This is a genomic window from Psychrobacter sp. CX16 (assembly GCF_057396245.1).
On the sequence record NZ_JBXYJF010000016.1, the window covers coordinates 1 to 57,671 of the forward strand.

Here is a 57,671-nt window from a genome sequence, read left to right on the forward strand (position 1 = left end):
TTTTTTCATCAGCCAGTTGTCGCTCAAGTCTTTTTATGATTTGGGCTGGGGTTTCTTTGTGTGGCATTCTTAGGCTCTTTGGCGGTGTATTCCAGTCTAATGTACCATGTTTCCTAAGCCAAGTTAGGACGGTACTACGTCCTTGTATGCCATAGTGCTTTTGGGCTTGTTTGTAGGTCATGTCGCCTTTTTCTACTTGCCCTACCACAGCTAATTTAAAGCCGAGTGTGTAATCTTTCTGTGTTCGTTTAATCCTTGATCTTTCTGCTTTGTCCATTTATAAGCTTCCTTTTCGTAAACTTATTTTAGGACGGGACAAACTGACATAAAAAAGCCTCACATAACGATGAGGCTTTTCTCTTACCTTAACTCTTTTTAAATCGATTGGCATACGACCTATTCCTCGTTTATGGATTCGATTAAAGCCTATTATTTAACTGAAAAGTGCTTTTCATTAATGCGGTCGTAAACACCATTGGCTTTAATCGTCTCTAGCGCAGTATTAAACTGCTCTTTAATCGGGTCATTCTTACGCACAGCAATAGCAAAGTGATCACCGATATCAATGTCGCTGCCTTTGATTTCAAACTCAGCGCTCTTTTTACCTAACCAATCAATAGCTGGCAATTTATCAGAAACCATAGCGTCAACACGTTTGGCTTCTAAATCCAAAAAGGCATTATTAAGCGTGTCATAAAAATGCTCATTGGCATCAGGATAATGCTCATCTAGCCACTGTGCTGAAATGGTAGAGCGCTGTGCGGCAATATCTTTGCCATTGATAGCAGTCTCAATACTTGGGTCAAAGTTGCTGTCTTTTGGCGCGACAAATACAAGCGTATTGGCAAAATACGGCTCAGTAAAATCAACCTGTTGTTGACGATCTGGGGTAATTGACATGGCCGCGACAATCGCATCATATTTTTTGGCTTTTAAGCCTGGGATAATACCGTCCCAATCTTGAGTGACGATTTCACACTGCGCTTTCATCTCTTCACACAGCGCATTGGCAATTTCAACATCAAAGCCCGCTAAGTTGCCAGCAGAATCGGTATAGTTAAAAGGCGCATATGCTCCTTCTGTGGCAATACGGATGACTTGCTCTGAGGTTTGCGTTGCTGATGTTTCATTGCCCTCTGTGCTAGCTGCTTCAGTCTGACTCTCTGATCCTGAACAACCAACCATCACCGCTGATAATGACAGTGCTGCTGCCACAGTGGTGATGCTTTTTTTAATACCGTCTGAGAAGATACCGCGTTGTGTCGTTGTTATTTGGTGCATGTGATTTTATATCCCTATATGACCAAGCATTTGATATAACCCTTTATTAGATAGCGCTATTATGACTCAATCAAATGCTTATCCTTTATCCTTATGAGCAATCTCTACGACTTACTGAGCAGCGGCTTGTGCTGCTGCCGTATTAATCGTACCAAAGTAGGTATCAGAGATTTCATCATATTTACCATTTTCTTTTAATGCTGCTAGTGCCGCATTAAATTTACCTGCTAGTGCATCGCCTTTACGTACAGCGATACCCATGGCGTCATTACCGGTGTCAATCTCTTGACCTTTACTTTCGAAGTTATCGCCGCCTTCAGAGTTTAACCAGTTAACCGCAATCACTTTATCTGATAACACCGCACGAGTACGACCTGATGTTAAATCTAGGTACGCATTCTCTTGCGTATCATACATTTTGATATTGGCTTCAGGGTAGTTGTCTTCTAGATACTGAGAAGATACCGTTGAACGCTGTGCGCCAACAGACACGCCGCTTAAGTCGCTGTCTAGGCTAATATCATCACCTTTTTTAGCGATGAAGATAACACCGCTATTAAAGTACGGATCAGTGAAATCAACCACTTCTTGGCGCTCTGGCGTGATAGACATACCAGCGATAACCGCATCAAACTTCTTAGCTTGTAGACCTGGAATCAGACCATCCCACTCTTGTGAAGAGATATCACATTTGGCTTTCATCTCCTCACATAACGCATTCATTAGGTCAATCTCAAAACCCATTAAATTACCACTGGCATCGGTATAGCTTAATGGCTTGTAGGTTGACTCGGTTGCAATTTTCAGCGTTTCTGTCGGTGCAGCGCTGTCTTCGGTCGCTGCCGCTTCTGGCGCAGTCTCTGCCGTTTCATTATTGCTGCTACATGCTGCTAGCATTAAGCCTGATAAAGCGATTGGAAGTAACGCCCACTTGCTTTTTATTTTAAATGTATTTGTCATCATGATCTCTCAACTTATTAATAAAAATACGGATTACTATTGACCGAAGTTCGCTTTCTCAAGCTCTTCAAGCTTGCCATTATCACGTAGAGCAGCGATGGCTTGGTTAATCTTCTCTTTTAGAGGATCGTTTTTGCGCAGCGCCACACCAATGTGGTCATCATTATCAATCTCTTCACCGATAATTGCATAATCTGGGTTTTCAGGTAGCCAGTCTGCAGCTGATACTTTCTCAGCCAATACCGCATCGACACGGCCAGATTTCAAATCAAGGTACGCATTTTCATAAGTGTCATACAAGTTAACAGTGTTGCCATTTTGGCCATCATAGTTGTCTTGTAAATAAGCACCTAGCGTGGTTGAGCGCTGACCGCCCAAGTCTTTATTGCTAATATCAGCTGGATCAAAACTGCCATCATCTTTTGCTAGCCACACCATTGTGTTCACAAAATATGGCTGACTAAAATCAACTTTTGCAGAACGTTCAGGAGTAATAGACATACCGGCGAAAATAGCGTCATATTTATTAGCTAATAGACCAGGGATAATACCGTCCCAGTCTTGAGCAACGATTTCACATTTGGCCTGCATTTGATCACAAATTGCATTAGCAACGTCAACATCGAAGCCGCCTAAGCTGCCATCATTATTGGTATAGTTAAATGGAGGATAAGCGCCCTCAGTGGCGATACGAATGGTGTCACCGCTTGCAGCCTGTGCCGCACCGTCAGCCGCTGTATCATCAGACTTTGTACAGCCCATAAGACCCACTACACTCGCTAAAACCAGTGACGGTAATGCTTTGCGTGAGATATCTGTAGTAAAAAATGTCATAACTTTTTCTCCAAAGCCAATAATTGGCTTGTATTAAAGAATATTCCGTACTCAATCCATCAACTTATAGACCTTGACCGCTCCCGTCACCTACAAAAATAAAGAATGAGACTGAGGGGCATTAAATGGGCTGTAGGCATTTGACTGTCTTATATAGACAATTAAACTCAATGTAATGGGCGAAATAGGGAATAATATTTGTGTAAAACTTTATAAACAAAAATAATACATGAGGGTATGACTAAAAACAAATGTTTTCGTCGGACTCGTCATCTAGCTGTCATCGTAATTTGTTAAAGCCGATTGCAGGATTTAAATAATATTAGCAATATTGGCTGTATGCTAGCCGATAAAAAAAGAGTAAGTATCTTCCAGATACTTACTCTTTTTGCTCAACGAAAGCTCCTAATCACACCGTCTATTTTAGTTAACACACTAATAACGGTTATAAATTAAAGATTAGCATTCAACTCTGCCGCTGCATTTTGCTCTTTAGCCGCGAGCGCAGCTGCTTGAGCTTTTGGCGTATTGGCATCAGCACGATGCGACGCCATAAACTCACGTACCCGTGGTGAAGTTGGATTATCAAAAACTTGCTCTGGCGTACCAGATTCTTCAATACGCCCCTGATGTAAAAATACCACTTGCGTAGATACATCACGCGCAAAGCGCATCTCATGGGTCACGATTAACATAGTGCGACCTTCTGCTGCTAAATCGCGCATAACTGCCAACACTTCGTTAACCAGTTCGGGGTCTAGTGCTGATGTTGGCTCATCAAACAATAATACCTGTGGTTTCATTGCTAACGCACGGGCAATGGCGACACGCTGGCGCTGACCACCAGATAAATTGGCAGGATAAGCTTCTTTCTTATCAAGTAGACCCACTTTTTTAAGCAGCTGCTCTGCCTCAACAATGGCCGCTTCTTTTTTCATCTTCAGCACTTGCGTTGGGCCTTCGATGATATTTTCTAAAATAGTCTTATGCGGCCATAAGTTGAAGTTCTGGAATACAAATCCCACACGTGCACGCAGACTCTCTAACTGTGTTCGGCTAGAGGCTTGCAACTCACCTGACTTACTAGGCACAAGCTTTAAGGACTCATCACCTAGAGTGATGGTGCCTTGATTGGGCTTCTCGAGTAAGTTGATACAGCGCAGTAAGGTAGATTTACCCGACCCTGATGAACCTAAAATAGAAATAACATCGCCATCATAAGCGGTTAGTGACACCCCTTTTAATACCTCAAGCGAGCCGTAGCTTTTATGAATATTTTGCAAATCAAGGGCAATAGGTCGATCTGACATGGTGTATGACATAAGAGTGGGCACGTTTCCAATAAGTGAAAATGAATCTAAATTAGCCAACCCTAATAAGCGAAGAGACGGCCATTATTATTGCCGCTTCGCTTTGGCTAAAAGATTAATGGCTAACCTTCTAGCCAAAGGTGATGTAAGGCTATTGATATAAAGGCTATATTGTCGCTTAAAACGCTGCCTATAAGCAAATATTTAGTGTCTTTGTATTAGTGACTTGATATTAATACGTTGAAACATGCTCTTCTTGCTCCGTACCATCGATAACATTATCGTTAGGCCTATCTAGCTGATGCTCATTCACATCGATATCGCCTGCTTCATCTGATTCTACAGTATCAGTACCATCTGCGTCAGGAAGGGATAAATCAGCATCTTCATTCTCTAAATCATTATTAGGCATACTATCGACATCATCAGCCTCGCCTTCGACCGCATCTACTTGAGCGCTATCTTGTGCAGTCGTTGTTGATTCTTCAACATTGGCAGATGCTGCAGGCTCTTCTTGAACTTCTGCATCTTGCTGTTCAGGACTATTACAAGCAGTTAAGCCCAAGCCTAATACGGCGGCCATTAAAACTTGACTCAATACTGATGCGTTACGTTTAAGCATAATCAAACCTCTTAGTTATTAGTTAAGTGGTAAATAAATTTAATTAAACATCTAATAAATAAATCAGGAAGCAACATGTTGACTTCTGACTTTTTCTTAGTCATCACTTTAATGGCCTGATATGATATTAAATAGCTAACTTTGGTAGCAGTTTGTGAGCAACTGTGAGTTTCATAATATCCTTGTAGCTAATGTATACCGTTTATTATGGCGTGCCAGAGGTCTATTTTGTTAGTAAAACATGTATTCGACTTTACTATTGACAGCATCTGCTTTATGTTAATGACAAAATAAATTTGAACTTTTTAATGAACCGCTGTGATATTTAGCAACTCATTTAGAACAATTTACGCTTTAATATAAATACATTAAAACAATTAGGAGATAACAAATGACTCAGGGTATAACAGATGTTAAAGAATATATGCAACAAGTGGGCAGTCAAGCGCGTGCGGCATCAAGAGCACTCGCTGCTGCTAATACCGGTGATAAGAACGACGCCTTATTGACTATATATAGTAAGTTAAGAGAGGCCAAAGCCGATATTTTAGCGGCCAACAAAATTGATATGGATAACGGGCATAAAAACAATTTAGATGCCGCCCTGCTAGACCGTTTAGAATTAACCGATGAGCGTTTTGAGGGTATGTTACAAGGTCTAAAAGATGTGGCTAATTTACCTGACCCAATTGGTGAAGTTACGGACATGACTTTTCGCCCATCTGGTATTCAACTGGGCAAGATGCGTGTGCCATTAGGTGTGGTAGGCATGATTTATGAATCACGTCCTAACGTGACCTTGGAAGCGGCGTCATTGGCCTTAAAATCAGGCAATGCCATTATCTTACGTGGCGGCTCTGAAGCCTTTGAATCAAACCAAGCCATTGCTAAATGCATATTAGAGGGTTTACAAGAAGCCGGCTTGCCTGAGTATGGCGTACAAGTTCTGCAAACCACTGACCGTGCTGCGGTTGGCGAATTAATCACCATGACAGAATATGTCGATGTGATTGTACCTCGCGGCGGTAAGGGTCTGATTGCTCGTATTAGTCAAGATGCGCGTGTACCCGTGATTAAGCATTTAGATGGTAACTGTCATACCTTTATTGATAGCGATGCCGATCCTGAAATTGCGGTTAATGTCAGCGTTAACGCTAAAACTCACCGCTACGGTACCTGTAATACCATGGAAACCTTATTGGTTGATCAATCGGTGGCCAATGAGCTACTTCCTAAGATTGCCGAAGCGATTGTTGAGGCGGATGATGCCATGCAGCTTCGTTTAGACACTGTCGCTAAAGCCATATTACATGACAACGCTGAGCTTGCAGGCCACTTGAGTGATGCCAATGATGAGGACTGGGATACTGAGTATTTGGCACCTATCTTAGCGGTTAAAGTCATTGACGGGCTTGACGAAGCGATTGCTCATATTAATACGCATGGTAGCCATCATACCGATGTGATTATTACCAATAATTATGATAAATCACAGCGTTTTATCCGTGAAGTAGATTCGGCAAGTGTGATGATTAATGCCTCTAGCCGCTTTGCTGATGGTTTTGAATATGGTCTTGGTGCAGAAATTGGTATTTCTACTGATAAAATCCATGCACGCGGACCTGTTGGCCTAAATGGTCTGACCTCACAAAAATGGATTGTGTATGGCCATGGTGAGGTCCGTGGTTAAAGCATTCCTAGATTAACGAGGACACTGTTCAAGTTCTAAAGGTTAATTTGAAACGCTTATTAATCTTCGTTTATAACGTCAGCCGTCGCTGGCGTTTTTTTATGTTCTAAAGGATATTGATTTCATTTTCTCGCCTCTTTATATAACCTAAATTTTTAAATCCCCTTACACAATCTAACTTAAAGTAATTCAGTATAAACAGATAAAATACTCTCTACTGTAGAAAGGATTAAACCTTTACTTTAACCATAAGGACTTACCCACTAATGATGGTTTTCTTAGTAATATTGGTCGTGTCGGGTGCATTAATCGTCGGGGCACTATGGGGTGCTAAAGGAACATTCCCTGATTGGGTTCAAGGTAATCTATTGGCGTTAGCGGGCGGTGCTTTGATGCTATCAGTTGCGTTAGAGATGCTACAGCCTGCCGTTGGAGAGTCAGGACTTTGGCTGGTTGCCGTTTTTACGATGTTTGGGGCTTTAGTGTTTACCAGTGTTGATTACTGGATTGATACCCGATTAAAAGACCAAGGTGGCATGGGATTACTAGCAGCTGTCACCTTGGACGGAGTTCCAGAAAACTTAGCACTTGGGGTGTCTTTAATTTCGGGTAATGTTATGCAAGTTGCAGCGTTAGCAGGTTCTATTTTGCTTTCCAATTTACCAGAGGCAGCTGGCGGCGCTAAACAAATGAAGGACCAAGGCAGTAGTGTTAAAGCTATTATGCTAACTTGGATTGGCGCCGCTGTTTTGTTATCTATAGCCGCCCTAGCAGGTAACTTTCTACTACGCGATGTGCCAAAATCGACATTAAGCTTGATAGACTGTTTTGCTGCAGGTGCCGTGATTGCGTCATTGGCGACAGAGCTATTCCCTGAGGCCTTTAAGAAAAGTAACCACTGGTCAGGTATCAGTGCTGCCATTGGATTAGTTTTAGCGCTTGGATTAAATCAGTTAGCCGGTTAAAAGTATTCAGATATGCTAAGCACCATTCATTTTAAACATACTACCAAATCTAGAAATTAACTTATCAAGGAAAGTGAGTGCAAACGCTACAAATATTAGCTTCAGTGAGCTTGACGAAGATAGGTTGTTTTATAGAAAAAGGTTAACCATGCAACAAGGAGTGTGTCATGTTATACAGTTTTCCAAATACAGCGGACAGTCCTGTCAAATTTCGGGATAAATACGACAACTTTATCGGTAGTGAATGAACGCCCCCTGTTAAGGGTGAATAATTTGATAACCCTAGCCCAATAGATGGCAAGATTATCAGCAAAGTAGCTCGCTCTACGGCAGACAATATTGAACAGGCACTCGAGGCTGCCCATGCTGCCAAAGACGCTTGGGGTAAAACCAGTGTCGCGGAGCGCGCGCTACTTCTCAATAAAATGGCAGACGCTATTTGCAGACTTGCTGGCTGTCCATTTTATATTGGTAAAGCTCAGCATTCTCTCTGGCAACGCACGGATTTAACTATCGATGTGGTTGATGGACGGGGTTCTAGCTTTTCACTTGAGATACCAGAAGGCAAACGCTTTATCGTTCGCTCTGAGCTGTGTCAAATTTAAATAAATGTTATAAACGCCTCCCAAAAGAGCATGTAAACATCAACAAAAACGTCAGCCAATGCTGGCGTTTTTTGTTGCTTGGGTCTTTGATATTAGGGTTTTTATTGCTGAGGTCTTTAAAACTAGGGCCTTTATTAAAGAGGTCTTTGATAACGATCCCTATTTTCTTTGATAGAAGTGACTGTTTTCATGTAAAATAATACCTGTTAAATCATACAGATAACTAAATACTGAAGTACTTCATCACCCTCTATTAAAAACGTGCTATGAAGGTGAATTTTTAAATGTCTTGTTAAAACGCTTTATTAAACGGACAGTTTGGCGCTTTTGTTCAGAATTTTTGGGCAATCCCTTTAACGGGATACCTGAATCAACATCTTACCTAAGATCGAAGTAAACGATAAGAAATAAACGATAAAGTGACGCTTTTAACCTTAATTTGGCAGGAGTTAGCCTCCTGTCAAATTAAGGTTATTTATTGTCTAAAAAGCGTCCGTTGTTATCAATGAGTCTTAATGACGCTTAAAATTAAAGGAGCAACTTATGGAAGTGACTTTAAATGGCTACTACACCTTAATCTTAGCCACCTTAGTGTTACTACTAGGCCGAGTGTTAGTAAAAAGGATTAAGTTCTTAGAAGATTTTAATATCCCAGAACCGGTTGCAGGGGGGTTAGTTGCTGCGATTATCGTTTTTCTTTTAAATATGATTTGGGGCTATAGCTTCAACTTTCAGCAAGAGCTTCAAACTGCTTGTATGCTAATGTTTTTTGCCTCGATTGGATTAAGTGCCGACTTTGGGCGCCTAAAAGCCGGAGGGACGCCGTTACTCATATTTACGGGTGTGGTGTCAGGCTTTATCGTCATTCAAGATATCGTCGGAGTATCTATGGCAAGCTTATTGGGACTTGACCCTTTACTGGGACTGGTCACAGGGTCTATCGCCTTGACGGGCGGTCATGGTACTGCTGGTGCTTGGGGAATAACGTTAGAGAAGCAATATGGAGTAGTTGGCGCCACCACATTAGGTATTGCGGTCGCCACCTATGGTCTTGTTGCAGGCGGGGTGATCGGTGGTCCTGTTGCCCGCCGATTAATCAATCGTCTAGGCGTCAAGCCTACGCCTGTCAATCCCAATCCTAGCGAAACTGAAAAACTGGCCGGAAAGCAATCTCTGTATAGTACTAAACACAGTGAAGAAGAGGCTTATAGAAATAAAGAGATTTTTGAGAAGCCGGACAACATACGCCTCATCACGGCATCCTCTACCATTGAATCATTAGCACTGTTTGCAGGCGCTTTGGCTTTTGCTGAGATTATGACGGCTATCGGGGAAGGAACTTGGTTTGACTTGCCTACCTTTGTTTGGGCACTGGCAGGGGGCGTTATTATCCGTAACGTATTGACCATCGTATTTGATTTTCATATGTTTGATCGTGCCATCGATGTGATTGGTAACGCGTCATTAAGTTTATTTTTAGCCATGGCTTTGTTATCTTTAAAACTATGGCAGTTAACTGATCTTGCTGGCCCCGTATTAATCATCCTACTGGTCCAAACATTAGCGATGATCGCATTTGTGTATTTAATCACCTTTAAAATCATGGGTAAAGACTATGATGCAGCTGTTTTGTCAGCTGGTCATTGCGGCTTTGGTATGGGAGCCACGCCAACAGCGATTGCTAATATGCAAGCTGTCACAGATCGCTATTTAGCGTCTCCAAAAGCGTTCTTAATTGTGCCTATGGTTGGTGCGTTCTTTGTCGATATTGTCAACGCCACCGTACTTCAAATCTTTGTTAATTTGCCGTTTATGTAGATCAGTCTTAGGCCTAGATAAGCATAAAAAGGGGCGGGATTATCTAGATAATCCCGCCCCTTTTTATGGCATTAAATGAATTTGTTATTTTATCTATCTTAGCTGCTCGGTTAACTCAATAGCTTGGTCAATCAGCTCTTCAATAAAGCCAATACTGTCAATTAACGTGGCATTATCTGTGATATCCACCCCTATCATCTGTGCTAGCTCGGCTGGTGTTTTGGTGCCGCCTGCACGCAATACTGCTAACCAGTCCTCGATGACATCTTCACCTTTGCGTAGTTTTTTAAACAGCTGAGTAGCGATACTTAGGCCTGCGCTATAGGTGTAAGAATATAGACCGAAATAATAATGTGGCTGACGCATCCAAGTTAATGCCGCATCCTCATCAATCTCTACCGCATCCCCCCAGAACTGCTGCAATGTTGACTGCATCAACTGATGTAAATCCTCAGTACTCAAGTTCTTACCAGCATCCACCGCACGGTACACTTCACGCTGAAAATGCGCTTCAAGATAATGCGTCACAAAATTATGGTAATAAGTGTTGGACAATAACGATGACACCACATAACGCTGGAATGCTTTGTCGTCAGTATTTTGCTGTAGTAAATGGTGACCTAATAACAGTTCATTACAGGTAGAAGGCGCTTCAATAAAATACAGTGACGGCGAGTAGCTTAGATAGTTTTGATGCTGACCGGCATTATAAAAATGTCCGGCATGGCCTATTTCATGAATCAAGGTAAACACATCGCCTAAGTTTTGTGTCCATGACATCAGTACATACGAGTGCTCGCCATATGGTGAGGCACAAAATCCGCCAGTACTTTTGCCTTTATTCTGCGCAAAGTCGTACCAGCGCTCATCAAACGAACGCTTCACCATATCGGTGTAATCCGTACCTAATAGAGATAACGCACCCAAACAATATTGCTTGGCCTCTTCAATACTGACTTGAGTCACAAAGTTGGCATCTAGTGGTACTTTTAAATCTGCAAAGGTCATTTTGTCGATACCATTGGCTTGTTGCAACAGCTTTGCATAGCGCCGCATCGGCGGTGCCAGATGCTGCATAATGGTATCGATGTGTTCATCATACATGGCGCGCGATACTTTTTGGTCGTGCAGTAGATAGTCAAATACTGAGTCATAGCCGCGCATATCGGCCATGATTTTCTCTTTTTTAACTTGTGCTAAATAGTTACTAGCAATGGTGTGCTGCGACTCACGTAACCGCTTTGAAAACGCCTTAAATGCATTGCGGCGAAATTCGGTATCGACGGCTGTTTCGTACTCGTTTTCAAACGCTGAAAAACTCAATTGATACGTCTGACCATTGGCCTCAAAGTCTGGGAAGCTCATATCGGCCAATTTACACTGCTCATAGTTTTGGTAAGGCAAGTCTAGCACTGGGGATAATGACATCAGCGCGGTTTCTAACTCTAAGCTTAACGTATACGACTTTTGCGCCAACAAATCGGATAAAAATGCACGATACTTATCATTATCGGCCATCGCTTGCTTAATCAGCGCTTCATCGGCTTGCTATAGAGTTTGCTCGACAATCGTGGTTTGGCTATTAAATTTTGCCACTCGTGACTCAAAATCTCGAGCTCTGATTTGTAGCTCGCTGTCACTCATATCCACCGCACTTTGTGCGCCAGCATAGGTGCCAGCTTTAGATAAAATAGTCAAATGAGCTTCATAAGTTTGTAGCAGTCTTATAATGCTTGTGCCATCGGTTAGGTTCAGCATCGACTCTGAGGTCAGCTCATCGGCAAGCTTGCCGGCTTTGTCTAAGTCTGCGTAAAAGTCTTCTGGTTTGGCATACAGCGCTGTCATATCCCAAGTCAAATGTACAGGTACGTCTTTGCGATGTGGAAGGGCTTGTGTGGTCATTCGGATGTCCTTTAACTTTTAATGTTAATCATCGTTATTGTAATTTTGAGAATTTGGAATCATTAAATCACATAATATGGGTTAAGCCTATTTACACATCTTGCTTAGGGGGTCCATATAACGATATTTCCCATTCTTCAAAGGGTGGTTCAACAACATAATCTGAACAATAAGATTTCAGATAGTCTGTCGCTCTTTTTTGTGCATAAGTAAAATTCAAAATATTCCCATCTTCATCCATCTCTATTACATTAGCAAATATGGCAAAAACCATTTCTATAGCACTAGGCTCATTCCCAAACAAGTCCAGATACTCAATATCTTCAAGCATGTAATGAGTACCACTTGCTATAAAATAGGTAAACGTTCTCAAGGCACCGCTGAAATCATGGCTAACTTTCATTTTACGTCCTTACTGCTTGATTCTAAGTTATCTAATATCGTATCAAAATATGCATTATTATCAGCCGCAAATTGAGCGGTATTTACGAAAATATGAGCTGGAGATTTCACACTTTGCGGATACTGCTTGATGTCCTGCTCAGTGATACCTTTACCTTTTTCAATCATGGTCTGCAAGCTATTTGGCGTCACTTCAAAATGACACTGCCAACCCATCAGCCAATTGCCTAACTGTTTGTGTTTATCCGTTTGGTAAATAAAGCCTTGGTTTGGCCAATGCTCGGAGGTCGCCAACGCTGTAGCACCCTTAGGTATCTCAAAGCCATCACCATGCCAATGAAAAGTAGTAAACTGCTGTGGTACGCCTCGTAGTAGCGGATGATCAGCGCCTTGGTTAGTCAGTGTCAACTGTGTCCAGCCAATTTATTTAATATCAATTTTGCCTACTTTGGCGCCTAAACATTCAGCGAGTAGCTGCGCACCCAAACACATATCTATTACTGTCTTGCCAGCGTTAATTGCCTCAGTGATAAACTGCTTTTCGGTGCTGAGCCAAGCAAATTTATCACTATCATATACTCCCATCGGTCCGCCCATCACAATCAGCCAATCAAAGCTGGCGATTTTTGGCAAGCGATTATCCCCTGTCAACTCTTCTACAAACTGGGTCGTGGTTAATTGATGATTATGATGCTGTATCCAGTGTTCAACAGACGCCAAGATATTAATATAATTGTGTAATAAAGCATGAATACGGAGGGTCATGTATAGTCCTTTATAGCTAATCCTTTAAGATAGATTCTTTAATTATAGTTCCTTTATTTCTGATTGCTTAGCGCTGATCACTGATTAGAATGTTTGCAATAGTCTAAATAGTAGCACACCTTATTTGGTATGTAGCGCTCTCTACTTATCACCTTCTATTAAACGGCACAAAAAAACCGCCTAACAAAAGCTAGGCGGTTTTTTATAATTAGATATACCTTTATTTATCCATTATATTGCTACTGTATCTGCTGTAATCTGTCGAATACTTCCATCGGTTAATGCTTTTGACTGCTCAGGATCATGACCATATATTAAGAATGCACCTTTTTCCTTTAGCTTCTTAAATAGTTTGAAATTGGCTAACATGGCTTCACTATCATCTACTACCATGGCATCAGGTAGAGTCATTTTTTCAAGCGACGCTTTTAAGTAACAAGCGTCAGCTGTAATTAATATCTCTTTACCATCTACTTTAACCTTCAAGGATTGATGTCCTGGTGTATGGCCATAACTTGGAATTAAAACAACTGTCCCATCATCGAATAGGTCGTGCTCACCATCAATCTCTAGTCTCTCATGTCCTAAATCATAGTGACGAGGTACATACACACCTTTCTCTATATTTTCATCTTCTTGTGCAGCTTCCCACTCCCGTTTCTGTATAACTAACTGGGCATTTGGTATAGAAGCATTACCTCCACAATGATCAAAATGTAGATGAGAGTTGATAATATAGTTTATCTTCAAAGGATCAACACCAAATGCTTCTAAACGACTAGCTATATCTTCACCAGGAACAAAATCCACTGTGGTTAAGTCAGCGAACCCGCCTAATGCCTTTTTGACGACATTTTCATCTTCAGACTGAAGCGGTAACTCCAACCCGGTATCAAATAAAACAGTTCCTTTTGGATGCTCAATAAAATAACAAGGAACTGGAATAGCTAACTTTCCAGTTTCGCCTGCCATAAAAAAACCATAAGGCATGGTTATCCAACCACAAGTCATTGCATATAACTTCACTTCTTTCATTTTAAAATCCTTTTTAAAATTTCGTAAGTTTGGTAGCTTCTCCCTTACCTCGATTCTCAATTGATAAGTTTTAAAAATAAAAGTAGAGGAGTATAGGTAGTGTATTAGGTATTAGGTTCAAAGCAATACCCTATAATTAATAGCATAAAAAACACCTTAGATACACTGTTAAAAAAAATTAATGTGTCTTTATTCATAGAAATCTTAAATTCTCTTTTGAAAATCTTAGTCTAATTAAACATGAGCTAATTATCTATTAAAATTAAAACAGTTGTTTTTCTTTAAGACTTGTAATAGATTCATTTATATTAATAGTACAGTGTCATTAATACATAATTCAAGGAACGAGGTCATTTATGGATACTAGCAAAGTACAAGTTTTTAAGACTGCAGGTAGATTATTAACAGGTGAGAATGCAAGCTATCTCTTAGCTGAGCAAATGCATCACTTAAATATTACAAACCCTCTTATAGTCACGGACAAAGGGGTACTAAACGCAGGGATTATTAACCCTGTGATTGAACACCTGAGAAGCAATGGAATTAAGGATATATCTGTCTTTAGCAATATTGCCGCTGAACCAGAAACAAAAACCGTAGTAGAGTGTCGAGCTGTTTTTGAGAAAAACAAATGTGATGGCGTTGTCGCTATTGGCGGTGGTAGTGCAATAGATACAGCGAAGGCCGTTTCTATCTTAAATAATACGTCTAAAAACTCGTCTTCAAACGATAAAAATATGCTTTTAAGTGATTTGTTCGGAGAAGACCTCGTCCCCAAACGAACAACACCATTAATTTGCTTACCGACTACAGCAGGGACAGGATCAGAAGTAACCAATATATCTATATTACTTGATGTTAACGATGAGCTAAAAAAAGGCATCGTTAGTAATGAGTTACTACCTGATGTTGCAATCGTCGCACCTGAGCTAACACTCAGTTGTCCACCATCTGTTACTGCTGCTAGCGGCATTGATGCTTTAGTCCATGCGGTTGAAAGCTATCTGTCGAATTTTGCTTCGGATATCACTAAGCCACTTGCATTGCAAGCAATTAGAATGATTACTAAATCACTTCCTATCGCTTATAAAGAGCCTAATAACATAGTGGCCCGTGAGCAAATGGCTACTGCAAGTCTGATGGCAGGTCTATCATTTGGCAATGCAGGTGTTGGTGCTGTTCATGCACTAGCATACCCGCTAGGTGGGAAATACCACTTATCACATGGAGTTAGTAACGCTGTAATGTTTTCTCATGTTATGAGATGGAATGCCGAGTCATGTCCAGATAAGTTCGTAGATATCGCTATTGCCATGGGCGCTCCAACTAATGGATTTATTAATAGCAATACTGCCAGCATGTTTGTCATCAATAAAATTGAGCAGCTATGTGAACAAGTTGCAATTCCAAAACAATTAAGAGTCTTTGATATCAAACGTGAAGATTTAAAAGCACTTGCTGAATCTGCAATTAAGGTTACTCGACTATTACGTAATAATCCTAGAAAACTTAGCGTTATAGATATTGCGGCTATTTACGAAGAAGCATATTAAATTAATCAATTAAAAACCGCCTAACAAAAGCTAGGCGGTTCTTCAGAAAATAATACAGCTAATGTACTAATCACAAGTCTTATTAAAAGATATAGTAGTACAAGTAGTACCATCTGAATGAAAAGTATTATTCTCTATGCGTGTAGAAGATATTCCGTCTGCATAAAAAGTATTATCTCCAAAACTCGTTGATGAAATGCTTCCCGCATAAACGCTTGTTGATAACAAAGCAAGGGCTACTGGGATTATTCACTTCTCAAACATCTGATATTCCATAGGTGTATTTCCTAGAGCTTAACCATGCCTTCAGGATTGAAGGCACTAAACGCTAGATTATACTACGCTCCACGTGCAAAAGGGGGTTAAAAGCTTAGCTCTTAACCCCCTTACTTACCTTCACGTCCTACTATGAAAACTAATTACTGATTCTTCTCATATACAGGCAGTTTTTTGCAAACTTCTTCTACTTTTGCGCGCGTGTCAGCGATAACTTGCTCATCACCACGGCTGTCTAATACATCACAGATCCAGCCAGCCAATTCACTCGATTGCGCCTCATCAAAGCCGCGAGTAGTAATAGCAGCAGTACCGATACGAATACCAGAGGTGACAAACGGTGATTTAGGATCATTTGGTACCGCATTTTTATTAACTGTGATATAAGCATCGCCTAACCATTTGTCCGCTTCTTTACCCGTCATTTCTTGCTTAACTAGACTGATAAGCATTAGATGGTTCTCTGTATCGCCAGAGATGATGTCATAGCCACGCTCTTGAATAACTTTAGCCATTGCTTTGGCATTTTTAACCACTTGCTGTTGGTAAGTTTTGAAGTCATCTTGCAACGCTTCTTTGAAGCAAACTGCTTTAGCGGCAATGGCGTGCATTAACGGGCCACCTTGGTTGCCTGGGAATACCGCAGAGTTTAGCTTTTTAGCCAGCTTATCATCACGCGACAAAATCAGACCTGAACGTGGGCCACGTAGGGTTTTGTGAGTGGTAGTCGTCACAACATCAGCAAAAGGTACTGGGCTTGGGTAAACGCCTGCCGCAATTAGACCGGCAACGTGCGCCATATCAACGAATAGGTATGCGCCAACGCTGTCAGCGATATCGCGGAAACGCTGCCAATCAACCACTTGTGAATATGCTGAGAAGCCAGCGATGATCATTTTTGGTTTGTGCTCTTTAGCTAATCGTTCAACTTCGTCATAATCGATTAGGCCAGTTTCTTCTACTAAGCCATATTGTACGGCATTGTAATTAATACCAGAGAAGTTCACGTGAGCGCCATGCGTTAAGTGACCACCAGCGTCAAGGCTCATACCTAATACAGTATCGCCTGCTTCTAATAACGCTAAGAATACCGCTGAGTTCGCTTGGCTACCAGCATGAGGCTGTACGTTTGCATATTCAGCACCGAATAGCTCTTTGGCACGATCAATCGCTAATTGCTCAACGATATCAACATATTCACAACCACCGTAGTAGCGTTTGCCAGGATAACCTTCGGCATATTTATTGGTTAAATCAGAACCTTGAGCTTCCATCACCGCTGGTGAGCAGTAGTTTTCTGATGCGATAAGCTCGATGTGGCTTTCTTGACGCTTGGTTTCTGACACCATGGCTTGATATAAGTCTGGGTCATAATCTTTAATGCTAATATTTTTAAACATAGTTTTATCCTACTCACAATTTAGGGTATTAATGAATGAAATAAACAGGCGCTCATTACTGAACTGCTATGACCACTTATATTATAAGAATTACGATAAGAGATAAAATCCATTTTAGTTGAATATACGATTAACCAAAACAAAGCACTCTCACGTAGTTCAGGCTGAGTACCAATGCCGTTACCTAAGCAAGAAGTGTAACATGAAATTTACCCCATTAAAGACAAAAAAACACCATTCGAGATGATGTTTTTTAAAAATTTCTTGGCAGCTTATATTTTGATATTAGGAGAACCTTCAATCAACGTATGTGTATACTTCTAATTACTGCGCTCTAACCAATGGCTTAGCAACCCAGCCTGCACCTTTATCGCTTTGGATTGAGTAGTAACCATTCTTTTCACTGCCCATATAAATCATAATATCACTTGGTCCTTCAGTGAATGCTTTGCTTGAGCTACTATCAGGGCGTGAATATACGTGCGTCTGATTCAGCTTGCCTACCAATACTGAACCCTCTGCAATGGCTGAACCATTGTAGACAACAGTTTCACTATTTGAGCCTTTGAAGCCAACTTCTTCAGTTAAATCGTCTACTTCCTTTTTAGTTAGCTTTAGGTTTCTAGCCGTATCACCAATTGATGAAATGGTATTACTGATGCCAGAGATGTTGTCTAAAAAGCCAGCGTTTGCGCTAAGCGGTGCTATTAATAAAGCGGCCAATATAGAAGAGGTTATTTTGAGCGAGACTTTCTTATTCTTAATAGCCATTTAATTCATTCCAATTGAAGTTACTAGACAATAGACCAGAATACTCTAAGAAACATATGAAAACACAAAACATACAATTAATTTTCTCACATTATCTTAACGCTAACAAGCCTTGTTAAGATAAATTAAAGGAAAATGCTTCCAAGAATGTCTCGCTAATCAGAATCGGCCGCCCATACCAATTATAAACCGTACTCCGGCGCCACCCCTGCTCGGTCAATTCAATCGTTCGCCGGCTGGGTAATGTTTTTTGACGTTTGAATAATACGTAGCCGATTGGGGTGCCTCGCAGATGCTGTAATCGCTTGGCCTCGCCCTTTAAGCTTGGCAAAGGAAAGATACTTTGTGCCGCCACCCAAGGTGCCACTTCATTACCGTATAGCAATACCTCACGTACCCACCCCATCATGGGACGATTAAGCTGCACACCGCAGTAACCCAACTGTCTTTTCTGTTTTATGCTTAAAGGTTGATAACCCTCAAAAGTCCGCTCGACTCGCAGCGGCTGACCAGCCTTTGCTTCAAGCAATGCCGTCAGTGAGCCGTTTGACATCAGCCATTTGAATATATCCTCAGATGCCGACTCTTTAGTTGAAGCTGTCTGATGTGACGCTATTGCCTGTATAAAAGGAGTTTGCATAATAACCGCGCTTATAAATAAAGAGGGCTGTATTTGTTATAGAGCCATTACCAAAACCATAAAATATCTAGAGTGTCATTACCTGTATGCTCTATAAATCGTATTAGCCTTTAAAGTCAGGCATATTATCAATATTAAACGGTAAGGCTTCGTGAGCCTGTTTACGATAATGCTGTATATATTCTCGGTCTTGCTCACAAAATTTGGCAATCGCTGGCTCAAAACGTGCATCATAGATACGGTGCAAAGAGTACGTCTTTTGTGGCACAAACCCTCGAATCAGCTTATGCTCACCTTGGGTGCCGGGGTCAAAGTACGCCAAGCCCTTATCGATAGCAAACTCAATGCCTTGGTAATAACACAGCTCAAAATGCAGGCTATCATAGTTATCTAGTGCACCCCAATAACGCCCATATAAAGTGGCATCCTGTTTGCTCGGGTCATCAAAAAAGAACAAACTACTGGCGACAATCTCCCCTGCCTCATCAAGTGCTTGTGCCAACATTAAATGCTGCGGCATAGTCTTAGCTAACTGAGTAAAGAAGTCAGGCGTAAGATACGGATGGCGTCCACGTATCGCATAAGTCATGGCATAACACTGGTAAAACACCGCCCAATCATCAGCACTGATTTCATCACCAGTTTTTAATCGGCAAGTGAGGTTTTGCTTGGCAATTTTTTTGCGCTCGGCTCGGATATTTTTACGCTTCTTGGCGGTTAAGGTATTTAAGAAATCATCGAAGCAATTAAAGGGATTTGGGTCTCCGGACTCACTTAGTTCAGCCAAGTTTTGATTTTGCCATAAAAACTGATAACCCTGACGCTCAAGTAATTGACGGGTATCCGTATCTGCCGAGCATGCCTTCGCTAGCGCTACCTGCTGCTCATTAATAAACAGACCGTGCCACGTCGATGCGCCTGCTTGCGCTGCTACCTCATCGATTGCAGTCAATGCCGTGTGCCAAATATTCGTATCTAAAGTCACATCTTCTGCTAACCAAAACCGCTCTCCTGTCACCGGCGTATAAGGCACACTGGTCACAAGTCTTGGATAATAGTCTGCACCATAACGTGCATAAGCTTCTGCCCATGCATGGTCAAACACGTATTCGCCTTGATGATGAGCTTTAATAAACAGCGGCATAACCGCAAGCAGGATTGGTGCGCTGCCCTCCTCAGTCTTATAGACAAGGACATATAAAGGCACCCAACCTGAATCCTCACCGATAGCGCCGGTATCATCAAGGGCGTGCCAATATTCAAACGACATAAACGGTGTATCTGGCTGCTGCCACTTTGCCTCGTTTTGCCAGTTAAAATCTTGCGTTAACGCGTAGGAGTAGCTCATAAACAGTATCTATTTTATTGTTGTTATCTGGATGGATGGTCTGCAGACCCTGAGGTTGTTTCTGATTGCCATACCTTAAAGTTTTAGAAACAATCACTTTAAATTCAATCGCACTAGATTAGCAAATTCTCAGGGCGTTGCTGTCACAATTTGCAAAACAGACGTTCAGATTCTTATCGTCTCATTATCTTAGCTAATAAATCTGCTATTCTAAAGACAGTCTAAAACTCAATATGGCTCTCAAATAACTTGACCACAAAAAAGCCATCCATACTTAGTTTAGTATAGACGGCTTTTTCTTACTATTTTATTGCTAAAGAACATCATTTGTTCTGAAAAGATGATATCAAGGCGGATGATTGGTAAAATAAGCCCCGACTCGCTAATTATAATTCTTATACATAGCAAAACACGCTAAAATAGTACACTAGTACACTTAATTGATACGACGACATTGACATCATAGCGAGTGTTCAATCATTAATCTAAATAAAGCACCTCTAGCGTCAGTTTTGCTACTGTGCTTTATTAATTTAGGTTAACAAAATGTCAAATCCCAATGTCAACGTAATCAGACCTTTTTGACTTTGCTAACAAAAATAAGATTAAGCACCGTGCCCAAGTGATTTAACCGATTTGTCAGCTTAATGCCTAAAGCGTTTGATTATAGGTTTAAAATGCTTAAAAAGACTGCATATAGAAGATGGCAAACATTGGTTTTTTATCCAGTCAGATCATCCGTTATCACTTAGTGATGACATTATATTCAAGCCTTATCATTAACGACAGCCTAGAGGAATAAATACTATAATGTCAAAAATTATTTATACAAAAACCGACGAAGCGCCTGCTTTAGCGACCTTATCGTTTCTACCTATTGTTGAGGCGTTTACCAAACCTGCCGGCATTTCTATTGAAACCAGCGACATCTCTGTTGCCGCTCGTGTTTTAGCTGAGTTCCCTGATTATTTGACCGAAGAACAGCGCGTTCCTAACAACTTAGCTGAGCTTGGACGTTTGACGCAAGATCCAGACACCAACATCATCAAACTACCAAACATCAGTGCGTCAGTACAACAGCTAAAAGCAGCCATCAAAGAGCTGCAAAGCAAAGGTTATGCCTTGCCTGATTTCCCAGAAGACCCTCAAACTGAAGAAGAGCATGAGCTTCGTAAGCGCTACGGCAAAGCGCTAGGCAGTGCCGTTAACCCTGTCCTTCGTGAAGGCAACTCAGACCGCCGTGCACCAAAAGCGGTTAAAGCCTACGCTCGCAAACACCCACACTCTATGGGTGAGTGGAAACAGTGGTCAAGCACTCACGTGTCACACATGCACAGCGGCGACTTCTACCACGGCGAGCAGTCTATGACGCTGGACAAAGCGCGTACTGTGCGTATGGAGCTATTGTTAGACAGCGGCAAAACCAAAGTATTAAAGCCGGAACTTGAGCTACAAGATAAAGAAGTTATTGACTTGATGTTCATGAGCAAAAAAGCCTTGCTTGACTTCTATGAAGAACAAATGGAAGACTGCCGTGAAGCAGGTATCTTATTCTCTTTACACGTAAAAGCGACCATGATGAAGGTGTCACACCCTATCGTATTTGGTCACGCGGTCCGTATTTACTACAAAGAGGCGTTTGAAAAGCACGGTGAGCTGTTCGATGAGCTTGGTGTAAACGTCAACAACGGTATGGCTGATTTATACGAAAAAATCAAAACCTTACCTGAATCAACGCGCGATGAGATTGAGCGCGATTTACATGCGTGCCAAGAGCACCGTCCACGCTTAGCGATGGTTGATTCTGCTAAAGGTATTACTAACTTCCATTCGCCAAGTGATGTGATTGTTGACGCGTCCATGCCTGCTATGATTCGTAACGGCGGTAAGATGTGGGGCGCTGACGGCAAACTGTATGATTGTAAAGCCGTGATGCCAGAGTCGACCTTTGCGCGTATTTATCAAGAGATGATCAACTTCTGTAAATGGCATGGTAACTTTGACCCAACCACTATGGGCACCGTGCCAAACGTTGGTTTAATGGCGCAAAAAGCCGAAGAATATGGGTCACACGACAAGACATTTGAGTCAAGCGATGCCGGTATGGCACGTATTGTAGACATCCATACTGGTGAAGTATTGATGGAGCAACGTGTTGAGAAAGGCGATATCTGGCGTATGTGTCAGGTAAAAGATGAGCCTATCCGAGACTGGGTGAAATTAGCGGTTCGCCGTGCTCGTGAATCAGACACCCCTGTTATCTTCTGGTTAGACCCATACCGTCCACACGAAAATGAGCTTATCAAGAAAGTTGAAACTTACTTGAAAGACCATGACACCGAAGGTCTACACATCGAAATTATGTCACAAGTTCGAGCAATGCGTTATACGCTAGAGCGTGTGGCTCGTGGTCTAGATACTATTTCTGCAACCGGTAACATTCTACGTGACTACTTAACTGACTTGTTCCCAATCTTGGAGCTGGGTACCAGTGCGAAGATGCTGTCAGTTGTACCATTAATGAAGGGCGGCGGTTTATTTGAGACTGGCGCCGGCGGTTCTGCACCGAAGCATGTGCAGCAGCTTCTTGAAGAAAACCACTTACGTTGGGACTCTCTAGGTGAGTTCTTAGCATTAACGGTTTCTTTAGAGCACTTAGCGTCTAGCCAAGACAATACTAAAGCCAAAGTATTGGCAGACACACTAGATAAAGCAACTGAAAAACTGTTATTAAACGACAAGTCGCCATCTCGTAAAACCGGTGAGCTTGATAACCGTGGTAGCCACTTCTATCTAGCTATGTACTGGGCAGAAGAGCTTGCTTCGCAAGAGCAAGATGCTGAGCTTAAAGAGAAATTCGCACCAATCGCGAAGCAACTTGCAAGCGAAGAAGAAACCATCGTCAATGAGCTAAACTCAGTTCAAGGTCAGCCTGTTGATATCAAAGGCTACTACTACGCTGATGAAAGCTTAGCGGAGCAAGTAATGCGCCCAAGTAAAACATTTAATAACACCATCGCGTCTATTTAATAGTAGTAACAGTGTTTAGAATGCAAATGGTTTTAAGTGATGACTAATTGCAGCTCACGATTAACTTAGTGAGCTAATTTGAGTCAACCAAACACCTCAAGAGTCTAAGACTCTTGGGGTGTTTTTATTTTTACTACTATTAAAACTCTCTGGCTTAAACAATAAAGTTTCCCAAAATATTAGATACGATTTGTAAACTGACGTTAAGCCTCATAGTTTAGTACCATTACAAAGTTATCAATCAATACTGGTTAAGGGATAAGTGAATATTCAACAAACCAGTTGTGTGTTTGAAGGAAGATTTGCCAATCGCAGCACTTATTTCTCATATAAAAATAAAAAGGATTAAAATAATGTCAAAGATTATATATACAAAAACAGACGAAGCCCCTGCCCTAGCCACTCAGTCATTTTTACCTATTGTCGAAGCTTTTACCCGAACGGCTGATATTGACGTTGAAGTCAGTGATATCTCGCTAGCCGCACGAATTTTAGCGGTTTTTCCCGATTATTTGAAAGAAGAGCAGCGCGTGCCTAATGCTTTAAAAGAGCTTAGTGAACTGGTATTAAAACCTGAAGCAAACATTATTAAGTTGCCAAATATCAGTGCTTCTATTCATCAGTTGAAAGCAGCCATTAAAGAGCTGCAAGACAAAGGGTATGCCGTACCTGATTTTCCAGACAGCCCACAAACTGATGAAGAAAAAGAAGTTCGTTCCCGTTACGACAAAATCAAAGGCAGCGCGGTAAACCCAGTCCTGCGTGAAGGTAACTCTGATCGCCGTGCGCCAAAAGCGGTGAAAGCTTATGCCCGCGCTCATCCACATGCAATGAAGCCTTGGAATCCTGATTCGAAGACACATGTATCGACGATGGCAAATTGCGACTTTGTGGATGATGAGAAATCAGTCACGGTCGAAAAAGAAACCAAATATCGTGTGGTCTATACCGATGAGTCTGGTAAAGAGACTGAGCTTAAATCTCCTGCTCCGCTCTTAAAAGATGAGCTGATGGATACCTCTATTCTGTGCTTTGATGTGCTAAGCAACTTCTTAGAAGAGCAAGTTCAAGATGCTAAGAAAAATGGCCTTTTATTCTCTATTCATTTAAAAGCGACCATGATGAAGGTATCGGACCCTATTATCTTTGGTGAAGCGGTTCGCGTTTATTTCAAAGACTTGTTCGCTAAATACGGCGATACCTTCGATGAAATCGGTGTTGATGTGAATAATGGCTTTGCACAACTGTTATCTAAAATACAAGAGCTTCCAGAAGACAAACGTGCTGAGATTGAAGCGGACATTCAAAAAATCTACGACAAAAACCCGCCACTGGCAATGGTTAATTCCGACAAAGGCATCACCAACCTACATGTGCCAAGTGACGTGATTGTTGATGCGTCTATGCCAGCCATGATCCGTAATGGCGGTCAAATGTGGGGACCTGATGGTGAATTGCATGATGTGAATGCCGTTATCCCTGACAGTAGTTATGCTGCTCTTTATGATGAAACCATACGCTTCTGTAAAGAGCATGGTGCTTTTGATCCAACAACGATGGGTACAGTACCCAACGTTGGGCTCATGGCACAAAAAGCTGAAGAATACGGCTCTCACAACACGACTTTTCAAGCCAAAGGCGCAGGCAAGGTTCAGGTTATTGATGCTAACGGCAATGTACTGACTGAACATGCTGTTAAGAAAAATGATATCTGGCGTATGAACCGTGTGAAAGATGCGCCAGTTAAGGACTGGGTAAAACTGGCGGTAACACGTGCCCGCGCTACTGGTATGCCTGCGGTATTTTGGTTAGATAAAAACCGTGCTCACCACGCGGCTCTTATCAAGAAAGTCGAGCATTACTTAAAAGACCATGATACAGATGGTCTAGATATCCGTATCATGTCTATTCGCGAGGCGACGCGCTTTACCCTAGAGCGTCTGATTCAAGGTAAAGACACTCTTTCTGTAACGGGTAACGTATTGCGTGATTACCTAACTGACTTGTTCCCAATTCTTGAGCTCGGTACCAGTGCTAAGATGCTCTCAATTGTACCGCTGATGAATGGCGGTGGTCTGTTTGAAACCGGTGCTGGTGGCTCTGCACCGAAGCATGTTCAGCAAGTATTGGAAGAAAACCATCTACGTTGGGATTCGCTTGGCGAGTTCTTAGCATTGTCTATGTCGCTTGAGCATGAAGCAGAGCACGGCACAGCGCAGAATCCGAAAGCACAAATCCTAGCCGATACGCTAAGCGATGCTACCGAGAAGCTACTATTAAACAATAAGTCACCATCACGCAAAGTCGGTGAGCTCGATAACCGTGGTAGTCACTTCTACTTAGCCATGTACTGGGCTGAAGAACTTGCTAAGCAAGACAAAGACAAAGCACTACAAGAGCGATTTGCTGCCTTTGCCAAAACGCTTGAAGAGAACGAAGAGAAAATCGTGAACGAGCTCAATGAGGTGCAAGGAAAACCTGTTGATTTAAAAGGTTACTACCTAGCTGATGATGACGTGGTGAAACAGGTTATGCGTCCAAGCAAGACCTTTAACGAGGCGTTAGACTCACTATAAGCTAATTTGGTTTAGGCAAAGAAGTGTAATGCTTTGATGCTCCAACATCTTCGTAATTTAGCTATTTAATTTTATCTTAGAACCTGTATTCATAAGCTACAGTTAGGGTATTTTTAGAATAAAATGAGACAATACGAGGCAAAATTGGGTTGAATAGTCATTCTATTCGAGCCGAATTTTAACAAAGTAGTGGCTTGTTTTAGGCAAAAAGAGCCAATTATAGCTTGTGAATACAGGTTCTTAATACCTCAGTAGTTTAGACTATTGAGGTATTTTATCTTAGGCGCTTATTATGCTAAATCTGAATACAGGTAGACGCACCCTTATTTTGTTCATTATTGTTGCTGGCCTTTGGTATATTCTGGCTCGTTTTCTACCGGATAGTCATTGGCGTGACATGCTAATTATTGGCTTTGGTTTCGTATTTTGTGGTGTGTTTTTATGGTCGCTATGTAGTACGTTAAAACGCATTTATGGCGACAGTGGTCATTTATGGAAAGAGCTTGGTCTCTCTTTATTTAACGTATTTTTATTCTTATTGACCTTATCAAGTATTTATACTCAAATCGGTATTATTGATACCACACGTGATGGCAGTCCTATTACTTATGACTTTTGGCTGTGCTGCTATTATTCGATTATTACCTTTACGTCAACCGGTTATGGGGATTTTCAGCCCCAAGATATAGGGCGTGTGCTAGCAAGCTTACATGCCCTAGTGGGTTATATAGTACTCGGTCTTATGGCGTCAACCAGTCTGTCGGTTATTCAATGGCGAGCTGAGGGTAGCGGTGTTAACCGAGGCATTGAAGAGGCATAAGTTAAACTATTTTCTCTACTTAAGACTTACTATTTATTGATGTATTTGGAACCTCTCGTTTATGGCAACCTCAAGCGTTATCTTATTTAACAAACCCTACGGCGTACAAAGTCAGTTTAGTGACGATGCTAATAATAAATTCGCACCCCTGTCGCAATTTTTTACGGATAAATCGCTGCGTGTTGCCGGACGATTGGACGCCACCAGTGAAGGCTTATTGCTCCTGACATCAGACGGTCAAGTCAATAAAGCCATTACCCATCCGCCCAAAGCGAATCACGGCCGTAAACAAGGTAAGACGTATCTGGTTCAAGTCGAGGGCATACCAACTGAGGAGCAACTCAAGCAGTTACGAGATGGTGTGATTTTAAAAGATGGCAAGACGCTACCTGCTGAAATCAAACACCTAAGCGAAGACGAGTTACCGATGCCATTATGGCAACGTGATCCACCCATACGTGAACGCAAAAGCGTACCCGACTCATGGCTGATGATGACCATTTATGAGGGCAAAAACCGTCAAGTACGCCGCATGACCGCGCATGTCGGTCTACCCTGCTTACGACTTATCCGTTGGTCGGTGGCTGGATTTGAGCTTGGTAATCTAGGCGTTGGCGAGTTTGTGCGGGTGCATTTAAATGACAAACGCTTGAAAGAGTTGGGATTGAGATAACGTTTATTTAGGCGTTTATTTAGGCGTATGTGAATTTTAATTAAAAGCGTTATCAGTCAGACGTTCTTACCGGTTTATTTATACCAAGACACTTATTTTAACAGTCAGTTCATAACTAAGAGGCTTTTTATAGTTGCGTCAAGAGAAATCAGTATATAAAATGTTATGTTATAACATTTTATATACTGGAAAATATTTATGGAAGTACTTGCTGTTAATAGCTCCATAAGTCTATATCACTTATTAATTGACGATATAAAAACGCTAAAACCTATTGCCAAACAAAGCTTAAAACGTTTATACGAGCAGTTCTCGCAAGGGTTATCTCCGATAACACAAGACTATCAACTCTTCATGCAAGATAGCACGCACGCATCATTGTGCATTGACAGTCATGCTGGCAGGATAACGTCCTGTTTCGGATGCCAAAGTTCTCATTATATAGATAATAAAAAACATAACACCACTGAACACGTTATTAAATGGTCATCATCAAATGTTTTCGCTTGGTGTATTTGGGATGCTTTTTTTATTACCAAGCTCGTAGGAAAATCCGCCATCATTCATACCGTCGACCCCATCAACAACACTAAAATTGAGATTGAATTTGATGGCAGAGCATTTAACTGCAACGACTGTTGGTTTAGTTTTCCGCTGGGCGATACCCAAACAATTGAGTCAGTACGGGCTTGCTTTTGCTGCCGAACAAAAGCATTCACCAACCCTCAAAATGCACAAATATATGCCAGCCAATATAACTGTGAAGTCGTCGATATGACTGAAATGTTAGCTCGTACCCAAAAGATAGTGATGGCATTAGCATAGACGTAACATCCTCTCTACAGTCGCTTGAGTACCCTTTAGGCTTAGTATGTCGTCTATGTCAAAGAATAAGATTTATGGAGTTTACTCGTTAGAAGATTACATACCCATACTGGCCGTCTTTATCATGCGTTAAAAATTTTCAGGTACGACGGATAACCTCGCATGTTGGACTACCCTGCTTGCGATTAATCCGCTGGTCGGAAGCTGGGTTTAAATTAGGTAATTTAGGGGTTGGCGAGTTTGTGTGAGTGCATTTAAATGACAAACGCTTGAAAGATTTGAGGTCAAATAGCTTATTTTATTTGTGCAAACCTCATTAAGCGCTCAAGTTTTGCCTATAGTAATGGAGATATCAGCAGCTTATATATAAGTATTACTATATAATAAAATAAGAATACTTCCGAAAGCTATTCACCCTAATACTTTTCATAATAAGTCTATACCATGTCGAGCACAGAAAAACTCCCACCAGCAGCACCCACTGATTTGAAATTTTACTCCCAACGAGCCATCGCTTTGGCCACATTTATCGGTGGACCTCTTGCGGCTGGTTACCTTATCCGCGCCAATTACCTTAAGCTAAATCAGTCCAAAAAAGGACTAAAGGCATTACTCATTAGCATTGCCATCACGATTGTTTTATTCGCTGGCGTATTTATGGTTCCTGAGTCCATCATAGATAAGTTGCCAAGCATGGTTATCCCTGCTGTCTCTACTGTTATTTCCTATTATCTCGTGGACAATACTCAAGGTGATGTCTTATCTAAATACAAGGACCAGAAAGAAGCTTTTTACTCTAATTGGAAAGCGGCAGGAATTGGGCTTTTAGCCGTACTGATTTTAGCCGTTATTACCTTCGGCTCAATACTTCTCCTATCGGATGATGATAGTTTGGCACAGTATCATAGTGACGTTGCTGTATTTTCAGAAAATGAGCAGCAAACGTTAGCAATCTATGACCGCTTGGCGACAGCAGATCATGATGCCTTAGTCACAGAGTTAGATACTGAGGTAATTCCGACGTGGCAAGAGAATATTGCCCTTATACAAAATGCGAGCACTAACCCAAAGTTACCGCCCGAGCTTGTTTCTAGAAATGAGGCGCTGATAGATTATGCAGAGCTACGACTTCAGTCTTTTCGGATATTAAGACGAATGCTCGCTGAGGAAGAAGTCTCCTATTTATCAGAGTTTCAACAGGTAAACAAGCAGATTGAAGCGAAACTGGCATTGTTAAACTAGGACGCAATTTAGGTAAATGGAATTTTATAGCGGCAAAAAAAGGGAGCATCGAATGTCCCCTTTTTTATTGCTGCTTTCTAAGAATGGTGGTCTATTAAATGCTATTTACTATCAACAAAACTCGGTGACAACCATTGCTCAAATCCTGACTCACCCAAACTTAAGCTGACCTTCTCTAAGCTTGGATTAGCACTTACCCCAGACTGCGTTTGATTGCTTACAGTAAAGGTTAACAACTCATCACGGCGGAACGCATGACAAGTAACTGCCTCAAGATTTGACTCTGCTATACTTTGCAGTTGTTTTTTACTGGCCTTAATGCCATCAATGGCGACAATCACGTCTTTGGCAGAGATACCAGCTTCTGCGGCCACGCTATCACGCAGCACTTTATTAACCTTGAGTCCTTCTGGCGTCTCAGCGGCAGCAATACCCCATGCTAAGCTATTGTCTTTATCATCAACATCAATATTAATCCCTTGCGCTTTTAGCATCTCATGAATCGGTAGCTCTTCTACGCCATCGACATAGCGTGCTTTGAAGTCCTTCCATACCGCTTTGTCCATAAACTGGCTGATAATGGTCTCTAGATTATCGTTATTCATGCCAATACGGATGCGATTACCGGTATTGCCCTGCTCTTTTGCCAATTGATAGAAGGCTTTGACCACATCAAATAACCGATATTTGCCACCGCTTTGCTGCATTAAAGTTAAATCAAGACAGAACGCCACCAATGCCCCTTTGTTGTAGTAACTGATACCAGCGTTACCGGTGTTTTCATCGGCGCGGTACAGCTTAATCCACGCATCAAAGCTCGACTCCGCCACGCTTTGTAAGGCACGTCCGTGGGTTTGGGTGTAGCGGTTAATCTGGCTTTGTAATAGTTTTAGATAGCTGTCTTTACTGACCACGCCAGAGGCTTGTAGCATAAAGTCGTCGATATAAGAGGTGAAGCCCTCAAATACCCAAAGCAGCGGTGTGTAAGCCTCTTGACGTAAATCAACGTTCATCATCACGTCAGGACGTACGGTTTTAACCCACCAAGAGTGGAAGTACTCATGGCTACACAGTCCTAAGAAGCGCTGATAGCTGTCACTGGGCTCATCCGCCTCTTTATCCGTTGGTAAATCACTACGCGGCGTCACCAAGCTGGTCGAATTAATATGCTCAAGCCCGCCATAATCATTGCCACTAGCATAAGTCATAAAGGTATAGCCATGATAATTATCACTGCCGAATGGCGCATCACCCAGCCAATTGACATAGGCCTGACAGATTTGCTGCACGTCTTGTTGTAGGCGTCCTAAATTAGCCGTGTGTCTACCTGAGAGATAAAAGCGATGGGCGATTGTATTGTGCTGATTGTCATGAACAATAAAATCAAACTCGTCTTGCGGGGCAATCTCAAACGGATAATCAATCAGTTCATGATAGTTGTCAGCTTCCAGATGATAATGATGTGTGCTGTCCGTATGTAAATAAGTATGCGCTAAGCCGCAAGCAATTTTCACAGAAGCTGCCTCTGATGTTTGTGCCTCATAAAAGGCAGCAGGCACACTTAAGGTGACTGCAACTGGCGCTTCCTCTAAGCCCTCAACAGCAAGTGCTAATGAGGTGAAGTTACCGTATAAACGGTTCTGATCGACATAGGCGGTGCGCACCGATAAGTCGTAGCAATAGACCTCATATTCCACTTGGACTTTATCGCCTGCACTCACCTTGGTAAGCTGCCATTCGCTTTTAGTCATCTTTTGCGCACGCATTACCTCTTCGCTCACTGACTTATCGTTATTGCTTAATACTTGATAATGCACCGCAGTAATATTACGTGCAAATTCACGCATCAGATAACTGCCTGGTATCCAAGAGGGCAACCATAACGTTGGCGCATCTTGTACTGCCTTAAAGCTTAGTGTGACATTGACCAAGTGCTGTTTAAATGGTTGAAAATCGAGTCGGTAATCGACTTCATGTGCTAAGTTTGCCGAAGTATTAGACTGCGTGGCTTGCTGTATTGTCATTTTTCATTCATCCGTCATTATTAACTGTTATTATTGGCAGTCAGATATCGTTAAATCAGTTGCTTAACGTCTATCCGCTGCTATTTATAAATTTTCGAAATAGGTAGCGGTATTAATCGTTATGGTGTCTTAGGTTAGCAAACTAAAGGGTGTGATGCTACTGTACAAAGTTTAAGCAAATAAAGCGGCTTTTCTACATAATTTTGAAGATAACTGGTCTGTTACTGCTTTTATCGTCCGAAATATCAAAAAATATCAAAAAAACTTAGCAATTAACGCATTAATTTGAGAATATGACTTGAAACCTTTGCGACTCATCACAATCTATTAGATAAGGCAATGTGCAGAGGTATGGCGCAATAACTTAATGTGCTTAAAAAAACAGCCCTGTCTAATTGTGTTACGTATTTATTTATTGAACCCTTATATATTTTAGGAATTTTTATGACAACGATTACAAAAGATACTGCTGTACGTTTTAACTATGTATTAAAAGACGAAAACGGCACAGTGATTGACCAATCACAAGGCGAGCCTCTCGCTTACCTACATGGTCATAACAACATTATTCCAGGTCTTGAAAAAGAGCTTGAAGGCAAATCTGCTGGCGATTCGTTAACTGCGGTTATCGAACCTGCTGACGCTTATGGCGAATACCAAGAGCAAGCGGTACAACAAGTGCCCCGCTCTAACTTCCAAGGCGTTGAAGACATTCAGCCAGGTATGCAGTTCCAGTCTGAAGCTGAAGGCCAGGTCATGCTAGTCACTGTAACTGATGTTAATGATGACACCGTAACTGTTGATGCAAACCATCCTCTAGCTGGCAAAAAATTAAGCTTTGACGTAGAAATCGTTGAAGTACGCGCAGCGACTGAAGACGAACTAAATCACGGCCATGTACACGGTGCTGGCGGCATTCAGCACTAAGATTTAAATACGTTTAGAAGGCTGGTTTAGCGGCTAAACGTAAAAGAGCCATTCATATTATGAATGGCTCTTTTTTTATGCTAAAAATAAAGACTAAGCAGTACAAAGATCAGAATATATAAAGATTAAGACTTGTTCTCTAATTTAGCATTACTACGATAAATGCGTCGTTTGGGGAAGAAAACATTAAAGGTCGAGCCTTTGCCTTCGGTTGATTCGATGGTCAGCTTCGCCTCATGCTGATACAGTACATGCTTGACGATGGCCAGCCCTAGGCCGGTTCCCCCAGTCGCACGAGAGCGCCCACTGTCGACACGGTAGAAGCGTTCGGTTAACCGATCGATGTGCTCCTCAGCTATACCAATACCATTGTCATATACTGAGAATAAACAGCCGCCTTTTACATCTTGCCATGAAATACTAACCTCACCACCTTTAGGTGTGTATTTAATAGCATTGGTAACCAGATTTAATAAGGCACTGTTTAGATATATCTCAGAGCCATAGACATCTCGCTGCGAATCAATATGCAAATCAATAACATGACCATACTCTTTGTTATATGCCTGAGCATCATCAAAAATACTGGTCAATAATCTTGGCATATCAATACGTTCTTCTTTAATACGCTCTTCATTCTCAAGACGAGACAGCAGAAGCAGATCATTAATAATATGATTCATCCGTCCTGTTTGCTGCATCATTAAATTAAAACCACGGCGCCATTTAGGGTCTAAATCGGGCTGATCTGAGAAGGTCTCGATATAACCCATGAGTACTGTCAGAGGTGTGCGCAGCTCATGCGACACATTACCCACGAAGTCTTTGCGCATCTGTTCAAGATGCTGTAGACGGGTGACATCATAAATAATCAGCAGCTTTTCAGTACCAAAGTGAGTTACCTCACATTGCAAAAACCGCTCATAATTACGCCATGAGCGTAGACGCACTCCCTCATTAGGCGAGCTTGCAGTCACGTAATATTCTTGGAATTGCGGCACATCGATTAAATCTAAAATACTACGACCCTGATCTTCTGAGCGCAAATCTAATAAGGTCTCTGCTGCTTGGTTCCACCACTCAAGACCATCATTTTCATCCAGTAAAATAACCGCATCTTGTAGCGCCAATAATGAGCTGCGTATCTTCTTAATCAGCCCCATCATTTTCTGATGCGTCATTTGCTCTTGCTTTTTACTCTCATATAGCTGATTGGCCATAAAGGTCAAGCTACCTGAGAAATCAGGGGGCGGCAAGGTTAACGAGCGACTCATCCAATTGTAAAACTGCTGTACCGCATACAGTCGCCAAACGTAATACAGCACTAGTCCGACAACGATACCCCACGGCAGCGAGCCCATATAAACGCCTAATGCTGCGCCGCCAACCACTAAAGTAATAAGCCATTTAAAATCTGACCAAAATAAAGTTGTGCCGTGTTTGACACTGTCTTCACGTCTTTTTTGGTTGGCCGCTCTATTTTCTTTTGGCATTAAACTGGGCGCGTTCGTAGCGCCCTCCTCAGATGACTGATCTTCTATTACAGGTGGCTCAGCCAGATTAATACTGCTGTCATTTTCTATATCATTAATCTGCTTTTTGGGGTCTTTCGACGGTGTCATGACACTCTCAAATGTATATTTTCTAATAAGACACTACTTTAATACGGTCATGATAGGTTATCAACAATTTGGGTAATAAATGATTAGCCATGTATTTGCGTCGAGAAGCGATAGCCGGTGCCGCGTACAGTTTGGATAAAACCTGCATAATTATACGGCTCTAACACTTTACGCAGCCGGCGGATATGCACGTCAATGGTACGGTCTTCCACATACACATTACCGCCCCACACTTGGTCCAATAACTGTGTGCGAGTATAAGCACGTTCTGGGTGACTCATAAAAAAAGCCAACAAACGGTATTCTGTCGGACCAATCTCCACAGGTATACCGTCGGCTGAAAGACGTTGGCTCACTGGATCAAGACTTAGGCCCTCAGCTTCAATCGGCTTCTCTCCTGACAGAGCGCTACTACGGCGTAAAACTGCTTTAATACGCGAGACCAATTCACGGGTTGAAAACGGCTTAGTGATATAGTCATCTGCACCCGCATCAAGGCCTTGCACCTTATTGTCTTCTTCACCTCTGGCAGTGAGCATAATGATAGGAATTTCAGACAACAACTCATCTTTTTTTAGACGGCGGCATAAGTCGATACCAGACTGATTACCCGGTAACATCCAATCTAACAAAATCATAGCCGGTCTGTGGTCAACCACATGATTGTGCGCCTCGTTGACATCTTCGGCTTGCAAGCATTCATAACCAGCCATCTCAAGCGTAGTCACGATCATCTCGCGTATGGCAGGCTCATCTTCTACAACTAATATGGTTTCCGTATTCATCTGATTACTGTCCTATAATTTCACGTACTGCTTTTCAGCACTAATATATGCGTCATTACCTATAAATATGACCGTTATATTACAACGTACAATTATGACAGCTAGATGACAAATAGTGAATATTATAGTCTAAAGCGTAACCAGTCCCTATTAACAAGCAAGGGCTTGTACTTGTTAGCAGTCTCATAGCTTCATTTCATCTAAGCTACTTAGCCTATTTTGATAATCTAATTAATTTCTAAAATAAAGTTTAAAGGCCCATCATTATCGGCTTTGACCAGCATATTGGCACCGAACTCCCCTGAGGCCACGTTATCGTATTGCGCCTTTGCATAGTCGATCAATTGCTCAAACAGCTCATTTGCTTGAGCCGGTGGCATCGCACCGCCAAAGTCTGGACGACGACCTTTGTCCGTTTTTGCCATTAGTGTAAATTGGGATACCAACAGTAAGCCGCCTTGTACTTGCTGAATATTCTTATCAAGCTTGCCTGCCTCATTATCAAAGATACGGTACGTGAGAATCTTATCTATCATCTTTTGCGCACTTTGCAAATTATCCTCATGCCCAATACCAATATAAGCCAAAATACCGTGCTCAATCTCGCCGACTATTTGGCTGTCTACTGTCACGCTGGCTTGTGTTACTCGTTGAATCAAAGCTTTCATATTTATTTATTCCTAAACCGGCGGTCATTTTTCTAAACTTATGTTCTATCTAAACGTGCTTATTGGCCATTATGATAAACTAGCCTTATCACTAATTTCTTATAACAACTATATCTTACATTTAACGTTTAGCTTACTTTTAAAATTAGGTTCGTATTTCGTTAAAGACTACTTTATTATTTAAATCAGTCAATAAAACACACTACTTTCCTCATCATTATCGGTATTTATTATGAAAAACATGATTAAAGATTCCATAAAAAAGCAAACTCAAAAAGTATTAACCCGTGACGGACTGTTTACCACGTTACAACATATCGTACCCCAGCAAAAATTAAGCGAAACAGCAGGTAAATTGGCGGCCAGTAAAAACCCTGTAGTTAAACGAGCCTTTGTGCATGGTTTCGCCAAAGCTTACGGCATTACACTAGATGAATACGCTCGCAAAAACTTAAGTGATTTTAGCAGCTTTAATGACTTTTTTACCCGAGAGCTTGATGACAATGCGCGTCCGATTGATGATAGCGCACACGGCATCGTCTCGCCAGCCGACGGTATGATTTCGCAAATTGGTGCTATTGAGCACGGTCAATTACTGCAAGCCAAAGGACGTGATTATTCGGTCAGTCACCTACTTGCTGATACTGAAAATAAAGAAAGCAGCTATTACAATGAGGGCAGCTTTGCTACCGTCTATCTGGCACCAAGCAACTATCATAGAGTACACATGCCCTTTAATGGTACGCTGATTGAAACCCGCTATGTACCAGGTACTTTGTTCTCAGTGAATAATGTTACCGCGGCCAATGTACCTGATTTATTTGCGCGTAATGAGCGTTTGGTGTGTGTTTTTGATACCGAATACGGCAAAGCCTGTGTGGTACTGGTCGGTGCGATGATTGTTGCCGGTATCGAAACCGTCGCCACTGGCAAAATTGAGCGCAGCGATAGCATTCAGACCCAAACCCATAATATCAGCTTGAAAAAAGGTGATGAGTTAGGACGCTTCTATCTGGGCTCTACCGCCATTGTGGTCCTACCAAAATCTGCTAGTGTTGAGTGGTCACAAGACATGCAGCATGGTTCTGTGGTCAAAATGGGCGAGCTTTTAGGTGTATCAAACCCTTAATAGGATACCCTTCATCCAAAATCCACACTTTCTACGCCAGCCTTACATATCAGAGCGGTATCCTGTTTTATATTCTATAAGACAGGATATCTGATGATGTCGCAAAAAAAGACCAGCTTACTAAAAACCGTATTTTTAATCGTATTCGCGCTTGCTGTGATTGTCATCATAGCTGATCCTCATAATGACTCTGATGAGATGCAAGAGTATTACGACCAACTCTCTCGCCAAAGTAGCTCACACGACACCTACTTCCCGCCCTCTGCATTGACTCTAGAGCAAGCAAATATAGATAGAGTCTTTGTCGATAAGTCATCACAAAAACTATATCTGTTGCAAGATAATAAAGCGGTCAAAAGCTATCACATTGCGCTCGGTGATGCACCAAAAGGTCATAAGCAGCAAGAAGGCGATGAGCGTACACCAGAGGGTGAGTATATTTTAGATTATAAAAATGAGAACTCGATTGCCTATCGCTCTATCCATGTCAGCTATCCCAATGAAGCAGACATTGCCAGTGCAGAGGCACGTGGCGTCTCCCCTGGCGGTGCAATCATGATTCATGGTCAAATGAATGGTTACGGGCACTTAGCTGATGTGGTGCAAAAGCGCAATTGGACAGACGGCTGTATGGCGGTGACCAATGAAGAAATGGACGAAATCATGAGTGCGGTTAAAGTAGGCACACCCATTGAAATTGTTTGGTAAGCTCTCGTTTTGAATAAAAATATGACCGTATTCAATATGACTGTTAATAACGATAGTGGCCTTTGATTGGCATCTCAAACAAGACATTTTGCTCTTGTGTGCCACGCCCAATATTATGAATAATCAAAGGCGTACCGTCCCATGCCTTTTTATCAGATACGATACCGATATGTGGTAAATTATTGCCTTTCAGTCGCCAACTCACAATATCACCGGTTTTAAAACTGGCTTTATCAGTGGTCGAAAGACTCTGACCATGACGCTCAAAAAACACTTCCAAATTAGGCACTCGCCTATGGTCAATATTCTTATCGGTCGACTTTAACCCCCAGATTTTTGGGTAAGCTGACCAATTCTGTTTCATATCATGATTAACCAGCTGCTGTAAGTCTATATTCTGCAGGCGATAGGCGCGTATAACCACATCCGTGCAGACACCCGTTGATTGTGAGATATCACCCCTCGGGAAATCAAGACTGCGATAGGTAGGATCGTAGCCGACGGTAACCCCTATTTGCTTTTTGGCATCTAGCGCCAGTTTTTGACCGTTGCTAACGGGTGCTGCATATACAGACTGGGCAGCTATCAATAACACAGCTACTCCTAAACCCTTTAAACTGAAACTCTTAGCAGAAATATGCGTCACAATGTTGCCCTTATTTAAGTGTTATTGCTGTTGGATGATTAGGGCGTGTGGAACATTCGCAAATTAGCACTGCTGATAGCTAAAATTGTTTCAGACTAGGCGTAAACCGTCGTTAATGTCTAGACCTTGACTAGTTTTGCAACAACGTCTGGGGCGATTTTAGCATCAGCCTCACTCGAGCACAGCTCTCGCCTTGCGAACGGGCAAAGCAGTGCTTTGCTTAATCCGTTCTCAGGAGCGGGACTCTTTTTTGCCAATAGTTTGCGAAATTGTCTAACTTAGAATGACTAAGCGTCAAAAATTTCACTGCATATTGACTAAAAAATAGTCGCCGCCAGTGCCATGGTCGAATGTTCCACACGCCCTATGCATCAATTAACCAACCTTGCTTGGTTGCATACTCAATTTGTTTACTGAGCCAATCATGAATAGCAGGGAAGCTATCTTCAATAAAGGCATGCGCGCCAGCCACTTGCGAGCGTTTGACCTTCATATCTCGCCACGTTTTACCCTCAGTATTGAGATTTAACAAAAACGGTAATAGCCTATCGACCACTTTAAGTAGCTGCGTCTCACGACTGCTTCCTGTCTCCTGCTCCTCCCAAATCTCACTTAGATTATAAATACCATTGCCTCGCTCAGCTTGCAATCGTGCAATACCTTCACGCTCCTCAAGATGTGCGTCACTGCGACTATTTGCATACAAAAAGGTGTCACCAGCATCAATCTCACCCAAATCATGGATTAAGGCTAATTTCAAAAGCATCTCATGATTCACGTTAATCTCAAACAGCTCTGCAATAGACCAACACGCCATTGCTAAATGCCAAGAATGCTCAGCAGAGTTTTCAAGACGTGTGGCTTGGGTCACATAACTGCGTCTGTTAACGCGCTTTAGAGCATCAAGCTCTAATAAAAAATGAGTCACATCCTCAATACTGATATTTTCATTGTTGGTTAATGGCATAAGGCGTTGTTCCTTTTGACTTAATATAATACTAGATTGTTCTAATTATCCTAGCTTATTTTTAACAGTTGTTTTAGTGTTTATTGACAGTCATAATAAGGATATGGATATCTATCAGACAAGGAGTCGTCGATGCCACAGAATCACCATGCCGCCCAGAATGTGGGGGAACTCTCTCAAGATGCCCCCCTCTCTCAACTAGAGCCGCTCTTGCTAACTCGTAAACCCCACCATAATCGGTGGGTAATCATCGCTGCATTTGCCTTATTGTTAGGCATCAATCAGTTTTTGTGGCTTAGCTTTGCCACCATCATTATCAGCACTCAGACCCATTTCGGTGTTAATGAGTTTTTTGCCAATCTATTAACCTTAATGTTCCCTATTGTCTTTGTCCTTCTCGCCATTCATTCTGGTAAGAGGCTGGATAATATGGGATACAAAAAGGTGGTCAGTTACGCTGCCATATTAATGCTGATAGGCTCATTTATACGCTGGCTTGGGGTTGATAACTATTGGGCTGTGTTTGGTGGGCAGATGCTTATCGCCATCGCCCAACCTTATATTACCAATGCTATTAATCAGGTAACCACAGACTGGTTTGATAAATCACAAATTGCTACCGTGACCGGTGTGATTATGGGGGTGATGTTTTTGGCAACTGCCTTAGGTGCCTTTGCTTCAGCACCGCTAATAGACACTTTTGGTTTTTCTGGTATGTTATTAATCAATATGGCACTGACAGCCATTGTGGTGACTATTTTCTTATTCGTAGTCGCTGAAAAGCCGCAAAAGCACTATGACGCTATCACACTGCGTGAGATGGAGTCTTTATTAAAGAACAAACGTTTATGGCTCATCTCACTGACTATATTTATCGCCATGGGTTATTTTAATGGGCTAAGCAATTGGATTGCGCCTATTCTTGAGCCGCGTGGCATTGATGAGGCAACTGCAGGTGTTATTACAGCTATGCTTATTATCGGTGGTATTTTGGGTGCGCTCATTATTCCGATATTGTCAGATTATCTGCATAAAAGGCGTATTTTTCTAATCATAGCAACGCTCGTTGGCGCATTTGCAACCTACCCGCTGCTTTATACCAGTTCAGGAAGCATGGCTCTGGTTATCAGCTTTATCCTTGGCTTTTTCTTATTAGCCGGTTATCCACTGCTTATTGCCGCCGCAGAGGACACAGTACATCCCTCACAAGCAGCCAAAGCCGTCGCCATGTTAATGCTAATGGGGAATTTAGGCGGCGTCGTTATGGTGCTATCAATGCAAGGCGTCAAAGTAATGACTAGTAGCTGGTTATTATCAGGCTGGGTTTTGATTATCGCAGTCGCATTCGCCAGTGTTCTGGTTTTAAAAATACGAGATAAACCCACTGCTAACCCTGTTTTATTGGTTGAATAACACTAACTCTATAGACATAAAAAATCCGTGATAGATAACAACGTTTATTCATCATGGATTTTTAATTGAGCTCTATCAAATTAGCTTGGCTTTTGAGGTAATTATTACCCTTACTTCACTAGAGCACTAATCGCCTTAAAGGCCTCATCTTTACTCGAGCGACACAACTCAAATAGGATTGCTTCAGTCGTTGTCACCACCGCTCCAGCACGTCGCATACGGCGAATCGCTTGACGACGATCATAACTGTTACGTGAACCCGTCGCATCTGCAATAACCACAGGTTGCATGCCATTATCGAGCAGATCTAATACCGTTTGCATGACACAAACATGAGCCTCAACACCGCAAACAATAACCGAGGTTCGGTTCTGTTGAGCGATATGGTTCCAAGCCTCATCATTGTCGCAGGCACTAAAGGTAACCTTTTCAACTGCTTTTGACCTCGCAGTATCCAACACCTGCAGAATCTCTGGTAACGTCTCGCCCAGTCCTTTTTTATACTGCTCATTGAGCATGATGGGCACATCTAATATCTGTAAGCCTTCAATCAAAGTCGTTATTTTTTGCACAATCTCTTCATGACGGTAGATATGCGGGGTTAGCTTTTCTTGCACATCAATAACAATCGCTTGTGCATTGCCGCGCATGATGCGATAGGTTTTATCAGTGGTAATGGTCTTAGACATAACACACTCCTTGTGCTGTTAGATAAAAAATACCTGTCCTTATTAAGTCACATTAAGGGGGTGTGGTCAAATAGTCTTATCACCTCTTACACTTAGCTATCTAGAACACCGGTTACGGTTAGCTGATGCTGATAGTAACCCATATGTCCATAGTTACCAGCTGGACTTACTCGTCCTTTAATACGCACATCCTTTAACTCATAGAGCGAGTGAGTTCTGCCACTATCTTTGGCCAACTTATCTAACAGGTGATTTGGGTCGGCGACATGATAGACCTCACCATTGTCTGCCGTGAAGCTAAACGCCTCTAACGTCTTATTTACGTTACCGGTTAATACCTGTGGCGGCATAAGCGACGACTTTTCAACGACCTCACTGTTATTATCTTTTGTCTGTGTCGTCGACGTTTTGCTATGTGCAAATAGTGCCACGCTCAGGCTAATAGCAGATATTAGCGCAACTTTTAGGGTTGTTTTATGTTTAGGAATCATAGATATACCTCGGTATTTTTTCTAGCACAATATAATGATTAATAATCTAAAGGATTAAAGCTCTGCGCTGTTATGACAACTATACACCTACTTCATTCTAATGAGAAATATCATAATTAATATCAATTTTTGCTGCAAAAATAATTAAAGCAGTCACAGCTAAACCAATAAAATAGAGGTAGAAAAAACTGCGCAGCGTCTTAGCCATTAGATCCTGTTGTGAAATATAATATGGCTTCAAGATTATAGGTTTGGTCGTTATTGGCACTGAGCTACTTTTGATTGCTTTTATATAGACAGATTCAGAACTGGTACTGTGGTTCTTCTGCTTAAAAGGTATTGCCAATGTATAATGACAAAAAAGCACCTCTAACATGATGTTAGAAGTGCTTTTGGTGCAATAGGCTAGATTTATCCTATTGGTATTTTATTGATCTAATCAGTGATTAAACACGCTCAATCACAGTTGATATACCTTGACCCAGACCGATACACATAGTCGCTAGACCAATTTCAGTATCCATTTGCTCCATCGCGTTCAATAGCGTCACAGTGATACGTGCACCAGAACAACCTAGTGGGTGACCTAAAGCAATGGCACCACCATTAACGTTAATGATGTCACGCTTATCAAGTAGGTTAAGTGCTTTAAGTACAGACAGACCTTGAGCCGCAAACGCTTCGTTTAATTCGATGGTTTGCATGTCATCGATGCTCATGCCAGCGCGTTTTAGTGCTTTTTGAGTCGCTGGTACTGGGCCATAACCCATGATAGCAGCGTCACAACCGGCTACTGCCATGCTGCGAATACGAGCACGTGGCGTCAAACCTAAATCTTTCGCTTTTTGTGCGCTCATCACAAGCATTGCAGACGCACCGTCAGATAATGCAGAGGACGTTGCTGCAGTTACCGTACCATTTGCTGGGTCGAATACTGGACGTAACTTAGCTAATGACTCCATTGAAGTATCTGGACGAATCACTTCGTCTACCGTACAAAGCTGTAAGCGACCTTCAGCATCGTGACCTTCGATACCGATGATTTCATTGTCAAAACGACCCTCAGTAGTTGCTTCCCAAGCACGGCGATGTGATTCATAACCGAACTCATCTTGCTGCTCACGAGTGATGCCATTCATACGACCTAGCATTTCAGCCGTTAAGCCCATCATGTTAGACGCTTTCGCATAATGCTTAGACGCTTCTGGGTTGATGTCGATACCATGCATCATGCCCACGTGACCCATGTGCTCAACACCACCGATGATGAATACATCACCTTGATTAGTCATGATTTGAGCAGCGGCAGTGTGTAGCGCTTGCATTGATGAACCACATAGACGGTTAACCGTTTGGCCGCCAGCTGTTTTTGGGATATCAGCCAATAGACCAATGTTACGGCCGATGTTCATACCTTGTTCTAGAGTCTGGTTTACACAGCCCCAGATCACATCTTCAACTTCATTGGTGTCGAAGTCGTTACGCTTAACTAAAGCACGGACTAGCTCAGCTGACATGCTATCAGCACGAACGTTACGGAACATACCGTTTTTAGATTTACCCATTGCGGTACGCACGCCATCTACGATGACCACGTCTTTTGGACTTAATGTTGTCATGTAATACTCCTTGAATCTTTATTATTGTTAGGACTTACGCAAATAAATTTATTTTTTAACCTTCTGGCTTTATCTTTCAGATAGTGTAAATAAATGACACTCTGTTGCTAAAGCTATTATTGCGTAAGCCCTAATTAAATTGTTTTAAACGTTTATCGTATTAGGCTTTTGGGTAAAACGTTTCGCCAGCCGCTGCCATATCACGGATTTTTTGTGGCGCTTCATACGCTTTGCCTAGGTGAGCATATTTCTCACATAGCGCTAAGTAGTTATCAAGGCCAACTTGGTCGATATAACGGCATGGACCACCACGGAATGGAGGGAAGCCAACACCCATAATCATCGCCATATCTGCTTCTGCTGGAGTCGCTACGATGTTGTCTTCTAAGCAGCGAACGGTTTCGTTACAGAACGCAAGCATCATACGATCGATAATGGTTTGATCTTCAAACTGTTGAGTATCCGCATCAGTCGTGTCTTTTAGTAGCGCATAAGTTGCGTCGTCTGCTGTTTTCTTAGGCTTGCCGCGCTTGTCTTTTTCGTACTTGTAGAAACCAACGCCGTTTTTCTGACCTAGACGGTTGTTTTCAAACAGATGCTTGATAGCGCCTTTATAATCTGGCTTCATGCGATCTGGGAAGCCTTCCGCCATAACTTCTGCGCCGTGTACGCCGGTGTCTAGACCAACCACGTCGATTAAGTATGCAGGACCCATAGGCCAGCCGAACTTCTCCATTACTTTGTCAACATGAACAAAGTCAGCACCTTCTTTTAATAGAAGGTCAAATGCGCCGAAGTATGGGAACAATACGCGGTTTACTAAGAAGCCTGGGCAATCGTTCACAACAACAGGCACTTTACCCATACGCTGAGCTAGCGCAACAGTAGTTGCAATCGCTTCTTCTGATGATTTCTCACCACGGATAACTTCGACTAGTGGCATGCGGTGTACTGGGTTAAAGAAGTGCATACCCACGAAGTTTTCCGGACGCTCAAGCACAGTAGCTAGATGAGTGATAGAGATAGTTGAAGTATTAGACGCTAAGATAGCGTTTTCTTTTACTAGGCCTTCGACTTCTTTTAATACAGCATGTTTTACTTTTGGATTTTCAACAACGGCTTCGATAACGATGTCAGTTTCACCAAAGTCGCCGTAGTTAAGTGTCGGACGGATACGGCTTAGCGTTTCACCCATTTGTGCTGGAGTCATTTTCTTACGCTCAACCTGCTTACCTAGAAGCTTGCTCGCCTCACCCATACCCAAGTCTAATTGCTCAGACTTGATGTCTTTCATGATAATTGGCAGGCCTTTTGAAGCTGCTTGATACGCAATACCACCACCCATGATACCAGCGCCAAGTACTGCTGCTTCAGTGATCTCATGTGCTTGCTTGCTGTGTTTTTTGGCTAATTTCTTAACCGCTTGATCATTTAAGAACAGACCAACCAAGCTTTCTGCTTGTGGTGTTTTCGCCGCTTTAGCAAAGTGTGCTGCTTCTACTTTGATCGCATCATCACGGCCTAAGTTCACATGCTTTTCAATCGCATCGATAGCAATCGCAACCGCTGGATACTGTTTAGGATTTGCTTTAGCGAAGATAGCGGCTTTAGCGCTACTAAACGCCATCGTTTGCTCAAGCTGATTTAATTTAACAGGCTGAAGCTTCTCTTCACGCTTTGCTTGCCAATCAAAGTCACCAGCAATCGCTTTTTTCACTAAATCAATAGCGGCTGCTTGTAAGTCGTCTTGTGCAACAACCGCATCAACCAAGCCTAACTTTAGCGCTTCTTGTGGCTTTTTAGGTTTACCTGTTGCGATAAGCTCTAATGCGTTGTCGATACCGATAACACGTGGCGTACGTACGCTACCGCCAAAGCCTGGGAAGATACCTAGCTGAGTTTCTGGAAGACCGATTTGCGCTTTTTCGCCCATAACACGGTATTCACATACCAATGTCATTTCACAACCGCCTCCTAACGCAGCGCCATTGACAGCAGCTACTTTAGGGAATGGCAAGTCTTCAAAACGGTTGAATACGCCATTGATTTCAACAATCCACTTTTCGATTTCAGAAGCTTCTTTATTGAAATGACCAACGAATTCAGTGATATCAGCACCAGCGATGAAAACACCTTTAGTTGAAGTAACAACCAAACCTTTGATGTTATCTGCTTGCTCAAGCGCGGTAACGGCTTCAGCGAATTGCTTATTTGTTTCAGCATCAAATTTGTTAACACTCTCGTCTTGAGCGTCAAACTGCATGTTGGCGATGCCATCATCTAACATCGATACCGTGATGCGGTTACCTTGATATATCATTTAAATCTCCTTGTTATTTTATAATTCTGAATACGGCGAACCTTATCAGAAGCTAAACCACGTTGATCATATTCTAATTGGATTTAGTAAAGCACCCACCCTCAGTCGATGCTACTAGACAGTTGCGACTCACTGTTATCAGATAAAGGGTTAAAATAGCCGTAATCAAGTATCTTGTTAACTGGGTGACTAAGCTGACTCCATCTGATATCTGCATGGACACAAAAGAAGCATGAGCATCATCGTACTATGGCTATATAGCACCTACAGTACAGGTACAGTATTAAATTTATATTATATAATTTGTATAATTTTATCTGTACTCTATGATATCTGCGTTGGCTAGTGTAGGGGATTTAACCCCTTGCTGTCACAGCGCAATGGCTGACTCATAGGTCATATATTTTCTTTATAGTGTCTGTGTGTCTACCGAATGTCAAAACTTATTGCGTGTCTAATTAGTAAAGTTACGAGATAACAAATTGCTGACAGATTAACCGATGAAAGTAGCCATAAGCGGTAAGTACAATAAACCTTGGGTGGTCATGCTAAACTAAACACATTAAGGCCGGTTATTTATTGGCTATGTTATGTATTGTTATAGCGCACCACCCTTGTTACACCTTATTAGGGGGTGTCCTCAATTCGTACGATTACATTTAAATGGGCTAAAAATAGCTAAATCTTGTCATACTGCCTCAAATAACGGGTAAATATCTCGATATTTACGGCATTATTTTCTTTGTCTGACTGCGATTTATCTTATTTTTATCACCATTTTCAAAATGAGGACACGCCCTAGACCTTCTATTGATAAAGCCCTTTATAAAGAGGCACGACTGCCTACTTCAATTTTGTATGTGATGTTTATTCTATGATTCAAACTCAATCAAGCTTTGCCGCTATGCCATCTCAATCATTTGATACGTTAAGTAAAGATGTACTGACGCAATTAAGCGCAGATATTCAGACCCTATTAAATCACGCCAAAATGCCAAGCCCGTTAAGCGATGCCTGCCACTATGCAATGATGGGTGAAGGCAAGCGTGTGCGTCCATTATTGGTCGCTAGTGCCTATCACACCGTCATTGATAATCAGTCAAATGCTAACCAAGATGCGAATCATGCTAACTATGACGCATGTCGACGCGCCATGCTTGCTGTTGAGTTTTTACATACCTACTCGCTTATCCATGACGATTTGCCTTGCATGGATGATGATGATTTACGCCGTGGTCGTCCTACGTGTCATATCAAATTTGGTGAAGCCACTGCTATGCTTGCCGGTGATGTATTACAAACACTAGCTTTTGAAGCACTCACCGCAGATTTAGAGGGTTTTGCACCGATTACAGATAAGCAGAGTGCAGCACTAAGCGCGGTTTTTAGTCCGCGTGCCCGCCGTATGGTATCCGGACAAATGCTTGATTTAAATGCTGAAAATAAATCAGTGAGTCAAAGTGAGCTTGAAGCCATCCACCGTGACAAAACCGGTGCCTTAATTGAAGCAGCAGTATTAATGGGCGGTATTTGTGCCAAAGCCTCGGACAAAGGGTTAGCAGCTTTGGCGCATTTTGCTAGTAATATTGGTCTTGCGTTTCAAGTGCAAGATGACATTTTGGATGTCACCTCTAATACTGACACTCTAGGCAAACCCACTGGTAGCGACGAAGGGCTTAACAAATCAACTTACGTCAAATTTATGGGGGTTGAGGATGCGACTGCCTACGCTAAGTCATTGTTTGATGACGCTACCACGGCTATCCATGAACAGTTTGCAAAAGATAGCTCACTAAAAGCTCTAGCAAACTGGCTATGGGCGCGCAATAAGTAATTAGGTAATAAGCAGTTCTATAACAGGTTCAGCATCAACGCTATTAACAAGGTTGATACCGTTAATAATGCTGTATTTTACTTATAATAGGCAATTGATACATTAAGTGGTATTAGACTATTGACAGTATGCACTTCATAAAACACACACCTTTAAATAGCCGCTTATAAAATCGCCACTTAATAATAACGATAAACGACAATGGGTGACGCTGACTTCTTTAAGCTAAACGCTTTAAGTGTTACCCTTATCGATTAGTATTAGATTAGATACACCCAATAAAGACAATCCTAATTGCTTTTTACTGTTAATAATTCGCTTTTATTGTGGCGAACTTATCTTAGGCTCTATTGATTACTCTTAACCCTAATTATTGTGATTAGTGGCTAAAACAGGACGTTATGCTTTCTTTGTCTCACTCACACTCGCCTAAAGCATTATTCAAAAGAGTCGAAACTCGCTTTCGTGTAACTCAAGGACACCTATTTGCCCGATTTAAGTCCAAAAAGAACGTAGCGGATACTCCTTTAGCTGAGAAAGCGCTGCTACCTGACCCAGTCATAACTAAGAAAAAGCCAACGTTAAGCCGTGTGCGCCAACGCTTATTGCAGCTGTTTTTTATGTTAAGTCTTGCAGGTATGGCAAGCCAGTCTCTACCTGCTCATGCGAGTGTGTTTGACCCAATTCGCCGCGTATTGACACCGCTATTGGGAAAAATAACCAATTCAGAAGCCGTACCTGACGAAGTCATTACCGAACAAACAGCGCTTGACCCTGATATATCGAGTCATCCTGCTGAAGACAATCATAGTCGTTTAATGCTGACTCAAGATCGTCCTAGCCTATTAAATGTGATGCATGCAGAATTCTTGGTAGACCGCGGCGATATTAATAACGCGTTAGCGCTATACAAGCAAGAGTCATTTAAACAAGATGCTACTAGCGTGTTTGAGCGGGCGTTAGAGCTATCGCTGATGTATGAATCACCTGAAGAGTCCTTAGCATTTGCATTTAAATGGCAGCAGCAGAACCCTGAACATATTCCTGCCCTATTTTATGTGGCTCATTTAGCACTTAAAGCCAATGATTATGACTTAGCTGGCGAAGTACTAAGTCAAATATTAGACTACGATCCACAGGCTGATTTAAGCGAAATCCTAATCGGTATCTATCCTACCACACGTAATGATAAGCGCTTGTTACTTGAAACACTATTAAGACTTCCAAAGCATAACAACCCTTCGATTTTGGTCTTGCAGGCAGGCTTAATGTCCCAACTAGAGCAGCCAGAAATTGCGCTGGTTAGTGTCAATCGCGCCTTAAAAGCCAAACCCGATAATGTGCCTTTTATTATATTAAAAGCAGATATTCTAAAGCAGCTAAAGTCTGATCGTGAAGTGCTCAAATATGTGAGTAAGCAGCGCAAACGCATAAAAGACAGTAAGAATTTATATTTATACGAGATTCGTTATCTCTTAGATTTAGGTCAAACGCAAGAGGCGTGGGAGCTTTTGATTAAAGCCCACGATCTATTCCAAGACGATGAAGTGACCTTATTGGCAGCCTTAGTCAGTATTGATATTCAGGCCTATGATGAGGCCGACGAGCTGCTCTCTAGTCTTGCCTCCTCGCCTTATTATATTGATCAGGCCTATTATTACTTGGGTATTAGTGCCGAGCGACAACATAAGTTTGATCGTGCCGAGCGCTTCTTATCTAAAGTGATGCAAGAGAACCTAGTGTTAAAAGCACGTCAAAAACTGGTGTCTATTCAAATGCTACAAGGTCAACCGGATCGTGCCCTTGAAACATTGAAGCGATTTAGCAGACAGTTTGAAGTATACGCACCTGATAGTGCGATTATGCAAGCGGATATTCTGCGTCAACAAGGTAGAATCAATGAGGCTCAGCAAATATTAGCAGAGACCAATAGCCGCTTCCCAGACGATACCAAATTGCTGTTCGCACGCGCGCAACTGCTTGATAATGAGCGAGACACTGAACTTAAAAATAAGCTGCTTGATCGACTGATTCTGCTTAATCCAGAGAACCCCGATTACAGACTGGCCTTAGCGGTATTGTTGTTTGAAGTTGGTGATGAGTCAGAGGTGCAAGAAGCACTGGGTATCGCGCAGAATATAGTTGATATTCCGTTTGACTCGCCCTTATTTAGCCAAAACAACTATTTGTCAGCGCTCAATATTATCGCAGCAGATGCCTTATCAGAAGAGCGCTATCAAGATGTTATTGATTATCTTGAGGCGGCATATGAGGTATCGCCGACACTGGATTCAGGGATTATTCTATTGCGTGCTTATCAAGGTTTAGGTCAAGACGACAAGGTTGTGTCGTTGTTTAATGACATTCAAGACCGTTTTGCGCTAGGTCGTCAAGATATCAGCGACCGCCTACAATCTTATTAATACTTATAAAAATAACCTTAATAAGCCAAATCAGAGACTTAACACCCAATTGAACACTAAACACAGATACTAGAAATAGCCATAAGGATTGCCATGTTACTTACACAATCAACTCAAGACCTACCAGCTTCGAAGAAAAGCGTTCAAAAAAGCCTGTTATTGGGTACAGCACTAACCGCCTGTGTTATTGGATTGACCGGTTGTCAAACCACACAATCAATGAATCAGTCTGCGAGCAGTCCTGTAGTCTCATCGGGTGAATCGGCTTATCCTGAACTGTTAAAACAGTTTAATATTCGCGGTAAAATTGGTGTCACCACACCGCAAACCGCTACAGCATCTGCCCAGTCTGGCAGTGCGTTTTATGTTTGGGCGCAAGAAGATGAACGTTTTGCTATTGATATTACCGGCGCTTTGGGTATTGGGCATACGGTCATCGAATATAATGGCACCAGTGCCACGCTACAAAGCGAGCGTACAGGGCAAATCACTGCAGACACGCCAGAGGAGCTGCTACAACGTGCAACGGGTTGGCAAGCGCCTATCTCGCAGCTGCGCTACTGGATATCTGGACGTCCTGCACCGTCAGACGTTGATAGTCAAATCGATGCTCAAGGGCGCATTCAGTCAACCATTAATGACGACTGGAATGCCGACTTCACTTATAAAAATACCAGCAGCCAATTACCGAACAGAATCAAAGTACTGCGCAGTGATGGGCACCGCATGATTATGACCATTGATCATGCCCAATAAATAGAAATGAAATAAAGATAAGGCATGTCAGCAGCGACTGTGCCTGACATGCCCCTATTATATTAATATCTTACTCTTATAGTAATGACTCCCTCTTTAACTGCTAGGTTCGCCCTATTATGACCGCCAAAAAGCTTCGCCTGTTCTCTCCTGCTAAGATTAATTTGTTTTTGCATATTACTGGCAAACGTGATGACGGCTATCATAATTTACAGACTGTTTTTCGGTTATTAGACTGGGGCGATTATTTAGAGTTTAAGCTCAGTGGGCAGCTATTCAATCCGCATGCGTCTTTTGATCATTCAAACCTACCTATTTCTCTAAATGCAAATATAGCTGTCACTGCTAGTTTAGTAGACAATCTGATTACCAAAGCCGCTATCGCCCTTATTGACGCTATAAAAACGACCTCGGCAACCTCTTTGCCCGATCAATTGCCGGTGATAGACATCACTTTGGATAAAGTACTGCCGACAGGTGCCGGTTTGGGCGGTGGTTCATCCAATGCCGCAACTACTTTACTCGCATTAAATCAGCTTTGGAGATTGTCATTAACCCAAGAGGAATTAATCGCTATCGGTAAACAAGTTGGTGCTGATGTGCCAATTTTTATATTCGGAAAAGACGCGATTGCCGAAGGGATTGGCGAGCAGTTAACGGCAATTGATTTACCGCCACAGAATTATTTACTGCTTAATCCAAATGCACATGCTTCAACCCAAGCCTTATTTGCGCATCCAGATTTGAACCGTGATGCGCAAACTTTGTCTGTCTCTCAAATTAACTCAGAACAATCAAACTACTTAGAGCAATTAAAAACACCATATACCAATGTCTTTGAGCCTGTGGTGACTCAGATAGTGCCTGAAGTGGCCGAAGCGCTTGATTATCTAAAGCAGTTAGAGGTTCTCACAGCCACTACAGCTCGTATGACAGGCACAGGCAGCAGCGTATTCCTTCCGGTACCTAAAGAGCTGTTTCAGTCGGTTGAGACGTATATAGCGGATAATAAACCAGCTTGCCATGCTCAACTGACTCACTCTTTATCATTGAGTCAATTTAACGCTTAAGTAAGTTTGGCACTTAAAAAGCTAAAATAGACCCGTTTGATGAGTCGCTCTACCTGAGCCTGTAATATTTAATGATTAAAAATTAATATAAAAAACGGTTTTTTAGGGCGTATTATGAGCGCTAAAAATGTTTGATTTTAGGGCGCTAGCAATTACTTTTGCAAAAAATATGAAAAACAGTTGCAATCACTAATTTCTACTGTATAATAACTCGCCCATAAAGGGGTATAGCCAAGTTGGTAAGGCATCAGGTTTTGATCCTGACATCCGTTGGTTCGAGTCCAGCTACCCCTGCCATATTCGTCATAGTCTCAGCTACTAATTAGTTTTAAATTAAACGGCTTTGTTCATTGACATATCTAGTTAATTTTCGGTATAGTTCGCCTCGAATGTTACCGAGAAGACAACAAGCAAGAAACAATATTAAAACCATTTATTTTTAGGTTTTAATAGTAAGTTATCAAGAAGCATGTTAAATTAATCGTGTGAACGTCTTGATAAAGTTTGTCTGTTACAGGGGTATAGCCAAGTTGGTAAGGCATCAGGTTTTGATCCTGACATCCGTTGGTTCGAGTCCAGCTACCCCTGCCATTTTCTTCTAAACGTTCAACTTTCTTCTTTATTTGTGCAGTCTCTACTGCTCCTCTCTTAAGTCAAATAAATAGGACTTGAACCATGCCATATCTGGCGATTTTTACGGGTAATGCCCACCCTGAGCTGGCAAAAACTGTTGCAGATCATTTACATATTCCTTTAGGCCGTGCCGATGTGACACGCTTCTCTGATGGCGAAATTGCTGTAGAGATCAAAGAGCATGTTCGTGGTAAAGACGTCTTCATTCTACAACCTACCTGCGCACCTACCAACGATAACTTGATGGAAATCATGGTTATGGCTGATGCACTTCGTCGTTCAAGTGCTGGCCGTATCACTGCTGTGATGCCATACTTTGGTTATGCCCGTCAGGATCGTCGCCCACGTTCGGCACGTGTGCCTATCTCGGCGAAGGTTGTGGCAGATATGCTAAATATCGTTAGCATCGACCGCGTTATGACCGTTGATTTGCACTCAGATCAAATTCAAGGTTTCTTTGACATCCCTGTCGACAATATCTACGGTACGCCTGTACTGCTAAAAGACCTACAAAAACAAGGCTATGACAACTTAATGGTTGTGTCACCTGACGTAGGCGGTGTTGTTCGCGCGCGCGCGATGGCTAAAGAGCTTGGAGATACAGAGCTTGCAATTATCGACAAACGCCGTGCCCGTGCCAATGAATCGCAAGTAATGCACATTATCGGTGATGTAAAAGACCGTGATTGTGTCATTGTTGATGACATGGTAGATACTGCTGGTACACTGTGTAAAGCAGCTCAAGCACTGAAGGACAATGGTGCTCGCCGCGTACTTGGCTATATCACTCACCCTGTATTATCAGGTAAAGCCATTCAAAACATCAGCAACTCAGTATTAGATGAATTAGTGGTTACCGATACCATTCCTTTGTCTGCTGAAGCACAAGCTTGTAAAAAGATTCGTCAGGTAACGATTGCTTCATTGTTGGCAGAAAGCTTACGCCGTATCAATAATGAAGAATCTATTAGCGCTATGTTTGACTACATCGCTAATTAAGATTTTTATAGAGTTACTTAGTGTGTTTTATTAGTATTATTTATAGCGTTTAAAATACCTAAGCAATCATAAAAACCGCTGTCTTGATAGGCAGCGGTTTTTTTATACTGGATTTTACGGTCTCATACCCGTATAATACGCCCTCTGTATCTACGCAATGCTGCGACTCAGCAGTTCAGTGTCATATTGACCGTACTTAAGTAGATGCAGATTATAGATGTTTGTCTGGCCACGTTGGTCGCAAACGTAGCTTGAGAACATCACAAATCAAATTATTTAATCAAGGATACTCCTATGAGTAATGTACTATATACGGTAAAAGGCATTGCCCGTACCGAAGATCAGCAGGGCAAAGGTGCGAGCCGCCGCCTGCGTAAGCAAAAACTAGTACCAGCCATTATCTATGGTGGTAACGAAGAGCCTACAGCGATCGCTATTAAAGACAATGAGCTTTGGAAACTTCTAGAAAACGAAGCATTCTTCTCAAACATCTTAACCATCACTCTTGATGGCGAAGAGCACATGGCTGTTATTAAAGATCTTCAGCGTCACCCATCTAAAGGTTTCCCAATGCATGCTGACTTCCAGCGCATTGTGAAAGGTGAGAAGATCCACATGAACATTCCAGTTCACTATGTTGGTCGTGAAGAAGCGCCAGGTACTAAAGCAGGCGGTATCTTATCAACACTAGTAACTGATTTAGAAATCGTATGTCTACCTTCAGTACTTCCAGAGTACTTAGAAGTTGACGTTTCAGGTCTAGAAATCGGTGAGTCACTACACTTAACTGATATCCCACTTCCTGAAGGAGTTATCTTGTTCGAACTTGACGTAGAAGAGCCAGTTAACCGTACTATCGCTAACATGAACGCACCAACTGTTGAAGAAGTTGACGAAGATACTGCAGATGATGTTGATGCTTCAGATGTTCCAGCAACTGAACAAGGTAGTGAGAACGAAAACGAAGGCGGTGACGACGAGTAATCGTCAATCGACCCATTACTCCTGCTGACATCTCTTTTATCTAAAAGACGTGCTCGAATACGCTCAGCAGTGAGTAATTAGAATTAACTTACAGTGAGAACGCTATGTCCCAACTTAAGCTTATTGTTGGGCTTGGCAACCCAGGTCAGCAGTATGTCGAAACAAGACATAATGCTGGCTTTTGGTTTGTGGCCCTGATTGCAGATAAATTCAATATTGAACTGAGCGCCGATAAGAAATTCAACGGTCTCACCGGTCGTGGTCGTATTTACGATACCGACGTGCGTCTATTATTGCCTCTAACCTTTATGAATAAATCTGGTCAATCTGTTGTGCCTATGGCAAATTATTATGATATTAAGCCAGAAGAGTTATTGGTTGCTCATGACGAGCTCGATATCCCTGCCGGTAGTATCAAACTAAAGACAGGTGGTGGACACGGTGGTCATAATGGCTTACGTGATATCACACCGCATTTAGGCAATGATTTTCATCGACTGCGTATTGGTATTGGCCATCCTGGTCATAAATCCAAAGTTAGTAGCCATGTCTTATCTAAGCCCTCCCCTAACGACCAAATTGCCATTGAAGCAGCACTAGATGCTGCTATGGATTCACTACAATTAATGGTCAATGGTAATATAGAAAAAGCACGTAGCCAGATTAATGGCTTTAAATTACCTGATGCCTAGTTTTAATAATCAAACATTTAACTACTGCTAAGCTACAAAACTTGCGGCTTTAGCATCATGTTTTAACGTTTTTACATTCAATTACCCTACTCTATATGCTTGTTTTGTCATGCTATTTCTAATAATATCAGACATTTGCTCCTCGGTACTATCCGTATTATCAGCAGTTGCCACTTAGATCTATTAAGCTCTGTTAACGCCGCTGCTGACTATTTAGCACATTATTTAAGGAATCCCTTTATGCTATTAACCTTATTAAAAGGTAAACTACACCGCGCCCGCGTTACTCATGCAGACTTGCACTATGAGGGCTCTTGCGGCATAGATGGCGACTTATTAGACTTATCAGGTATTCGTGAAAACGAATCTATCGATATCTACAATGTCACTAATGGCAAGCGTTTCCGCACCTATGCAATTCGCGCTGAAGCCGGCTCTGGTATCATCTCTTTAAATGGTGCAGCTGCTTATCAAGCTGATTTGGGTGATATCGTGATTATCTGCGCTTATGCTCAGATGGATGAAGCCGAAGCAGATACGCATAAGCCAAAGCTTGTGTACTGTAACGAAGACAACACTGTAAAAGATACCGCAAACATTATTCCTGTTCAGGTATCTTAAGTACTAATGTATTGAGAATGCTAATCCGTACCATGGCGTAGCAAAAATAAAGACGCTAAGCGATATTCATTGCTTAGCGTCTTTTTAATGATTAAATCCTCAATACTGATTGAACTTTATACACGTATTTGATAGTCGGATAAATCAAATTCGGCTATGTCGTTTATTTTATTGGAGAAAAATTATGGGGCTTGCAATTTTTGCTGTCATTATCGGCCTCGCAATCTTAGTCTGGAGTGCGGACACCTTTATTGATGGTGCAACCGACCTTGCTGTTCGATTTAACATGCCCAGCTTCTTAATTGGGGTAGTGATATTAGGTGTGGGTACCTCGGCACCTGAAATGGTAGTTTCAGCACTGTCTGCGCTAGATGGCAGCCCAGGTATTGCTTTGGGCAATGCTTATGGCTCAAACATCATTAATATTACCTTAGTGCTCGGTGCGACGGCACTTATTAGTCCCATTTTGATTCGCGGTGATGTGATTCGTCATGATTTAATGTTACTGATGGCTGTGACCGCTTTAGCCGCTTGGCAATTAACCGATGGCACGTTGTCGTTTTTTGATGGTGTGGTACTCATTGCGGCATTGGTTGTTGTATTAGCCATACAGATATTTTTAGCGTTACGCAATAATACCGACACTGAGCTTAAACCGGATCATGAGATTAATACCTTAAAAGCGTTTATTACCTTGGCTATTGGCTTGGTGTTATTGATTGCCAGCTCTCGAGCCATTGTTTGGGGTGCGGTTGAATTAGCAACCCTTTGGGGCATGAGTGAGCTGTTAATTGGTCTGACCATTATTGCTATTGGTACCTCGTTGCCAGAGCTAGTAGCCAGTGTCGCTGCAGCACGCCGAGGTGAGCATGATATGGCGCTAGGCAACGTGATTGGCTCTAACCTTTTTAACACCTTAGGTGTGGTCGGTCTGGCCACTGTTATTCAACCATTGACCGTTGAACCTGATATCTTGGTTCGCGATATGCTAATGGTCGGTATCGTAACCGTATTATTGTTTGTACTCTCTTTTGTGGCTTATAAACGCCAAGGAACACTCAAACGCAGCAGTGGTGTGATATTAATCTTAACCTTCGTGGGTTATTCATTCTGGTTGGCTGCCTCAGCTTTGTAAGCCCAGTAAGTAATTTTGACAATAAAAAGCCCTACTGCTTACAAGTAGGGCTGTTTTTATAGCAATCGCGTTTAATGTTTGGGCTTATTTAGAAGTGATAACCGAGCTTAACACCAACCGCATAGCCATCACCATCATTAAACTTGGCCAGAGTTCGCTCTGTTAGGCTGTTCTCAATAGGTAGTTTTGAATAGGCCGTACCGCCTTCAAACCACATATATTGCGCGCCGGCAGAAATATTCAAATTATCATTCACATCATAGCTACCACCAACTGCTAAAGTTTTAACTGTATCATATGGGCCCAATAAGCTTAATGGTTCAGACGTTCCTGAATCATAACCCACACGCACCTCACCAGAGAACTTTGGTGTGAACTGCTTACCTAAGGCAAGCTCCACGCTATAGGCATCTTTATCATACTCAGCCAATGGCTCACCCACAAGTCCGGTAATAGAAGATGGGGCAATCTCAAACGCAGTCCATTCGACCCAGCGCGCATTTAGCATACCCAGTAACTGATACTTTTCACTCAAGCCAGTTTGGAAGTCTAAGTTGAATGACTGCGGCGTGTTAAAGACTAAGCTGGTATCACCGAAGTTAACATCCGGCAGGCCCAACGCATTTTTTATTGCACTTGGGATGTCATTATAATTTGTTGGACCCGTTGCATTTAACAGGCTGTTATTAACCAGGAGTGTTTCACGGGCATCAAACTTATGCTCACCTTCACCGCGCCATGTGAGAGAGGCACGTAGCATAATCTCCGGAATCTCATAGGCAACACCTAGCACTGGCAATAGGGTATTACTTTTACCATCAACATCTAAGTCATAGTAAATTGGATCACCATCGAAGTCCTGTGCTAATTGTACCGAACCCTTAGCTTCCTGATACTCAACACCGCCGTACATCCAGAAGTTTTTATTGACCTTACCACCGCCCAAAAGTGTTAACCCACGCGTATCAACACGGGCTTCTGTAGTACCCATGCTGTTATTGAACTGGTTTCCAGAAGGGTAGATAGTATCGACACCAAACGGCTCATCATAAATGAGTGCCAGTGCCGTATTTTCACTGGGTTCAATTTTGACAGCGGCTCCGAAGATATCGAAGTCATCCATCATATTATCGATTTTATTATTATTGGCTTCAATATGCTGACCATTGGCAT

The 57,671-nt window shown here is 42.1% G+C and carries 50 protein-coding genes, 2 tRNA genes and 2 pseudogenes (1 of these 54 running past the window's edge); 27 read left to right on the forward strand and 27 right to left on the reverse strand.

The window, feature by feature from the left end; genetic code table 11:
• From AC2SLM_RS07435 to AC2SLM_RS07460, 6 genes and pseudogenes are all read right to left on the reverse strand, one after another.
• Positions 1 to 277, reverse strand: a 277-nt coding sequence (locus tag AC2SLM_RS07435) for a helix-turn-helix domain-containing protein (RefSeq protein ID WP_486552477.1), incomplete at its 3' end; no start/stop codon positions are given.
• A gap of 152 nt (positions 278 to 429) precedes the next feature.
• Entirely contained in the window at positions 430 to 1,185 is a 756-nt protein-coding gene (locus AC2SLM_RS07440; protein ID WP_486553002.1) for an ABC transporter substrate-binding protein, read from the reverse strand.
• Between the two features lie 207 nt (positions 1,186 to 1,392).
• Positions 1,393 to 2,241, reverse strand: coding sequence for a transporter substrate-binding domain-containing protein (locus AC2SLM_RS07445; RefSeq protein WP_486552936.1), 849 nt, complete (start codon positions 2,239 to 2,241; stop codon positions 1,393 to 1,395).
• 36 nt (positions 2,242 to 2,277) lie between these two features.
• Positions 2,278 to 3,075 carry a transporter substrate-binding domain-containing protein gene (locus tag AC2SLM_RS07450; protein WP_486552937.1) on the reverse strand — a complete coding sequence of 266 codons (798 nt, stop codon included), beginning with the start codon at positions 3,073 to 3,075 and terminating at the stop codon, positions 2,278 to 2,280.
• Positions 3,076 to 3,626: 551 nt separating this feature from the next.
• Positions 3,627 to 4,385: pseudogene (locus tag AC2SLM_RS07455) on the reverse strand (ABC transporter ATP-binding protein); the annotation flags it as partial.
• Between the two features lie 232 nt (positions 4,386 to 4,617).
• Positions 4,618 to 5,007 (reverse strand): hypothetical protein, encoded by a 390-nt coding sequence (locus AC2SLM_RS07460; protein WP_486552939.1) that lies wholly within the window; start codon positions 5,005 to 5,007, stop codon positions 4,618 to 4,620.
• 391 nt (positions 5,008 to 5,398) lie between these two features.
• Between AC2SLM_RS07460 and AC2SLM_RS07465 the strand changes: the two genes are divergently transcribed.
• The 4 genes from AC2SLM_RS07465 to gltS all read left to right on the forward strand — a co-directional run bounded on the left by AC2SLM_RS07465 (position 5,399) and on the right by gltS (position 10,085).
• Positions 5,399 to 6,697, forward strand: coding sequence for a glutamate-5-semialdehyde dehydrogenase (locus tag AC2SLM_RS07465; protein ID WP_486552940.1), 1,299 nt, complete (start codon positions 5,399 to 5,401; stop codon positions 6,695 to 6,697).
• 266 nt (positions 6,698 to 6,963) lie between these two features.
• On the forward strand, positions 6,964 to 7,662 hold the full coding sequence (locus tag AC2SLM_RS07470) for a ZIP family metal transporter (RefSeq protein ID WP_486552942.1): 699 nt from the start codon (positions 6,964 to 6,966) through the stop codon (positions 7,660 to 7,662).
• Between the two features lie 290 nt (positions 7,663 to 7,952).
• Complete coding sequence (locus tag AC2SLM_RS07475; protein WP_486553004.1) at positions 7,953 to 8,267, forward strand: aldehyde dehydrogenase family protein; 315 nt, start codon at positions 7,953 to 7,955, stop codon at positions 8,265 to 8,267.
• Positions 8,268 to 8,810: 543 nt separating this feature from the next.
• Complete coding sequence (gltS, locus tag AC2SLM_RS07480) at positions 8,811 to 10,085, forward strand: sodium/glutamate symporter (RefSeq protein ID WP_486552944.1); 1,275 nt, start codon at positions 8,811 to 8,813, stop codon at positions 10,083 to 10,085.
• A gap of 93 nt (positions 10,086 to 10,178) precedes the next feature.
• On the opposite strand, the gene pepF is transcribed toward gltS, so the two are convergent.
• The 6 genes from pepF to AC2SLM_RS07510 form a co-directional block, all read right to left on the reverse strand.
• Positions 10,179 to 11,618 carry an oligoendopeptidase F gene (gene pepF / locus AC2SLM_RS07485; RefSeq protein ID WP_486553005.1) on the reverse strand — a complete coding sequence of 480 codons (1,440 nt, stop codon included), beginning with the start codon at positions 11,616 to 11,618 and terminating at the stop codon, positions 10,179 to 10,181.
• A 15-nt stretch (positions 11,619 to 11,633) separates the two neighbouring features.
• A complete protein-coding gene (locus tag AC2SLM_RS07490; RefSeq protein ID WP_486552946.1) occupies positions 11,634 to 11,987 on the reverse strand; it encodes a hypothetical protein in 354 nt (117 codons plus the stop codon).
• A gap of 91 nt (positions 11,988 to 12,078) precedes the next feature.
• Positions 12,079 to 12,390: a DUF7677 family protein gene (locus AC2SLM_RS07495; RefSeq protein WP_486552948.1), complete on the reverse strand. Its 312-nt coding sequence runs from the start codon at positions 12,388 to 12,390 to the stop codon at positions 12,079 to 12,081.
• Positions 12,387 to 12,797, reverse strand: coding sequence for a hypothetical protein (locus AC2SLM_RS07500; RefSeq protein ID WP_486552949.1), 411 nt, complete (start codon positions 12,795 to 12,797; stop codon positions 12,387 to 12,389). The genes AC2SLM_RS07495 and AC2SLM_RS07500 overlap by 4 nt, the downstream gene beginning before the upstream one ends.
• Before the next feature lie 15 nt (positions 12,798 to 12,812).
• On the reverse strand, positions 12,813 to 13,154 hold the full coding sequence (locus AC2SLM_RS07505; protein WP_486552951.1) for a glutamine amidotransferase-related protein: 342 nt from the start codon (positions 13,152 to 13,154) through the stop codon (positions 12,813 to 12,815).
• Positions 13,155 to 13,385: 231 nt separating this feature from the next.
• On the reverse strand, positions 13,386 to 14,189 hold the full coding sequence (locus tag AC2SLM_RS07510; protein WP_486552953.1) for an N-acyl homoserine lactonase family protein: 804 nt from the start codon (positions 14,187 to 14,189) through the stop codon (positions 13,386 to 13,388).
• Between the two features lie 356 nt (positions 14,190 to 14,545).
• Here AC2SLM_RS07510 and AC2SLM_RS07515 point away from each other — a divergent pair, with 356 nt between their 5' ends.
• A complete protein-coding gene (locus AC2SLM_RS07515) occupies positions 14,546 to 15,742 on the forward strand; it encodes an iron-containing alcohol dehydrogenase (protein WP_486552955.1) in 1,197 nt (398 codons plus the stop codon).
• 419 nt (positions 15,743 to 16,161) lie between these two features.
• Here AC2SLM_RS07515 and glyA read toward each other — a convergent pair whose 3' ends face one another.
• The 4 genes from glyA to AC2SLM_RS07535 form a co-directional block, all read right to left on the reverse strand.
• The gene (gene glyA / locus AC2SLM_RS07520; RefSeq protein ID WP_486552957.1) at positions 16,162 to 17,418 is read right to left on the reverse strand and encodes a serine hydroxymethyltransferase; all 1,257 of its coding nucleotides are present in this window, start codon (positions 17,416 to 17,418) and stop codon (positions 16,162 to 16,164) included.
• 324 nt (positions 17,419 to 17,742) lie between these two features.
• Positions 17,743 to 18,189: a hypothetical protein gene (locus AC2SLM_RS07525; protein WP_486552959.1), complete on the reverse strand. Its 447-nt coding sequence runs from the start codon at positions 18,187 to 18,189 to the stop codon at positions 17,743 to 17,745.
• 115 nt (positions 18,190 to 18,304) lie between these two features.
• Entirely contained in the window at positions 18,305 to 18,805 is a 501-nt protein-coding gene (locus tag AC2SLM_RS07530; RefSeq protein ID WP_486553007.1) for a chorismate--pyruvate lyase family protein, read from the reverse strand.
• 127 nt (positions 18,806 to 18,932) lie between these two features.
• Positions 18,933 to 20,177, reverse strand: coding sequence for a GNAT family N-acetyltransferase (locus tag AC2SLM_RS07535; protein ID WP_486552960.1), 1,245 nt, complete (start codon positions 20,175 to 20,177; stop codon positions 18,933 to 18,935).
• An 810-nt stretch (positions 20,178 to 20,987) separates the two neighbouring features.
• On the opposite strand from AC2SLM_RS07535, the gene AC2SLM_RS07540 reads away from it, so the two are divergent.
• The 7 genes and pseudogenes from AC2SLM_RS07540 (at position 20,988) to AC2SLM_RS07570 (ending at position 29,343) form a co-directional block, all read left to right on the forward strand.
• On the forward strand, positions 20,988 to 23,207 hold the full coding sequence (locus AC2SLM_RS07540) for an NADP-dependent isocitrate dehydrogenase (protein WP_486543507.1): 2,220 nt from the start codon (positions 20,988 to 20,990) through the stop codon (positions 23,205 to 23,207).
• A 353-nt stretch (positions 23,208 to 23,560) separates the two neighbouring features.
• Positions 23,561 to 25,783, forward strand: a complete 2,223-nt coding sequence (locus AC2SLM_RS07545) for an NADP-dependent isocitrate dehydrogenase (RefSeq protein ID WP_486552962.1) — start codon at positions 23,561 to 23,563, stop codon at positions 25,781 to 25,783.
• Positions 25,784 to 26,075: 292 nt separating this feature from the next.
• Positions 26,076 to 26,603, forward strand: coding sequence for an ion channel (locus AC2SLM_RS07550; RefSeq protein WP_486552964.1), 528 nt, complete (start codon positions 26,076 to 26,078; stop codon positions 26,601 to 26,603).
• 61 nt (positions 26,604 to 26,664) lie between these two features.
• Entirely contained in the window at positions 26,665 to 27,276 is a 612-nt protein-coding gene (locus AC2SLM_RS07555; protein WP_486552966.1) for a pseudouridine synthase, read from the forward strand.
• Between the two features lie 198 nt (positions 27,277 to 27,474).
• Positions 27,475 to 28,101 carry an organomercurial lyase gene (gene merB, locus AC2SLM_RS07560; RefSeq protein ID WP_486552967.1) on the forward strand — a complete coding sequence of 209 codons (627 nt, stop codon included), beginning with the start codon at positions 27,475 to 27,477 and terminating at the stop codon, positions 28,099 to 28,101.
• A gap of 131 nt (positions 28,102 to 28,232) precedes the next feature.
• Positions 28,233 to 28,349 (forward strand): annotated as a pseudogene (locus AC2SLM_RS07565) (pseudouridine synthase); the annotation flags it as partial.
• A gap of 196 nt (positions 28,350 to 28,545) precedes the next feature.
• Positions 28,546 to 29,343 (forward strand): hypothetical protein, encoded by a 798-nt coding sequence (locus AC2SLM_RS07570; protein WP_486552968.1) that lies wholly within the window; start codon positions 28,546 to 28,548, stop codon positions 29,341 to 29,343.
• A gap of 101 nt (positions 29,344 to 29,444) precedes the next feature.
• Here AC2SLM_RS07570 and AC2SLM_RS07575 read toward each other — a convergent pair whose 3' ends face one another.
• On the reverse strand, positions 29,445 to 31,367 hold the full coding sequence (locus tag AC2SLM_RS07575) for a M61 family metallopeptidase (RefSeq protein ID WP_486552970.1): 1,923 nt from the start codon (positions 31,365 to 31,367) through the stop codon (positions 29,445 to 29,447).
• Positions 31,368 to 31,811: 444 nt separating this feature from the next.
• Between AC2SLM_RS07575 and AC2SLM_RS07580 the strand changes: the two genes are divergently transcribed.
• Positions 31,812 to 32,294 (forward strand): FKBP-type peptidyl-prolyl cis-trans isomerase, encoded by a 483-nt coding sequence (locus AC2SLM_RS07580; protein WP_486543500.1) that lies wholly within the window; start codon positions 31,812 to 31,814, stop codon positions 32,292 to 32,294.
• Between the two features lie 125 nt (positions 32,295 to 32,419).
• Here the strand turns inward: AC2SLM_RS07580 and phoR are convergent, their stop codons facing one another.
• The 3 genes from phoR to dtd all read right to left on the reverse strand — a co-directional run bounded on the left by phoR (position 32,420) and on the right by dtd (position 35,369).
• A complete protein-coding gene (gene phoR / locus AC2SLM_RS07585) occupies positions 32,420 to 33,916 on the reverse strand; it encodes a phosphate regulon sensor histidine kinase PhoR (protein ID WP_486552972.1) in 1,497 nt (498 codons plus the stop codon).
• 83 nt (positions 33,917 to 33,999) lie between these two features.
• Positions 34,000 to 34,701: a phosphate regulon transcriptional regulator PhoB gene (gene phoB, locus AC2SLM_RS07590; protein ID WP_486543591.1), complete on the reverse strand. Its 702-nt coding sequence runs from the start codon at positions 34,699 to 34,701 to the stop codon at positions 34,000 to 34,002.
• A 227-nt stretch (positions 34,702 to 34,928) separates the two neighbouring features.
• Positions 34,929 to 35,369 carry a D-aminoacyl-tRNA deacylase gene (gene dtd, locus AC2SLM_RS07595; RefSeq protein ID WP_486552974.1) on the reverse strand — a complete coding sequence of 147 codons (441 nt, stop codon included), beginning with the start codon at positions 35,367 to 35,369 and terminating at the stop codon, positions 34,929 to 34,931.
• Positions 35,370 to 35,610: 241 nt separating this feature from the next.
• Between dtd and asd the strand changes: the two genes are divergently transcribed.
• The gene (asd, locus tag AC2SLM_RS07600) at positions 35,611 to 36,498 is read left to right on the forward strand and encodes an archaetidylserine decarboxylase (protein WP_486553009.1); all 888 of its coding nucleotides are present in this window, start codon (positions 35,611 to 35,613) and stop codon (positions 36,496 to 36,498) included.
• Positions 36,499 to 36,591: 93 nt separating this feature from the next.
• Complete coding sequence (locus AC2SLM_RS07605; protein ID WP_486552976.1) at positions 36,592 to 37,206, forward strand: L,D-transpeptidase family protein; 615 nt, start codon at positions 36,592 to 36,594, stop codon at positions 37,204 to 37,206.
• Positions 37,207 to 37,249: 43 nt separating this feature from the next.
• Here AC2SLM_RS07605 and AC2SLM_RS07610 read toward each other — a convergent pair whose 3' ends face one another.
• Both AC2SLM_RS07610 and AC2SLM_RS07615 read right to left on the reverse strand, forming a co-directional pair.
• On the reverse strand, positions 37,250 to 37,801 hold the full coding sequence (locus AC2SLM_RS07610; RefSeq protein ID WP_486543588.1) for a DUF1287 domain-containing protein: 552 nt from the start codon (positions 37,799 to 37,801) through the stop codon (positions 37,250 to 37,252).
• A 415-nt stretch (positions 37,802 to 38,216) separates the two neighbouring features.
• Positions 38,217 to 38,819 carry an HD domain-containing protein gene (locus AC2SLM_RS07615; RefSeq protein WP_486552977.1) on the reverse strand — a complete coding sequence of 201 codons (603 nt, stop codon included), beginning with the start codon at positions 38,817 to 38,819 and terminating at the stop codon, positions 38,217 to 38,219.
• A gap of 132 nt (positions 38,820 to 38,951) precedes the next feature.
• Here AC2SLM_RS07615 and AC2SLM_RS07620 point away from each other — a divergent pair, with 132 nt between their 5' ends.
• A complete protein-coding gene (locus AC2SLM_RS07620; protein WP_486552978.1) occupies positions 38,952 to 40,232 on the forward strand; it encodes an MFS transporter in 1,281 nt (426 codons plus the stop codon).
• A 110-nt stretch (positions 40,233 to 40,342) separates the two neighbouring features.
• On the opposite strand, the gene AC2SLM_RS07625 is transcribed toward AC2SLM_RS07620, so the two are convergent.
• The 4 genes from AC2SLM_RS07625 to fadB all read right to left on the reverse strand — a co-directional run bounded on the left by AC2SLM_RS07625 (position 40,343) and on the right by fadB (position 45,351).
• The gene (locus AC2SLM_RS07625; protein ID WP_486552980.1) at positions 40,343 to 40,921 is read right to left on the reverse strand and encodes an isochorismatase family protein; all 579 of its coding nucleotides are present in this window, start codon (positions 40,919 to 40,921) and stop codon (positions 40,343 to 40,345) included.
• Between the two features lie 92 nt (positions 40,922 to 41,013).
• Positions 41,014 to 41,412 carry a hypothetical protein gene (locus AC2SLM_RS07630; RefSeq protein ID WP_486552981.1) on the reverse strand — a complete coding sequence of 133 codons (399 nt, stop codon included), beginning with the start codon at positions 41,410 to 41,412 and terminating at the stop codon, positions 41,014 to 41,016.
• Positions 41,413 to 41,858: 446 nt separating this feature from the next.
• Positions 41,859 to 43,031 (reverse strand): acetyl-CoA C-acyltransferase FadA, encoded by a 1,173-nt coding sequence (gene fadA / locus AC2SLM_RS07635; protein WP_486552982.1) that lies wholly within the window; start codon positions 43,029 to 43,031, stop codon positions 41,859 to 41,861.
• Positions 43,032 to 43,191: 160 nt separating this feature from the next.
• Positions 43,192 to 45,351 carry a fatty acid oxidation complex subunit alpha FadB gene (gene fadB, locus AC2SLM_RS07640; protein ID WP_486552984.1) on the reverse strand — a complete coding sequence of 720 codons (2,160 nt, stop codon included), beginning with the start codon at positions 45,349 to 45,351 and terminating at the stop codon, positions 43,192 to 43,194.
• Positions 45,352 to 46,225: 874 nt separating this feature from the next.
• Here fadB and AC2SLM_RS07645 point away from each other — a divergent pair.
• The 11 genes from AC2SLM_RS07645 to AC2SLM_RS07695 all read left to right on the forward strand — a co-directional run bounded on the left by AC2SLM_RS07645 (position 46,226) and on the right by AC2SLM_RS07695 (position 56,498).
• Positions 46,226 to 47,185, forward strand: coding sequence for a polyprenyl synthetase family protein (locus tag AC2SLM_RS07645; RefSeq protein ID WP_486552986.1), 960 nt, complete (start codon positions 46,226 to 46,228; stop codon positions 47,183 to 47,185).
• Positions 47,186 to 47,595: 410 nt separating this feature from the next.
• Positions 47,596 to 49,608, forward strand: coding sequence for a tetratricopeptide repeat protein (locus AC2SLM_RS07650; RefSeq protein WP_486552987.1), 2,013 nt, complete (start codon positions 47,596 to 47,598; stop codon positions 49,606 to 49,608).
• Positions 49,609 to 49,701: 93 nt separating this feature from the next.
• On the forward strand, positions 49,702 to 50,364 hold the full coding sequence (gene lolB, locus AC2SLM_RS07655) for a lipoprotein insertase outer membrane protein LolB (RefSeq protein ID WP_486552989.1): 663 nt from the start codon (positions 49,702 to 49,704) through the stop codon (positions 50,362 to 50,364).
• A gap of 119 nt (positions 50,365 to 50,483) precedes the next feature.
• A complete protein-coding gene (ispE, locus tag AC2SLM_RS07660) occupies positions 50,484 to 51,434 on the forward strand; it encodes a 4-(cytidine 5'-diphospho)-2-C-methyl-D-erythritol kinase (RefSeq protein ID WP_486552991.1) in 951 nt (316 codons plus the stop codon).
• A gap of 221 nt (positions 51,435 to 51,655) precedes the next feature.
• Positions 51,656 to 51,731, forward strand: a tRNA-Gln gene (locus tag AC2SLM_RS07665).
• 218 nt (positions 51,732 to 51,949) lie between these two features.
• Positions 51,950 to 52,025: transfer RNA gene (locus AC2SLM_RS07670), tRNA-Gln, on the forward strand.
• Between the two features lie 84 nt (positions 52,026 to 52,109).
• Complete coding sequence (locus AC2SLM_RS07675; protein WP_486543577.1) at positions 52,110 to 53,066, forward strand: ribose-phosphate pyrophosphokinase; 957 nt, start codon at positions 52,110 to 52,112, stop codon at positions 53,064 to 53,066.
• A gap of 294 nt (positions 53,067 to 53,360) precedes the next feature.
• Positions 53,361 to 54,050, forward strand: coding sequence for a 50S ribosomal protein L25/general stress protein Ctc (locus AC2SLM_RS07680; RefSeq protein ID WP_486543576.1), 690 nt, complete (start codon positions 53,361 to 53,363; stop codon positions 54,048 to 54,050).
• 104 nt (positions 54,051 to 54,154) lie between these two features.
• Positions 54,155 to 54,742 (forward strand): aminoacyl-tRNA hydrolase, encoded by a 588-nt coding sequence (gene pth, locus AC2SLM_RS07685; RefSeq protein WP_486552993.1) that lies wholly within the window; start codon positions 54,155 to 54,157, stop codon positions 54,740 to 54,742.
• Between the two features lie 240 nt (positions 54,743 to 54,982).
• Positions 54,983 to 55,363, forward strand: a complete 381-nt coding sequence (gene panD, locus AC2SLM_RS07690; RefSeq protein WP_486543574.1) for an aspartate 1-decarboxylase — start codon at positions 54,983 to 54,985, stop codon at positions 55,361 to 55,363.
• A gap of 184 nt (positions 55,364 to 55,547) precedes the next feature.
• The gene (locus AC2SLM_RS07695; RefSeq protein ID WP_486552995.1) at positions 55,548 to 56,498 is read left to right on the forward strand and encodes a calcium/sodium antiporter; all 951 of its coding nucleotides are present in this window, start codon (positions 55,548 to 55,550) and stop codon (positions 56,496 to 56,498) included.
• An 88-nt stretch (positions 56,499 to 56,586) separates the two neighbouring features.
• On the opposite strand, the gene AC2SLM_RS07700 is transcribed toward AC2SLM_RS07695, so the two are convergent.
• Positions 56,587 to 57,671, reverse strand: partial view of an outer membrane protein transport protein gene (locus AC2SLM_RS07700; protein ID WP_486552997.1) — the 3' portion only. 199 nt of this gene lie beyond the right edge of the window; only the last 1,085 of its 1,284 coding nucleotides appear in the window; the start codon falls outside the window, past its right edge — the gene reads right to left on this strand; its stop codon occupies positions 56,587 to 56,589.

What these genes read in the sequence shown, in the direction of transcription:
- AC2SLM_RS07555 (WP_486552966.1), top strand. Translation starts at nt 26,665, where the DNA reads ATGGCAACCTCAAGCGTTATCTTATTTAACAAACCCTACGGCGTACAA.
- lolB (WP_486552989.1), top strand. Translation starts at nt 49,702, where the DNA reads ATGTTACTTACACAATCAACTCAAGACCTACCAGCTTCGAAGAAAAGC.
- AC2SLM_RS07625 (WP_486552980.1), bottom strand. Translation starts at nt 40,921, where the DNA reads ATGTCTAAGACCATTACCACTGATAAAACCTATCGCATCATGCGCGGC.
- AC2SLM_RS07470 (WP_486552942.1), top strand. Translation starts at nt 6,964, where the DNA reads ATGATGGTTTTCTTAGTAATATTGGTCGTGTCGGGTGCATTAATCGTC.
- AC2SLM_RS07510 (WP_486552953.1), bottom strand. Translation starts at nt 14,189, where the DNA reads ATGAAAGAAGTGAAGTTATATGCAATGACTTGTGGTTGGATAACCATG.
- dtd (WP_486552974.1), bottom strand. Translation starts at nt 35,369, where the DNA reads ATGAAAGCTTTGATTCAACGAGTAACACAAGCCAGCGTGACAGTAGAC.
- AC2SLM_RS07525 (WP_486552959.1), bottom strand. Translation starts at nt 18,189, where the DNA reads ATGGCTATTAAGAATAAGAAAGTCTCGCTCAAAATAACCTCTTCTATA.
- fadA (WP_486552982.1), bottom strand. Translation starts at nt 43,031, where the DNA reads ATGACAACATTAAGTCCAAAAGACGTGGTCATCGTAGATGGCGTGCGT.
- asd (WP_486553009.1), top strand. Translation starts at nt 35,611, where the DNA reads ATGATTAAAGATTCCATAAAAAAGCAAACTCAAAAAGTATTAACCCGT.
- AC2SLM_RS07695 (WP_486552995.1), top strand. Translation starts at nt 55,548, where the DNA reads ATGGGGCTTGCAATTTTTGCTGTCATTATCGGCCTCGCAATCTTAGTC.
- AC2SLM_RS07450 (WP_486552937.1), bottom strand. Translation starts at nt 3,075, where the DNA reads ATGACATTTTTTACTACAGATATCTCACGCAAAGCATTACCGTCACTG.
- AC2SLM_RS07620 (WP_486552978.1), top strand. Translation starts at nt 38,952, where the DNA reads ATGCCACAGAATCACCATGCCGCCCAGAATGTGGGGGAACTCTCTCAA.
- merB (WP_486552967.1), top strand. Translation starts at nt 27,475, where the DNA reads ATGGAAGTACTTGCTGTTAATAGCTCCATAAGTCTATATCACTTATTA.
- AC2SLM_RS07605 (WP_486552976.1), top strand. Translation starts at nt 36,592, where the DNA reads ATGATGTCGCAAAAAAAGACCAGCTTACTAAAAACCGTATTTTTAATC.
- pth (WP_486552993.1), top strand. Translation starts at nt 54,155, where the DNA reads ATGTCCCAACTTAAGCTTATTGTTGGGCTTGGCAACCCAGGTCAGCAG.
- panD (WP_486543574.1), top strand. Translation starts at nt 54,983, where the DNA reads ATGCTATTAACCTTATTAAAAGGTAAACTACACCGCGCCCGCGTTACT.
- AC2SLM_RS07535 (WP_486552960.1), bottom strand. Translation starts at nt 20,177, where the DNA reads ATGAGCTACTCCTACGCGTTAACGCAAGATTTTAACTGGCAAAACGAG.
- AC2SLM_RS07515 (WP_486552955.1), top strand. Translation starts at nt 14,546, where the DNA reads ATGGATACTAGCAAAGTACAAGTTTTTAAGACTGCAGGTAGATTATTA.
- AC2SLM_RS07680 (WP_486543576.1), top strand. Translation starts at nt 53,361, where the DNA reads ATGAGTAATGTACTATATACGGTAAAAGGCATTGCCCGTACCGAAGAT.
- ispE (WP_486552991.1), top strand. Translation starts at nt 50,484, where the DNA reads ATGACCGCCAAAAAGCTTCGCCTGTTCTCTCCTGCTAAGATTAATTTG.
- AC2SLM_RS07540 (WP_486543507.1), top strand. Translation starts at nt 20,988, where the DNA reads ATGTCAAAAATTATTTATACAAAAACCGACGAAGCGCCTGCTTTAGCG.
- phoR (WP_486552972.1), bottom strand. Translation starts at nt 33,916, where the DNA reads ATGACACCGTCGAAAGACCCCAAAAAGCAGATTAATGATATAGAAAAT.
- AC2SLM_RS07490 (WP_486552946.1), bottom strand. Translation starts at nt 11,987, where the DNA reads ATGACCACACAAGCCCTTCCACATCGCAAAGACGTACCTGTACATTTG.
- AC2SLM_RS07570 (WP_486552968.1), top strand. Translation starts at nt 28,546, where the DNA reads ATGTCGAGCACAGAAAAACTCCCACCAGCAGCACCCACTGATTTGAAA.
- AC2SLM_RS07440 (WP_486553002.1), bottom strand. Translation starts at nt 1,185, where the DNA reads ATGGTTGGTTGTTCAGGATCAGAGAGTCAGACTGAAGCAGCTAGCACA.
- gltS (WP_486552944.1), top strand. Translation starts at nt 8,811, where the DNA reads ATGGAAGTGACTTTAAATGGCTACTACACCTTAATCTTAGCCACCTTA.
- AC2SLM_RS07575 (WP_486552970.1), bottom strand. Translation starts at nt 31,367, where the DNA reads ATGACAATACAGCAAGCCACGCAGTCTAATACTTCGGCAAACTTAGCA.
- AC2SLM_RS07550 (WP_486552964.1), top strand. Translation starts at nt 26,076, where the DNA reads ATGCTAAATCTGAATACAGGTAGACGCACCCTTATTTTGTTCATTATT.
- AC2SLM_RS07465 (WP_486552940.1), top strand. Translation starts at nt 5,399, where the DNA reads ATGACTCAGGGTATAACAGATGTTAAAGAATATATGCAACAAGTGGGC.
- AC2SLM_RS07505 (WP_486552951.1), bottom strand. Translation starts at nt 13,154, where the DNA reads ATGACCCTCCGTATTCATGCTTTATTACACAATTATATTAATATCTTG.
- AC2SLM_RS07495 (WP_486552948.1), bottom strand. Translation starts at nt 12,390, where the DNA reads ATGAAAGTTAGCCATGATTTCAGCGGTGCCTTGAGAACGTTTACCTAT.
- phoB (WP_486543591.1), bottom strand. Translation starts at nt 34,701, where the DNA reads ATGAATACGGAAACCATATTAGTTGTAGAAGATGAGCCTGCCATACGC.
- glyA (WP_486552957.1), bottom strand. Translation starts at nt 17,418, where the DNA reads ATGTTTAAAAATATTAGCATTAAAGATTATGACCCAGACTTATATCAA.
- AC2SLM_RS07545 (WP_486552962.1), top strand. Translation starts at nt 23,561, where the DNA reads ATGTCAAAGATTATATATACAAAAACAGACGAAGCCCCTGCCCTAGCC.
- fadB (WP_486552984.1), bottom strand. Translation starts at nt 45,351, where the DNA reads ATGATATATCAAGGTAACCGCATCACGGTATCGATGTTAGATGATGGC.
- AC2SLM_RS07580 (WP_486543500.1), top strand. Translation starts at nt 31,812, where the DNA reads ATGACAACGATTACAAAAGATACTGCTGTACGTTTTAACTATGTATTA.
- AC2SLM_RS07675 (WP_486543577.1), top strand. Translation starts at nt 52,110, where the DNA reads ATGCCATATCTGGCGATTTTTACGGGTAATGCCCACCCTGAGCTGGCA.
- AC2SLM_RS07630 (WP_486552981.1), bottom strand. Translation starts at nt 41,412, where the DNA reads ATGATTCCTAAACATAAAACAACCCTAAAAGTTGCGCTAATATCTGCT.
- AC2SLM_RS07460 (WP_486552939.1), bottom strand. Translation starts at nt 5,007, where the DNA reads ATGCTTAAACGTAACGCATCAGTATTGAGTCAAGTTTTAATGGCCGCC.
- AC2SLM_RS07615 (WP_486552977.1), bottom strand. Translation starts at nt 38,819, where the DNA reads ATGCCATTAACCAACAATGAAAATATCAGTATTGAGGATGTGACTCAT.
- AC2SLM_RS07445 (WP_486552936.1), bottom strand. Translation starts at nt 2,241, where the DNA reads ATGACAAATACATTTAAAATAAAAAGCAAGTGGGCGTTACTTCCAATC.
- AC2SLM_RS07645 (WP_486552986.1), top strand. Translation starts at nt 46,226, where the DNA reads ATGATTCAAACTCAATCAAGCTTTGCCGCTATGCCATCTCAATCATTT.